Below are 49,084 nucleotides of genomic sequence, written 5' to 3' on the forward strand. Positions count from 1 at the left end.
GCATTGCGCCGCCTGCTGGCGAAGAAACCTCCTGCACGTGGCGACCACTGCGCCAGCGCCGAAAGCGTTCGCGATTATTTTCGGCAAAAGGCCCATCAGCAGGGCTACACCCTCAGCCACAGCCAGCAGCGGGTCATCGACTGCATGGCCCAGCGCGCCGGGTTGCTGTACGGCCCATCAACGCAAACGCCGCCAGGGTTGTACCTTTACGGAGCCGTCGGGCGTGGCAAGAGCTGGCTGCTTGACGGCTTTTTTCAGTCCCTGCCCATCGAGCAGAAACAACGTCTGCATTTTCATGAGTTTTTCGCGCGCCTGCACCAGGGCATGTTCAGCCATCGTGATGAAAACGACGCCATGGAGGTGACCCTCGATGAGCTGCTGCTGGACTGCCGGGTGCTGTGTTTCGACGAATTTCATGTGCATGACATTGGCGACGCAATGCTCATCACGCGCCTGTTCAAGGCTTTGTTCAAACGCGGAATTTTGCTGCTGGTCACCTCCAACTACCCGCCGGAAGGCCTGCTGCCCAACCCGCTCTACCATGCGCGGTTCAAACCGGTGATCGAGTTGATCAACACGCGCATGGACGTCATGGAAGTCGGCGGCCCCCACGACTATCGCAGTCATGCCCGTCAGCATGCCCATCAGGTGTTTACCCAGGGCCATTACGTGTGGCCGGCCACTTCGGCGCAACGCAATGCCCTTGAACTGCCGCCCGCCGATGCGCCGCCATTGGCGCTGCAGGTCGGCACCCGACAGTTCCGCGCGCGCTATTGCAAAGAGCACCGCATCGGATTCAGTTTTGACGACCTGTGCGAACAACCCACCGCCGTGATGGACTATCTGGAACTGTGCCGGCGCTTCGACCAGTGGATCATCGACGGATTGCCTGAACTCGCCAAGTGCTCGATCGCCGTTCAGCAGCGTTTCATTAATCTGATCGACGTGCTCTACGACCAGGACAAACACCTCACATTGCTCGGACACCTGCCGTTGAGTGACAGCCTCGCCGGCGATGCCATCGACCTGGCCCGCACCCGCAGCCGATTGGGGCAATTGCAGGAAATACACGATTGATTTCACCTACCTGCGGCAGCTCCTACACGGGGTAAAGCCGCTATCATGTTGGCCATTTGCGGCCCTTGATCTATAGCGAATCCAAGTTCATGCACACCCTTGCCCAATTGCGCGCCGGCGAGTTATCCGGCATTACCCGGCTGGATCTGTCCGAGTCTCTCACCGAGTTCCCCCGAGAAATTTTCGACCTGGCGGACACGCTGGAAATCCTCAACCTCAGCGGCAACGCCTTGACCAGCCTGCCGGACGACTTGCACCGTCTGAAAAATCTCCAGGTGCTGTTTTGCTCCGACAACCGGTTCACCGAACTGCCGGCCTGCCTCGGCCAATGCGCGGCGTTGACGATGATCGGGTTCAAGGCCAATCAAATTGTCGAAGTACCGGGCGCCGCCCTGCCGCCACTGTTGCGCTGGCTGATCCTCACCGACAACCGGATCGAAACGCTGCCGGATGAATTGGGCGAACGCCCGAACCTGCAAAAACTCATGCTCGCCGGTAACCGCCTCACGCAATTACCGCAATCGCTGCGCCATTGTCATCGGCTGGAGCTGATCCGCGTCGCCGCCAACGGTTTGACCGAGCTGCCGCAATGGCTGCTGACGTTGCCGAGCCTGACCTGGCTGGCCTATGCCGGTAATCCGCTGGAAACCGAGGTCGATGGCGCCGCCCTTGCTGCCACGCCGAGCATCGATTGGGCAGCGCTGCGTCTCGAAGAACGGCTGGGTGAAGGCGCCTCCGGGGTGATTTCCCGGGCGATCTGGCAACATGCCGATCATTCGTCAGAAGCGGTTGCCGTAAAACTCTACAAAGGCGAGATGACCAGCGATGGTTCACCGCTGCATGAAATGAACGCCTGCATAACCGCCGGCCTGCACCCGAACCTGATTCGCGTCGAAGGCCGGATCAACGACCATCCGCAGGGACAGCAAGGCCTGGTGATGGAGCTGATTGAGCCAAGCTTCCGGAATCTGGCGGGATTGCCGAGTCTGACGTCGTGCTCACGGGATGTTTACGCCGATGATTGCCGTTTCGAAGCGGCGGTAGCGCTGCGCATCGCGGGCGGCATCGCGTCGGTCGCCGAGCATTTGCATCAACAAGGCATCACCCACGGCGATCTCTACGGCCACAACATCCTGTTGAATGAGCACGGCGATTGCCTGCTGGGAGATTTCGGCGCGGCGTCGTTCCATGCCACGGACGACAACGAACAGACTCGTGCGCTGCAACGTATTGAAGTGCGGGCGTTTGGCGTTTTGCTGGGAGAACTGCTGGCCCGCGTCGACTCAGGATTGAGTGATCAGCGGCGGGTTGTGCTGGAGGATCTGCAGCAGCGTTGCTGTCAGCCGGATGTGCTGGCGCGACCGGGGTTCAGCGAGGTGGTGCGGGAGCTGGGACATTCGTGACCGCTGCACGGTCATTCGCGAGCAGGCTCGCTCCTACAGGTTCAGCGGCGTTCACATATTGTGTGTACGACACACCACTGTAGGAGCGAGCCTGCTCGCGAAGGCGTGATCACTGACGATGCAAATCAGCCGGCCAACCCGACAAACATATCCTGCACATCGTCGTGGTTATCCAGCCCTTCGAGGAAGGCCTCAACCTCAGCCATCTGCTCGTCGCTCAAACCGCTCACCGGGTTTTTTGGCTGGTAGCCGAGTTTCGCCGACAGCACGGTGAAGCCCTGCTCTGGCAACGCTTTTTGCACGGCGTCCAGATCGACCGGGTCGGTCAGGAACAGGGTCGCGCCCTCTTCACCTTCCTCGAAATCCTGGGCACCGGCCTCGATGGCGGCCATTTCCGGATCGGCGTCCGGGGAATCAGGCGACGCTTCGATCATGCCGACATGGTTGAAATCCCAGGCCACCGAGCCGGAAGCACCCAATTGGCCCTTGCGGAATGCCACACGGATTTCCGCCACGGTGCGGTTGATGTTGTCGGTGACACACTCGACGATCAGCGGCACCTGATGAGGGGCGAAGCCTTCGTAGGTCACACGATGGTATTGCACGGTCTCGCCCAGCAGGCCCGCACCTTTCTTGATCGCGCGATCCAGGGTTTCCTTGGGCATCGACGCCTTTTTCGCCTGTTCGACCACCAGACGCAGGTGTGCGTTGGTGGTGGTATCGGCACCGTTGCGGGCAGCGATGGTGATTTCTTTCACCAGTTTGCCGAAGATCTTGCCCTTGGCGTTGGCTGCCGCTTCTTTGTGTTTAACCTTCCACTGTGCGCCCATTACTCACTCTCTTGATCTGTGGCGCCGAGACATCTATTGGCCGACGCGTGCCCGCAAGTTTATACGGCCTAAAGTTGGCAATCGACCAAAAATTCTGTCGCTGAATCGACATCTTCTCCACGGCTTGTAGGGCGTTTCTGAAAAGCGCTTTTGTCATGACTCTTTCGGTCTCCGGTTTCGTACCCTCTACCGCCCGTATTGCCTGACAGAGCCGGTTCAATGCTCAACGACAAGGAAAGTCCGTTCAACCTGGTGCTGATCGACAGCGGTCTGTGCCTGCCGATATTGCGATTCACCGGACATGAGGCGCTCAACCAACCTTACCGGTTCGAGATCGAAACGGTCACACTGGCGCCCGCGCAGATGCCGGCCGGGTTGCTCCACCAAGCGGCCTTCCTGCGCATTGACCACGACCACGGTATTCACGGCGTGCTCCACAGCATCAGTTGTGAACATCAAGGGCAGCACCGGATCGGCTATCGCCTGGTCTTGGTGCCGCGCTTGCGTATCCTTGACCAGCGGCATAAACGCCGGGTTTTCGTGGACATGAGCGTGACGGATATCGTCGCGCAATTGCTCGCCGAACACGGTCTGCCCCGCGCCGGTTATCGGCTGGACGTCACCGTCGGGCACTATCCGGCGCGGCCATTCTGCATCCAGTACGACGAAAGCGACCTCGCGCTGCTGCACCGATTGTGTGAAGAAGAAGGCATTCACTATCACTTTGAGCATCGGCCGGACGGGCATGTCGTGGTGTTCGCCGATGACAGTCTGAATCTGCCGCAAACCTCGACGGTTCTGCCCTTCACGGTGACCCACGAAAAAACATCCCCCGCTATAAGTGCGTTATTTCAACGCCACGATGCCGCGTCCATCGCCACATTGCCGGCGGTGCGCAATCGGGGTCGGCAATCGGGCTCAGGCGAAGCGGCCAATGAAGTGGTCAATGACTGGCCGGCGTTGGCGGTTGCCCCATCACCGCAGCGTCACGCGGAGCAACGCAGCCGTCGCCAACTCGAGCGCCAGCGCAGCCAGTATCGATCCGTGCGCGGTCGCAGCGATTGCGGCACCTTGCTCAGCGGTCACTTGCTGCAGGTGACTGGACATCCTATTCCTGCATTCAACGATCAGTGGCTGATCACCGAACTGCGTCATCAGGGTCAACAACCCTCCATTCTCGATCCTGCTTCAACGAATCGCCGTTATTGCAATGATTTCACCGCCCAGCCCTGGTCGACCGATTTTCGTCCGCCGCTGATACAGCCTCGGCCGAGCATTCCCGGCTATCACCTCGCGCGGGTACACGGCAACGCCGGGGATCCGCCGACGCTGGACGAACAAGGGCAGATCGCCGTCCAGCTATGGCCAGAACCCGAAATGCCCGACGATGATCACACCCTCTGGTTACCGATCGCCCTGACCGGCGGCGAGGGCTCGCTCAGCGCTGACACATTGCCTCGAGCCGGCAGCGAAGTCTGGGTGAGTTTTCTGGACGGCGATCCGGATCGACCGATTCTCTGCCTCGGCGCCCGCCATACCCCACCGCGCCGGGAATCGCCGCCGGGACGTGATACCAGCCTGTTGCTCGACTGGTTGCTCAACGGCGCCGAACGCTGACGAGGGCATCAGCCCTTGTCAGCCTTGCCCGCCGCCGCCGCGAATTTCGCCAGGCGCACATCGAGGTGACGTGGCCGCCGCCCGTGGTCCTCGGCGCGCTCCTTGCGGCGGATGGCGTTGCGCACCATCAGCGAACCGAGGTAACGAATCGGCTCCGGCGGAAAATATCCCAACGGCCCGTTGACCAGCGGCGAACGCGTCCACGGGTTGTCCAGCCCTTGCACCATCGAGGCGAGAATCTGCCCGCCCATGTGGCATGGGCCGACGCCGCTGCCGGAGTAACCGAAGCCATAAAAGACATTGCCGCTGTCGCTCATCTGGCCGAAAAAAGGCAGCCCGGTCACCGAACGATCCGAAGGGCCGTTCCACGTTGCATCGACCTTCACATCGGCAAACGCCGGAAAAAAATCGTCGAGGCTGCGTTTGAGCAAATCCGCATAGGGCGATGGCTGATCGAACACCGGCAACATCCGCCCACCGAACGCGAAGGTATTACCGCCCTTGCCGAGCATGATCCGGCCGTCCGGCGTGTTGTGGTAGTAGTGCACAAAAATCCGCGAATCGAGCACGGTCACACCGCTGGTCAAACCGATCTCCTGCAACAGATCCGGACGCGGTTCGGTGATCAGCATGTCGCTGGACACAATGGCCACGCTGCGTTCGAACTGCGGGAACGCGCGGGCCATCCAGGCGTTCATCGCCAGCACCACGCGGTCGGCGACGACGTTGCCGTTTGGCGTGATGATCTTCGCCGGCCGCCCTTCTTCCAGGCCGGTCATGGCGGTGTTTTCGTGAATCCGCACACCCAGTTGCAACGCCACGCGTCGTAATCCTCGCACCAGTTTGCCCGGCTGCACGCTGGCTGCCGCTGGCGAAAACCAGCCTTCCAGATGTTTGTCGGACCCGGCCATGCGCTGCACGTCAGCCACCGGTCGCTGGGTAAACGAGTTGATGCCGTTGCGCTCCAGCGCGGCGATCACTGCGTCGGTGGAACCGCATTGCGCGCGATTGGTGGCGGTGTACAGCGTGCCGTCGAGGCGGTAATCGGCATCGACGCCGTACTGCTCGCAGAACTCGCCGATGGCGTGAATGCTGCGCTCGGATTCCTTGACCAGACGCACCGCTTCTTCAACGCCGAACAAGCGCTCAAGGGTGAAATATTTCGCCGACCATGACAGCGCACAACCGCCGTTGCGCCCGCTGGCCCCGCCGCCGCAGATGTCCGCCTCAATCAGCAATACGTCGAGTTGCGGGTTTTGCTCCTTGAGCATGATCGCCGTCCACAAACCGGTGTAACCGCCGCCGACGATGCACACGTCTGTGCGCACTTCGCCTTGCAGCGTCGGGCAGGTCGCGGACGTATCGGCCAACAGGGCCTGCTCCAGCCAAAAAGGTCTCATGGGTTTCTCCAGTCAGTAAGGCATGACGCATGCCTGCCGCGAGCTGCGCAGCAGGTCACAGGGAAAAGTTTTCAGTTACGCAGGGGTTTGATCGCCAACCGGGAGTTGGGCACGGCGGCCCGAGGTTCCATCACCCCGGCAGGTCGGCTATTCCAGTGCGGCACCAACACCAGCGCGGAAAACAACGCGCAGCCGGCGAACACGATGAACACCGTCACCGCGTCGAAATACCCCGGCAACAAGCCACCGAGCACTGCTCCGACCGAACCGCAGCCGTTGACGAATCCGGCAGCCGTGGCGCCGGCCTTGGCCTTGCCGAAGTCGATGGCGGCCGCGCCGCTGATCATCGAGTCCGGGCCGTATAGCGTCAGGCCCATGACAAACAACAGCGCGACCACCAGCATCACACTGCCGGTTTGCAGAGCACCCATGAACAGCGCCAGCGAGACAGTCAACGCCAGCAGACTGATCACGCAGGCCGGCATGCGCCGGGCGCCGAACAGTTTGTCCGAGGCCAAACCGATCATGATCGGGCCAAGCAGCCCGGCCAGTTCGAACGCAGTAGGAATGATCGCCGCGCCGACCTTGCCGACGCTGGGCATTTGTTCGAAGACGATCACCGGGCCCCAGAACAGAATCGCGTAGCGCGCCGGTTTCAACAGGAAGTACGCCAGCCCGAGCACCAGCACCGTGCGGTTGCGCAGGATTTCCTTGAGCGGCTCCCAAACGCTGAGTTTGCTGTTGGCGTGGGCTTCTTCGGCGGAAATTTCCGGCTCTGGCTCGACCGCCGGCAGGCCGACGTCTTCAGGTTTGTTGCGTTGAAAAACGAAAAACAACACGGCCACGGCGGCGACAACCGCTGCGCTGGAAATGAACGCCGCGTGCCACGTGCCAACCAGCGTGTACGCCCACCAGCCGGCGAACGGCGACGCCACCAGACCGCCGAACGCATAACACGAACTCCACAATCCCAACACTTGTCCACGCTGCTGAGCGGGGAAAAAACTGCCGAGGTTCTTGCACAACCCTGACCATCCCGTGGACTGCGCGAGACCCTGGATCAGCATGCAGGTGGCGAAAATTGGCAAGGTCGCGAAACTGCCCATCACCAGCGCGGCGGCTGCGGAAATCAGCAAACCGCCGAGCACCACGACGCGCGGGCCAAAGCGGTCGGCGAGCATGCCCCAGGTGAACTGGCCGATGGCGTATGCCGCCAAGTAGATGGCGTCGAGGTTGGCCATGGCCATTTTGTCGAGGGTAAACGAGGGGTCTTCGGCGATGCCCAGTTTGGCCACCGAAAAAGCTTTACGGGTGAAATAGAACGCGGCGTAAGCGAGCCAGGTAATCGCGAAAATCTGCACGCGCCAGCGGGAGATGGTGCCGATGTGCTTGTTCATTGTGGTTCTGACCTCAGGGTGTGAGTGTGCCGGCAGAATTGAAAGAAAACGCCTGTGTTTTTATTGTTGAGCACTGCGCAATCGCACCATCCCTATGGCGATTGCGGTCAGATGAGTCCCGCGGTTGCACACACAGGCTCATGGTCATCGCCGCTGCTCGACCGAGCAGTCAGCGATGGCGTGAGCCGATCAAAGCAATTACTGTTTAATAAATAAAATCGATTTATCGTATTTCACACATAAGCTCAGCTTGTTTCTGGACTGATCCCTGGAGCCAACATGTCCGTTTCCCACGCCCAGCTCAAAGCCTTCCATGCCGTGGCCGTGCATGGAAGCTTCACCCGCGCCGCCGAACGGCTTTATCTGACGCAGCCGGCGATTTCCGACCAGGTGCGCAAACTCGAAGAACGCTTCGGCGTGTTGCTCTTCCATCGCAACAAGCGCTCGGTGCGCCTGACCGATCTGGGCGAGCGCTTGCTGGCGATTACGCAACGGCTGTTTGTGATCGAAGCCCAAGCCCAGGAATTGCTCCAGGACTCCCAGGCATTGCAGACCGGTAGCCTGATTCTGGCGGTGGATGCGCCGGTGCATGTGCTGCCGCAGATCGCGCGGTTCTGTGAGCGCTATCCGGGGATCAGCGTGAAGATCGAAACCGGCAATACCGATGAATCGCTGTTCCGGTTGTTCAACTATCAGGCGGATCTGGCGCTGCTTGGGCGAGATGTGAATGACGAGCGATTGATGAGCGTGCCGCTACGAAATGATCCGATGGTGGCGTTCGTCTCGCGTAATCACCCGTGGGCCGAGCGCGAGTCGATCTGCCTGGCGGATCTCGACGACACGCCGCTGGTGCTGCGCGAAACCGGCTCGGTAACGCGCCAGACCCTGGAAGAAGAAATGGCCCGCGCCGGGTTTCGCATTCGTCCGGCGATTCAGGTTGAAGGCCGGGAAGCGGCGCGTGAAGCCGTGGTGGTGGGGATTGGCGTGGGCGTGGTGTCGGCGGCGGAGTTTGGTGCGGACTCACGGGTGTGTGCGTTGCCGATTACCGATTGCACCCGGCGGTTGACCGAGACACTGGTGTGCTTGCGCGAACAAAGTTCACGGCGTGTAGTGGCAACGTTTCTCGAGATGGTGCGCGAAAGCCTGATCTCAATTTAACCCTCGCCTCCACGATCGCTCCCACGCTCCGCGTGGGAACGATCGAACCCCGAGATCGCGTCAGGGCGCCAAACCAAAAAACGCGTTGATCAAGCGCAAGTCCCGCCGCCGCTCCATGCAGCCAATCATGTGTCGATTGACCAGGCCTTCACCGATGATCGGCAGCGCCACCACGCGCGGGTCATGGCTGACCTCCACCGATGACACAACGCCAACCCCCAGTTCCACCGCCACCGCCTCGGTCACCGCCTCACGGCTGTCCAGTTCCAGCAATACCTTGGGGCTGACCGACGCTCGCGCACAAGCCTCATCAAACGTGCGGCGGGTGATTGAGCCGGGCTCGCGCAGCACCATGATCACTTGATCGAGTTCCTTGAGTGTCAACTGCGCCGAGCGCGTTGCCCAAGGATGCGCCGCCGGCACCAGCGCGCAGATGCGCGACTCGTTCAACGCCTGTAAATGCAGGCCCTTGCGCGGTTCGACTTCAGTCAGCACGGCGACGTCGGCATGCTCGGACAACAACGCGGCAAGGGTTTCCTGCGCGTTACCCAGACGCAGATTTACCGTGATCCCCGGATAACGCGCACGCAGGCTGGCGAGCATTGGCATAACCATGTGCGGGCCATCGGCCGCCACTTCCAGCCGCCCCGTCAGCAATTGCCGATTGGCTTCAAGCATCGCCTGGGCTTCCTCGGCCATGCCGAACATCGCCCGGGTAATCGCCGCGAGTTTGATGCCCTCCTCGGTCAGCTCAACCCGTCGTGCGGTGCGCCTCAGCAGGGTGATCTGGTAATGCTCTTCCAACGCCTTGATGTGCCCGGTGACCGCCGGCTGACTGATGAACAGCCGCGCAGCGGCACGGGTGAAGCTGCCCTCGCGGGCCACCGCATCGAAGGCGCGGAGCTGGAACAGATTCATGAATAACCCTCGCTGATGGCTGGCATAACGACAAACAATTTGATTGATGACGCGGCGAATTGCAATTTATCTCCCGTAGCTTCATCCCACAGCATTTTCGCGAGGACACAAGAATGAGTATCGCCGCACCGATCCTGCTCACGCCCGGCCCGTTGACCACCTCGGCCCGCACCCGCCAGGCCATGATGGTCGACTGGGGGTCATGGGATGACCGCTTCAATCAATTGACCGCCAGTCTGTGCGAACAACTGCTGGCCATCCTCAACGGCGCCGCCACTCACCACTGCGTGCCACTGCAAGGCAGCGGCACCTTCGCAGTCGAAGCGGCCATCGGCACGTTGGTGCCGCGTGACGGCAAAGTGCTCGTGTTGATCAACGGCGCTTACGGCAAGCGTCTGGCGAAAATCTGTGAAGTACTCGGCCGCTCGTACAGCACTTTCGAAACCGCCGAAGACGAACCGACCACCGCCGCCGACGTCGACCGTCTATTACGGGCCGACAGCGACATCACCCACATCGCGCTGATCCACTGCGAAACCAGCACCGGCATTCTCAACCCGCTGCCGGAAATCGCCCAAGTCGTGGCACAACACGGCAAACGCCTGATCATCGACGCCATGAGTTCTTTCGGCGCGCTGCCGGTGGATGCGCAGAAAGTGCCGTTCGACGCGCTGATCGCCGCCTCGGGTAAATGCCTGGAAGGCGTGCCAGGCATGGGTTTTGTCTTCGCTCGCAAGGAATCGTTGGCCGCCGCTGCCGGCAACTCGCACTCGCTGGCGATGGATCTGTATGACCAGCACACTTACATGATGAAAACCGGGCAATGGCGCTTCACCCCGCCGACCCACGTGGTCGCCGCGCTGCACGAAGCCTTGCTGCAATACAACGAAGAAGGTGGCCTGCCGGCACGGCACGAGCGTTACGCCGCCAACTGTCAGGCGCTCATGGAAGAGATGACCAAACTCGGGCTGAGCAGTTTTCTGCCGGCGGCGATTCAGGCACCGATCATTGCCACGTTCCATGCGCCGAACAATCCGCGCTACCAGTTCAAGGACTTCTATGAGCGGGTCAAGGCCAAGGGTTACATCCTCTACCCCGGCAAATTGACCCAAGTCGAAACCTTCCGCGTCGGCTGCATCGGCCACGTCAATCCGGCGCAAATGCGCGAAGCGGTGGCGGCGATTGGCGAAGTACTGCGCGAGATGGAAGTCCTCTAAACCACCAAATTTCCCTCTGTAGGAGCGAGCCTGCTCGCGATAGCGGCCTGACATTCACCTTTGATGTCGACTGATACACCGCGATCGCGAGCAGGCTCACTCCGACATTGAACCTTATTGCCAACTCAGGATTTTGATGACCATGAACTACACCAACCCAACCCAACTGCAAGCCGCCATCCTCGACTGGGCCGGCACCGTCGTCGACTTCGGTTCATTCGCGCCGACGCAGATTTTCGTCGAAGCCTTCGCCGAGTTCGACGTTCAAGTCTCTATTGATGAAGCGCGTGGCCCGATGGGCATGGGCAAATGGGATCACATCCGCACCTTGTGCGATCAGCCGCAAGTGGCCGAGCGCTATAAAAAAGCGTTCGGCCGTACCCCGACCGATGACGACGTTACCGCCATCTACAACCGCTTCATGCCATTGCAGATCGAGAAAATCGCCGAGCACTCGGCGCTGATCCCGGGCGCCCTGGACACCATCGCCACCCTGCGCGACCAAGGCATCAAGATCGGTTCGTGCTCGGGCTATCCGAAGCAGGTCATGGATAAAGTCGTGGAACTGGCCGCCAGCAACGGCTACGTCGCCGACCATGTCGTCGCCACCGACGAAGTGCCGAACGGTCGCCCATGGCCGGCACAGGCACTGGCCAATGTGATAGCACTGGGCATCGACGATGTCGCCGCTTGCGTGAAGATTGACGACACCGTGCCAGGCATTCTCGAAGGCCGTCGCGCCGGGATGTGGACGGTCGCGCTGATCTGCTCGGGTAACGCGCTGGGCCTGGACTATGAAGGTTACCGCGCACTGAACAGCGACGAACTGGCCAACGAGCGCAAGCGTATCCACGCGCTGTTTGAGGGTTCGCGCCCGCATTACATGATTGACACCATCACCGATCTGCCGCAGGTGGTCGCCGACATCAATAAGCGTCTGGCCAATGGCGAAATGCCGCAAAGCAGCTGATCTCACATTACGTGCCAAAAAGAACGCCAATGTCTGAGCGACACTGGCGTTTTTTGCCCGTTTTGCTGACCCAGCGCATGGAAAGCCTCATCGGCATCAGACAAATCCGCCAAAGCGGATTACAGTTAACGCACGCCGTCGCGCAAGAACGGCGCGTGTGAGCCATAACCTGTGAGGAAACACCGTATGCCCTGGACAAACTCCACGTCGAGGTACAGCACCGTCTCGATTCTGTTGCACTGGCTGATGCTGGTGTTGTTGGTGCTGGTTTACGCCAGCATGGAGTTTCGCGGCATTTTCCCCAAGGGTAGCGGCGGCCGCACATTGATTCGTGAAGTGCATTACATGCTCGGCCTGACCGTGTTTGTGCTGGTCTGGTTTCGCCTGTTCGCCCGCAGCCTGGGCCCGGCGCCGCAGATTTTTCCGGCCTCGCCGCGCTGGCAAACGCTGCTGGCGCGGTTGATGCACTGGGCGCTGTACCTGTTCATGATCAGCATGCCGATTCTCGGCTGGCTGATTACCAGCGCCGAGGGGCATCAGGTGATGTTCTACGGCTTTGACTTGCCGCTGCTGGTGTCTGAAGACAAGGCTTTCGCCAAACAGGTCGAGGGGTGGCACGTACTCATCGCGACCATCGGCTATTGGCTGATTGGCTTGCATGCACTGGCGGGGATCTATCACCACTATGTCGTGAAGGACAACACGCTGCTGCGGATGATGCCCAAGCGCGGATGATCGTTAAGGCGCGGCTGAAAACCCGCGTCGGCCCTGCAAGCCGCCGGTGTGAACGAAGACCAGCCGCGTGCCTCTCGCGAAATATCCTGCTTTAACGTGCTGTTGGAGCGCGAGCAAGGCTTTGCCGGTGTACAGCGGCTCCAACGGGATGCCGCTGATCTGCTCAGTGGTTTCGATGAATTCAAGCAACGCTGGATCGACTTTGGCAAAACCGCCGCGGCTGGCGTCGATCAACGTATAACCGGCGTTCGCCTGCCTTGCTTCGCTCATGATCGCCGCCACTTGCTCGGGGACACCATGCCCCTGGGGCACCGCCAACGCGCCAAACACGGGACGCTTGCCATTTTCGGCCAGTACCAGCCCGGCCAGCGTGGTGCCGGTTCCGCAGGCCAGCCACCAGCCATCGACGTCATTCCAGCCGAGATTCGACAGTTGCGCGGTAGTTTGATCCTTGAACGCTTTGCAGCCGAGCGCACCGGCCAAGCCACCACCGCCCTCCGGCACAGGGTGCAACGTCGGATATTGCGTCCGCCACGGTTGCCAGAAATCCGCTTCGTGCCGTGCCCGGTAACCGGCGTAACCCAACCAATGCAAACGCATGCCGAAGGCCTGTAAATCCTTTACCGTCGGGGTGTCCTGCGTGTGACCTCTCAGCAAGCCGACGGTGGGAAAGCCCAGACGCTTTCCTGCGGCGGCCAAGGCATGCAGATGATTGGAATGCGCGCCACCGAGGCTGATGATGCCGTCAGCCCCGGCATGGTCGGCAGCCTTGAGGTGTTCAACGAGTTTGAACCATTTGTTGCCGCTGATCAGCGGGTCGATCTGATCAAGACGCAGGATCGCCACCTCAATGCCGGCGGCAGTGAGCCAGTCCAGCAAAAGCGGTTCGAGCGGGGCTTGGGGAAGCCAGTCGGAGGGAGGTAAGAGCATCGGCGCGGCAGAATCCGAAAAACCGCATTCTACCAGCCACCATTAACTGTGTAGGCGCTGCCGGAGACTCGGGCCGCGTTCGGACGATCTTTTGATTCTAAAAAACAGATCAAAAGATCGCAGCCTCGTTTCACTCGTCAGCGCCTACAGGGTGTGGGTGGATCAGAGTTCGGCGGCGAGGCGCGAGCCTTGGTTGATTGCGCGTTTGGCATCCAGTTCTGCGGCTACGTCGGCGCCGCCAATGAGGTGCACGCTCTGGCCGGCTTCGACCAAGCCATCGTGCAATTCACGCAACGGATCCTGGCCTGCGCAGATCACGATGTTGTCCACGGCCAGCAATTGTGGCTCGCCGGTTTCACCGATGCGGATGTGCAGGCCTTCGTCGTCGATCTGCAGGTATTCGACACTGTTAAGCATCTGTACCTTTTTGTTTTTCAGGCCGGTGCGATGAATCCAGCCGGTGGTCTTGCCCAGACCATCGCCGACCTTGGTTTTCTTGCGCTGCAACAGGAACACGTCCCGCGCTGGCGCATGGGGTTCAGCTTTGATGCCGGCCACGCCACCGCGTGCTTCAAGCTGCGTGTCGATGCCCCACTCTTTCCAGAACGCGGCGCGATCCTGACTGGTGGCCACGCCTTCATGGACGAGAAATTCCGAGACGTCAAAACCGATACCGCCGGCGCCAATCACCGCGACACGCTTGCCCACCGGTTTGCGCTCAAGGATCACGTCCAGATAGCTCAGCACCTTGGCATTATCAACGCCGGGAATCGCGGGCGTACGTGGCGCGATGCCGGTGGCCAGGATGATTTCGTCGTAACCGCCCTCGACCAGTTTCGCCACGTCGACGCGGGTGTTCAGGCACACCTCGACGTTTGTCGTCTGCAACTTGCGGTTGAAGTAACGCAGGGTTTCGAAAAACTCTTCTTTGCCCGGCACCCGCTTGGCGATGTTGAACTGGCCGCCGATTTCACTGGCCGAATCAAACAGCGTCACCTGATGCCCACGCTCGGCAGCGACAGTGGCGGCGGACAGACCCGCCGGGCCGGCGCCAACCACGGCGATTTTCTTGATCTGCTGCACCGGCAGATAGTTGAGTTCGGTTTCATGGCAGGCGCGCGGGTTGACCAGGCAAGTGGTGAGCTTGCCGCCAAACGTGTGATCCAGGCACGCCTGGTTGCAGCCGATGCACGTGTTTATTTCGTCGGCGCGACCTTCGGCAGCCTTGTTGACGAAATCCGGGTCGGCGAGGAACGGCCGCGCCATCGAGACCATGTCGGCATCACCTTCGGCCAGGATCTGCTCGGCGATTTCCGGGGTATTGATGCGGTTAGTGGTGATCAGCGGAATGTTCACCGAACCGCGCAGTTTGGCGGTGACCTTGCTGAATGCCGCACGCGGCACCTTGGTGGCAATGGTCGGAATCCGCGCTTCGTGCCAGCCGATGCCGGTGTTGATGATTGTCGCACCGGCCTGCTCGATGGCTTTGGCCAGGGTCACGATCTCTTCCCATGAGCTGCCACCCTCAACCAGATCGAGCATCGACAGACGGAAGATGATGATGAAATTCGGGCCGACCGCTTCGCGCACGCGGCGGACGATCTCCACCGGCAGGCGCATGCGGTTTTCGTAGCTGCCGCCCCAACGGTCGGTGCGGTGGTTGGTGTGGGCCGCGAGGAACTGATTAATGAAATAACCTTCGGAGCCCATGATTTCCACGCCGTCGTACTCGGCGGTCTGCGCGAGCACTGAACAGGAGACGAAATCGCTGATTTGCTTCTCGATGCCCTCCTCATCCAGCTCTTTGGGCTTGAACGGGTTGATCGGCGCCTGAATCGCGCTAGGCGCGACCTGCTTCGGACTGTACGCATAACGGCCAGCATGAAGGATTTGCATACAGATCTTGCCGCCCGCTTCGTGCACGGCGCGGGTGACGATTTGGTGCTTGAGCGCTTCTTCTTCGGTGGTCAGTTTCGCCGCGCCGGAATACACGCCGCCCTCGTCGTTCGGGCCGATACCGCCGGTGACCATCAGGCCGACACCGCCACGGGCACGTTCGGCAAAGTACGCCGCCATGCGCTCGAAACCGCCCGGTTTCTCTTCAAGACCGGTGTGCATCGAGCCCATCAGCGTGCGGTTGCGCAACGTGGTGAAGCCCAGATCCAGCGGGGCCAACAGGTGCGGGTAATGAGCGGCGGTCATCGGTAACTCCACATCGAGCGATCACGGAAAAGGTGCGGGAGCTCTGTGTCCCCCGTCAGTCATGTTCGACAGACTAAGAGTCGCATCGCCATCACTCAATGACCGTAAGTGACAACTTATTGATCCAAACGCGCACTGCCCCTTGGCAAGCGCGGACATGGGCCCTACCCTAGTCGCCACACTCTGTACCCGGCTGTTGACTGTTTTCATGCGCAAACTTCTGTACCTGACATTGTCCATGGCGCTGGTCGCCGCACTCACCACCTATGCCATGTGGGCGGCAGATCGCCCGGTGGGCCATTACCTGTCGGATCTGCGTATCAAACTTGCCGTCAATCAAGGCACGCCGGCCGATCGCGGCAATTTGCTGGGCATCCAGCCCGAGTTGTTTCCCACCGACTACCAGAGCCCTGAGCGCCTGCATCGCAAGCTTTCCGCGTATCTGCAGCAGGCTCAGGATCAGGGGCTGCTCAACGAAAAAACCGTGGTGGTGCTACCCGAGCACATCGGCACCTGGTTGCTGATCGGCGGTGAGAAAGACGAGCTGTATCAGGCGCCGACTCTGGCCGAGGCGATGAACTGGCTGGCGGCGAGCAATCCATTGCTGTTCGCCCGCGCATGGCTCGGCGCCAAGGGCAGCAGCCGCCTCGACGACGCACATTTGCGCATGAAAGCCAAAGCCATGGCTCGGGACTACCAGGCGCTGTTCGGCGGTCTGGCGAAGGAATTTCAAGTCACGCTCGTGGCCGGTTCGATCGTGCTGCCCGAGCCGAATATTCGTGACGGACAACTCAAGATCGGCCGCGGCGCGCTGTACAACAGCACCGTGGTGTTCGGCCGCGATGGCGCGCCGCTCGGTCAGCCTCAGCGGCAAATGCACCCCATCTTCGATCAGCACGAGGTGCTGGGTGCCAATGATGCACACACGCTCAATGTCGTCGACACCCCCGCCGGACGCCTCGGCGTGTTGATCGGCAGCGATAGCTGGTATCCCGACAACTACCGCAAGCTCGATGAGCAATCCGCGCGATTGGTCGCCGTACCGGCCTTCGTCGCCGGGCATCGTGCGTGGGATCAGCCGTGGCGCGGCTATAAAGGCTTGAGCACACCGGATTCGGTCAGCCTCAAGCCCGGCGAAGTCACCGAAGGCCAGGCCTGGCATCGTCTGACGCTCACCGCGCAACCGCCGAGCAGTCAGGCGCTGGCGGGCATCAGCGTATTCATGCGCGGGCAGTTCTGGGACAAGTCCGGCGCAGGCCTGAGCTTTTTCAGTAGCAACGGTCAGCAATTCGGCGACAGCGAAGCCCGTGGCGCGCGCATGCTGAACCTCTGGTTGTAAATCATGAAACCGCTGCCGATGCGTCTCGGGGATCTGTCGGTGGGTTTCGTTCACAGCCTCGCCGATGCGGTGCGCAGTCATGACCTGGATCCGTTGCCGCTCCTTGAACAATACGGGCTGGATACTGCACGACTCGCCGAGGCCGGTGCCCGGTTGTCGATCCCGCGTTACATGCGCCTGGGCCACGCCGCCATTCAATTGACCGGCGATCCGGCATTGGGTTTACGCATGGGCAGCCACAGCCGACTGAACCATGCCGGGCTGGCCGGTATCACCGCCGCGCAAGCCCCCACCGTGCGCGAAGCCGCCCGCTGCCTGATTCGATTCGAGGCGCTTTACGGCTCGAATTATCGCGGCCAGTCGAGCTTTCACGAAGACGCCAACGGCGCCTGGCTGCGGTTCTATTCGATCAGCCCGTACAACGCCTACAACCGCTTCGTGGTGGATTCGATCATCGCCGGGTGGTTGCAGCAGTTGTCCAGCGTCGGGGGTGAAAAGCTAAGGGCTGAACGGATCGACATCGCATTCGATGCGCCAGACTACCGCGATGCCTACACCGTGCTCGGCGATTGTTCGCTGCAGTTCAGCGCCGAACACAATCAACTGCGCTTGAGCCTTGAGAGCCTCGCCCAACGCAACCCGCAACATTGCCCCAGCACCTGGCGGCACTTGCTGCAACTATGTGAACGAGAACTGGAACAGCTGACCCGCACCCGCAGCCTGCGCGAGCGCATCACGCAGTTGCTGGGGCCGCTGCTCAATGGTGGCCGGGAGCCCGACCTGGAAGAAGTGGCGGCACGCCTGAAGCTGCCGACCTGGACACTGCGGCGCAAACTGGCCGAAGAAGGCACGCAGTTTCGCGCGATCCTCAATGACACCCGCCGTGATCTGGCAATGACCTACATCCGCGACACCGAACTGGCGTTCGGCGAAATCGCCTACCTGCTGGGTTTCGCCTCAGCCGAAGCCTTTCAGCGCGCGTTCAAGCGCTGGAACGGCCAGACACCGGGTGAGTTCCGAAGAGGTCATAGGAACAGCGTCTAGATGCAAGCTCTAAGCTTTAAGCTTTTGCGGCTTACAACTCCGTAGCATCTTCTTCAGGCTCCGGCGAGTCCAGCTCCAAGGCCTGGAATTCGAGCAGTTCTTCTTGATAGTCGTCCATCGTGTGATCCCCCAACTGCCCGCTATGAAAATGGCTTGATCAACTGACCTTGGCCACGAGCATAAAGTGCCCGTGTGAAGGAAAAATGAAACGTGTCCTTCATCTGATTAAACGTAGCAGGCGTTGGAAAATTTTGTGAAAAAGCTGCCGCAGGCTGCGCCGACAGGGGGATCGGCGTTCCTATGCCCAAAAAGCAGGAGCCGAGCTTGCTCGACTCCTACAGACGTTACTGGGGCAGCGCCGGGATTGGCTCGGACGGTGCCGGCAGATCGCTGGGCGGTGGCGGCGTTACGACTTCTTCAACAGGCGCGGTGGATGCAGGCTCGCTCGGTGTGATTGGCGCAGCTTCAGCAGGCGGCGCTATCGGCTCCGAACTTACCGGAGCGGGTTCACTGGCGGGCGCCGGAACGGGCTCTGCCGCCGGCACCAGCGGCGTGGGATTGGCTTTTGGTTCCGGCACACCGAGGTCAGGTTTTGGCTGCTCTTCGATGTGCGCCTTTTTCTTCGCCTCCGCCGGCATGAACTGCTCGACCAGTGCAAAGAAGCGCTCGTAGAACTTCTGCGAGGTCACGGTTTCGCTGGCGACTTTCACCATCGAATCGTCGGATGAGCCGATTGGCATCGACACCGAACCCAACACGCCCACGCCCAGGCTGGCGGAGTTGTTGGTCTTTTTCAGTGCATAACGATCCTGAAGCGCGTTGGCAAATACCGTGGCGTGGTGCGCAGAGCTGCCATCTTCGGCGCACACCACATTGAAGCTGATCTCCAAGTGGGTATCACCGGTCTGCTGGAAGCTTTTGTGGCCGCTGACCAGTTTCGGGTCGCTGCTGGTGATGATGTAGCCCTGGCTGAGCAACGCGCGACGGGCCGCTTCGCAACTGGCGCTGTCGGTCACCGGATAATTGCGTGAAAACGTACCGGAGTCGTCGAAATTCTCATGCTCATAGATCGGCTTGTCTTTTGCACAGCCGGCAGCGACGGTCAGCACCAGCGCCAAGCCGACGAAACGCAGGGGAGATGAAATCAACATTAAACATCCTGAGGGGAAACAGTCCGGGGCGTATTGTGCAACAGAACGCGGCCCTGCGGCGTATGGATTAGTGTCTTAAAACAGTTACAACCATACCGATGATGCACGACAGGTAAAAGGCACGCCGTCTGAAGGTGCGGGAATTCCACCGGCTCGGTCGCATACAGACACAAAAAAGCCCCGGCGGTAAGGCCGGGGCTTCGTCTTGTCACTCAAACAGGATCAGAAACGCTCGATCTCCGCCTGGGCTTCCAATTGCTTGCGGAAAGCCGCGAAGTCTTGCTGGCCCACACGCGAGGCGAGGAAGCGACGGTATTGAGCCTTCTCTTCATCGGTCGGCGCAGCCGCTTCATTCACGCCGTTCAGACGCACGATCATCAGGCTGCCATCAGCCAGGGTCACGCTACTGAAGGTCGGTTTGTCTTTCGCAGCCGGCTTAGGCATGCGGAACAGTGCTTGCAGCACGGCCGGATCAACACCTTCCTGGGCCCGGGTGGCCGCTTCGGTCACTTTCCAGCTCTGGCCGTCAACGGCTTTGCCATCACGCAGCGTAGCGATCATCTGCTCGGCCTTGGTCTTGGCGGCAGCGCTGGCATGCTCCTTGGTCAGTTGGGCGCGAATGCTCGCGTCCACGCTTTCCAGCGGCAGCTGTGCAGGCTTCAAGTGTTCCTTGGCGCGCAGCACGACGATGGTTTCAGGATCCAGTTCGATCGCCGCGCTGTTGGCACCTTCATCCAGCACTTCGGTGCTGAATGCAGCGGTGACCACGGCACGATTCGCTGTAACACCTTCGCCACCTTCACGGCCGAACGGCTTGGAGGTGTGCACGGTCAGCTTCAGATCCTGCGCCGGCTGGGCCAGGTCGGACGATTCAAACGCCGAGTCTTCCAGCTGCTTGCTCGCCTCGACGAAACGCTGCTCGACCTGTTGGGTTTTCGCATCGTGAGTCAGCTTGGCTTTCAGGCTTTCGAACGTCGGTACTTCCGGCGCTTCGACACCCAGCAGCTTGATCAGGTGAATACCGAAATCGGTGCGGATCGGCTCGGACACTTGATCCTTGGACAGTGCGTACAAGGCTTTTTCGAACGCCGGGTCATAAACGCCGGGACCGGCAAAACCAAGATCACCACCATTGTTGGCCGAGCCCGGATCCTGCGAGAACTCTTTGGCCAGGGCTTCGAACTTCTCGCCCTTGGCCAGGCGCGCCTGAATCTCTTCGATCTTGGCCTTGGCCTGGGCTTCGGTGGTCTTGTCGTTCACTTCGATCAGAATGTGCGCCGCACGACGCTGCTCCGACAGGTTGGCGATCTCTTTCTGATACGCCGCCTGCAAGTCTTCATCCTTGACGCTGACCTGGTCGAAGAACGAAGCCTTTTTCAACTCCAGATAATCGATGACCACCTGATCCGGGGTCATAAATTCCGTGGCGTGTTCGTCATAGTAAGCCTTGACCTCTTCGTCGGTCAGCTTCACGGCCGAAGGATCAGCCTTGACGTTCAGGGTGGCGAAATCACGGGTCTGCTTTTCCAGACGGGCGAAAGCCAGTACCTGTGCGTCGGTGACGAAACCGCTGCCGCCGATACCGGCACGCAGTTGGCCGATCAGCATTTCCTGGGCCAGCATCTGGCGGAATTGCATGCGGCTATAGCCCAGTTGACGGATCACCTGGTCGAAGCGGTCGGAGTTGAACTTGCCGTCTACCTGGAATTCAGGCGTCTGCAGGATCACCTGATCCAGAGCGCCTTCAGAGAAAGCGAACTTCGAGTTTTCTGCGCCTTGCAGCAGCAGCTTGCGATCGATCAGACCTTTGAGGGCCGACTCGCGGAGCATTTTTTCATCAAGCAACGAAGCGTCGAAATCCTTGCCCAGTTGTTGCATCAACTGACGGCGTTGCATATCAACGGCTTGGCTCAGCTCGTTCTGGCTGATTTCGTCGCCATTGACCTGCGCCGCCTCGTTAGTGTGAGAGGCGGCCTGAAAAATGGCGTCGAAACCGGTCAAGGCCATCAATACAACAATGACCCCGATAATGGTCTTGGCAATCCAGCCTTGTGAATTGTCCCTGATATTCTGCAGCATGCGTCCCCCAGAAACGGTTGAACTTCAAAATTAGGCAACCGTGGAGCGTGGGTAGAATCCGGATAGAAGAAAGGCGCATCCGAGGATGCGCCTTCTCGTAACTGGCGGAGCGGACAGGGCTCGAACCCTCGATCCCGGCGTTACAGGAAACTCTTTCAATCCCCTGCTCTACCGCTCCGCTGCCAAGTCAGGCGTGTACCCGACCCGGATGGGTAAAAACTTGAAACGAACTTAGTTGACCGCTTCTTTCAGTGCTTTACCGGCTTTGAAGCCAGGCTTTTTAGCAGCAGCGATTTGCAGCGTCTTGCCGGTCTGTGGGTTACGACCTACGCGGGCAGGACGGTCAGTCACGGAGAAGGTACCGAAACCTACCAGAACAACAGAGTCGCCAGCCTTGAGAGCGCCAGTGACGGATTCGATCACAGCGTCCAGCGCACGGCCAGCAGCAGCTTTCGGGATATCAGCGGATGCAGCGATAGCATCAATCAGTTCCGACTTGTTCACTCTAAGTCCCCTTATATCTATTTTGAGTATATTTCTAAGTTTTTTGGTGAAAGCAAAAGCAAGTGCTGAATGGCCTACAGACACTATAAGAGCCGCTTTATATCAAGGGCTCTAAAAAGCTGTCAAGGAAGCCCCCCAGGCAAAACCTTATTAATGCGTGCTGATTCTTTCCTTAGCGTCAGACTCTCTCTTTTCATCCTTGGCAACTATCTCGGGAGCCACATCCGGCAAGGGCTCCGGCGCGTATTGCAGCGCAATTTGCAGGACCTCGTCAATCCATTTAACCGGTTTAATCTGTAGATCCTGCTTGATGTTGTCAGGAATTTCCTTCAGATCGCGCACGTTCTCTTCCGGAATGATCACAATCTTGATCCCGCCGCGATGAGCCGCCAGCAGTTTTTCCTTCAGCCCGCCAATCGCCAGCACTTGACCACGCAAGGTGATCTCGCCGGTCATGGCAACATCTGCGCGCACCGGAATGCCCGTCAACGCCGACACCAATGCCGTGCACATGCCCACACCTGCGCTCGGGCCATCCTTCGGGGTCGCCCCTTCCGGCATGTGAATGTGCGTGTCGCGCTTCTCGTGGAAATCCAGAGGAATGCCCAGACTCTTCGCGCGGCTGCGCACTACTGTCAGTGCGGCGGTGATCGATTCGACCATTACATCGCCCAGCGAACCGGTCTTGATCAGTTGACCTTTGCCGGGTACGACGGCCGCTTCGATGGTCAGCAACTCGCCGCCAACCTGCGTCCACGCCAAGCCTGTCACCTGACCGATCTGATCCTGCTGCTCGGCCAGGCCGTAGCGGAATTTACGCACGCCAAGGAAATGCTCAAGCAGGTCAGCTGTCACTTTTACCGAGAAGCGTTTTTCCAGCGCGTGCTCTTTGACTGCCTTGCGGCAGACCTTGGCAATCTGCCGTTCCAGGCCACGGACGCCGGCTTCGCGGGTGTAATAACGAATGATGTCGCGGATCGCTTCCTCATCGAATTCCAGTTCGCCCTTCTTCAAACCGTTGGCCTGAATCTGTTTCGGCGACAGGTATTTGACTGCGATGTTGATCTTCTCGTCTTCGGTGTAGCCCGGCAGACGGATGACTTCCATCCGATCCAGCAACGCTGGCGGGATGTTCATCGAGTTCGAGGTGCACAGGAACATCACATCGGACAGGTCGTAATCGACTTCCAGATAGTGATCGTTGAAATTGTGGTTTTGCTCTGGGTCGAGCACTTCCAACAATGCCGACGCCGGATCGCCGCGCATATCGCTGCCCATTTTGTCGATTTCATCGAGCAGGAACAGCGGGTTGCGAACGCCCACCTTTGTCATCTTTTGAATCAATCTTCCCGGCATCGAACCGATATAAGTCCGGCGGTGACCACGGATTTCCGCCTCATCACGCACGCCACCGAGGGCCATGCGCACGAATTTACGGTTGGTGGCGTGAGCGATCGACTCGGCAAGCGAGGTTTTACCCACACCCGGAGGGCCGACCAGGCACAACACCGGGCCGCGAATTTTTTTCACGCGTTTTTGCACGGCGAGGTATTCAAGGATGCGCTCCTTCACCTCTTCGAGGCCGTAGTGATCGGCGTCGAGAATGTCTTCGGCACGTGCCAGATCCAGGCGCACCTTGCTCTGCGCCTTCCACGGCACCTGCACCAGCCAATCGATGTAGGAACGCACCACGGTGGCCTCAGCGGACATCGGCGACATTTGCTTGAGCTTGTTCAGCTCGGCAGTCGCTTTGGTCATGGCGTCTTTCGGAAGGCCGGCGGCATCGATTCGCTTTTTCAGCTCTTCGATTTCGTTATGGCCTTCGTCGCCATCACCGAGTTCTTTCTGAATGGCCTTCATCTGCTCATTCAGGTAGTACTCGCGCTGGCTGCGCTCCATTTGCTTTTTGACGCGGCCGCGAATGCGTTTTTCGACCTGCAGCAAATCAATCTCGGCATCCAGCAACGCGAGCACGTGCTCGACCCGGGCCGACAGATCAATGATTTCGAGGATTTCCTGCTTTTGCTCGATCTTCAGCGCCATGTGCGCCGCCATGGTGTCTACCAGGCGACCGGGCTCGTCGATGCTGTTGAGCGACGACAGGACTTCAGCCGGGACTTTCTTGCCCAACTGCACATACTGCTCGAACTGCGACAGCAGGCTGCGCACAAACACTTCGGATTCACGTTCCGGCGCATCGACTTCATCGATCAGCGAAACTTCCGCACGGCAATGACCATCGACTTCGCTGAAACGCTCGACTGCGCCCCGCTGCTCGCCTTCGACCAGAACCTTGACGGTGCCATCGGGCAGCTTGAGCAATTGCAGGACAGTGGCAACAGTGCCTACGCGATACAGGGCATCTTCGCCGGGATCGTCGTCGGCCGGGTTTCTCTGGGCCAGCAACAGGATCTGCTTGTCGCCCGCCATCGCGGCCTCAAGGGCTTCGATGGATTTCTCGCGCCCCACGAACAGCGGGATAACCATGTGCGGATAAACCACAACATCACGCAATGGCAAGAGAGGCAATTCGATGGTTGTCTTCATGATTTCGCCTCTACGGCGGCCATAAGGCCGTAATCAGATGGAATTAAGCTTGAAACCAAGATGGGGGCTGCTTTCGAAAAAAACAAGCGCAAAGCGGATGTAAAAAACTGCTTAAAAGAAAAGGGGCCCGAAGGCCCCTTCTTTATTCCAGCAGACTGGACGCTTAGGCGTCCGGCGCTGCCTTGGCAGTCGGCTCACTGTTTTCGTAGATATACAGTGGCTTGGACTTGCCTTCTATAACGCTTTCATCGATCACGACTTTACTCACCTCGGATTGCGAGGGGATTTCATACATCGTGTCGAGCAGCACACCTTCAAGAATCGAGCGCAGGCCACGGGCACCGGTTTTACGTTCCAGGGCACGCTTGGCGACCGATTTGAGAGCGTCAGTGCGGAATTCCAGATCCACGCCTTCCATCTCGAACAGCTTGGCGTACTGTTTGGTCAGGGCATTCTTCGGCTCGGTGAGAATCTGCATCAGCGCAGCCTCATCCAGCTCGTCCAGCGTTGCCAGTACCGGCAGACGACCGACGAATTCCGGGATCAGACCGAACTTGACCAAATCGTCAGGCTCGACTTCACGCAGGGACTCACCGACTTTCTTGCCTTCTTCCTTGCTGCGAACTTCTGCGTTGAAACCGATGCCGCCCTTGGTGGAACGGTTTTGAATAACCTTTTCCAGACCAGAGAACGCACCACCGCAGATGAACAGTATGTTACGAGTATCGACTTGCAGGAATTCCTGCTGCGGATGCTTGCGACCACCTTGCGGCGGTACGGAAGCGACCGTGCCTTCGATCAACTTGAGCAAGGCCTGCTGCACGCCTTCACCGGAGACATCACGGGTGATCGACGGGTTGTCCGACTTGCGGGAAATCTTGTCGATTTCGTCGATATAGACAATGCCCATCTGGGCCTTTTCCACGTCGTAATCGCACTTTTGCAGTAGCTTCTGAATGATGTTCTCGACATCTTCCCCCACGTAACCCGCCTCGGTGAGAGTGGTTGCGTCGGCGATGGTGAACGGAACGTTCAGCAAGCGGGCCAATGTTTCGGCCAGCAGGGTTTTACCCGAGCCTGTCGGGCCGATCAGCAAGATGTTGCTCTTGCCGAGTTCGACGTCGTCAGCCTTTTTGTCACGCTGGTTCAGGCGCTTGTAGTGGTTGTACACCGCTACGGCCAGAACCTTTTTGGCACGTTCCTGACCGATTACATACTGGTCAAGAATGCCACTGATTTCTTTAGGCGAAGGCAATTTATGCGCGCTGCTCTCGGCCTGGGCTTCCTGCACCTCCTCGCGGATGATGTCGTTGCACAGGTCGACGCACTCGTCGCAGATAAAGACCGAGGGGCCGGCAATCAATTTGCGCACTTCATGCTGGCTTTTGCCACAGAAGGAGCAATAGAGCAGCTTGCCGTTGTCCTCGCCGTTGCGGGTGTCAGTCATTCGTTCGATCCAAATCCGATAGGCTTGCAACACAAGATGAAGGCTATTGCGGGCTTTTTCAAGCCCGCAAATGATCAGAACCGCCGACCAGCCTTATATTGAGCTGCTTATATTAAGCGGGGCGCTGCTCGATCACTTCGTCGATCAAGCCATAATCGCGCGCAGCTTGTGCACTCATGAAGTTGTCGCGATTGGTATCGCGCTCAATCTCTTCAAGGGTGCGGCCGCTGTGCTTGGCCATCAACGAGTTCAGGCGCTCGCGGATGAAGAGGATTTCCTTGGCGTGGATTTCGATATCCGACGCCTGGCCCTGAAAACCGCCCAGTGGCTGGTGAATCATCACACGTGCGTTCGGCAGGCAGTAGCGCTTGCCCTGGGCACCCGCTGTCAGCAGGAACGCGCCCATGCTGCAGGCCTGGCCAATGCAAGTGGTAGAAACATTAGGCTTGATGAACTGCATGGTGTCGTAGATCGACATGCCTGCAGTCACCGAACCGCCCGGGGAGTTGATATACAGATGGATGTCCTTGTCCGGGTTTTCCGCTTCAAGGAACAGCAGTTGCGCGCAGATCAGATTGGCCATGTAGTCCTCTACCGGACCTACCAGAAAGATCACTCGCTCCTTGAGAAGGCGCGAATAAATGTCGTATGCGCGCTCGCCACGAGCAGACTGCTCGACAACCATCGGGACCAGACCGCCAGCGGCCTGGATATCAGAGTTCTGCTGAATATACGAATTACGGAACATGCTCTGCAGTCACTCCCAAATAGTTATGTCTTGAATACGCATAAGCCAGCTCGAAAGCTGGCTTATGGTGTGCATTTCTAGCGCAAAAAACAATCAGTCGGCTTGTGGAGCTTCTACCGGCTTGACTGCTTCTTCGTAAGAGACCGCTTTGTCGGTCACACTGGCTTTCTGCAGAACAGTATCCACAACTTGCTCTTCCAGCACAACCGAACGGACTTCGTTCAGTTGCTGCTCGTTCTTGTAGTACCAGGACACAACCTGCTCTGGCTCTTGGTAAGCCGAAGCCATTTCCTGGATCATTTCGCGAACGCGGGCGTCGTCTGGCTTGAGGTCGAATTGCTTGACCACTTCAGCCACGATCAGGCCCAGCACTACGCGGCGCTTGGCTTGCTCTTCGAACAGTTCGGCCGGCAGTTGGTCTGGCTTGATGTTGCCGCCGAATTGTTGAACAGCCTGCACGCGCAGACGGTCAACTTCGTTGGACAGCAGAGCCTTTGGCACTTCGATCGGGTTGGTGGCCAGCAGACCGTCCATGACCTGATTCTTGACCTTGGATTTGATCGCCTGACGCAGTTCACGCTCCATGTTCTTGCGAACTTCGGTGCGGAAACCGTCGATGCCGCTTTCCTTGATGCCGAATTGAGCGAAGAACTCTTCGTTCAGCTCTGGCAGCTTAGGCTCGGAGACAGTGTTCACGGTCACTGTGAATTCGGCGTTTTTACCAGCCAGATCCAGGTTCTGATAGTCCTCTGGGAAGGTCAGGTTCAAAACGCGCTCTTCACCTGCTTTAGCGCCAACCAGGCCTTCTTCGAAGCCAGGAATCATGCGGCCGGAACCCAGTACCAACTGAGTGCCTTTGGCGGAGCCGCCAGCGAATACTTCGCCGTCAACCTTGCCAACGAAATCGATGTTCAGTTGATCTTCGTTCTGAGCAGCGCGCTCGGTCACTTCGAAGCGGGTATTCTGCTTGCGCAGGATGTCCAGCATCTTGTCCAGATCGGCGTCAGCCACTTCAGCGCTCAGACGCTCGACGTTGATACCTTCGAAGCCGGCAACGGTGAACTCAGGGAACACTTCGAATACGGCAACGTATTCCAGGTCCTTGCCCGCTTCCAGGGATTTAGGCTCGATGGAAGGCGAACCAGCCGGGTTCAGCTTCTGCTCAACCACAGCTTCGTAGAACGACGACTGGATCACGTCGCCGACAGCTTCCTGACGCGCATCAGCACCAAAACGGCGCTTGATTTCGCTCATTGGTACTTTGCCTGGACGGAAGCCAGCAATCTTGGCCTTTTGGGCAGTCTGCTGCAGACGCTTGTTGACCTGGCTCTCAATGCGCTCAGCCGGCACGGTGACGCTCATGCGGCGCTCAAGAGCAGTAGTATTTTCAACAGAAACTTGCATGGATATTCCTCGTTGCACAGACGTTAGCCGGCCGTTTCCGACCCCAGAATCAAGGGCATGCATTCTAGTGGGTCAAACTCAAGAAGTCACCCTACTGAAAACGGGTAAAAACGCAGCAGGCAATTTATGGGTACAAATGCATGAAAACATCGTACCCCACAGGCGAATACAGACAATTACGCCAGGGCTCTGCGCCAGTCCCTTCTATATATAGAAGAGATACCGACCATTTCCCCGAACGCTAAAACAAAAAAGGCGCCAGACTGTTAAATCTGGCGCCTTTCGAAATATGGGGTGGACGATGGGGATCGAACCCACGACAACGGGAGTCACAATCCCGTGCTCTACCAACTGAGCTACGCCCACCATATTGCGTAACAAAAAAGCCAAGACTTCTTTGTTGAACCCCACCCAGCCAGCGGCATGAATGAAGCTTTGATTGGTGCGGATGAAGAGACTCGAACTCTTACGCCTCGCGGCGCTGGAACCTAAATCCAGTGTGTCTACCAATTCCACCACATCCGCGGATGAAGCTTTTAAAACAAAGGCGCCAGACTATTGATCTGGCGCCTTTCGAAATATGGGGTGGACGATGGGGATCGAACCCACGACAACGGGAGTCACAATCCCGTGCTCTACCAACTGAGCTACGCCCACCATATCGCGCTACTTGTGCCAAAGCTGCCTAATGGCGCACCCGGCAGGACTCGAACCTGCGACCATCCGCTTAGAAGGCGGATGCTCTATCCAGCTGAGCTACGGGCGCCTTGTTAATCTGTACCCTTGGAGGACTACAAACTAAGTGCTTTCCAGTTTTGCGAAACCGTAATTCCGCTCGACCTTCTTAACCAGTGCTAGGCTGTGCCCGACAAGTGCGACGAATAGTATAGAGCCCCCTAAAGGTCGTCAAATCCTTTTTATAAAAAATTCATTTAATTAAAGGAGTTAGGCGGATTTGCTGACCAAGCGCCTTTGCCCTCGCCGTCCGACATGCGAGAATGCGTTCTCTTTTTTTCCCCTCTCGATGGTTAATCACGCGCAATGACTGCACAACTAATCGACGGCAAAACGATCGCCGCCCGCCTGCGCCAGCAGATCGCCCAACGGGTTGCCGAACGTCGCCAGCAAGGTCTGCGCACACCAGGCCTCGCGGTGATCCTGGTCGGCAGCGATCCTGCCTCTCAGGTTTATGTCTCGCACAAGCGTAAAGACTGTGAAGAGGTCGGCTTCATTTCCCAAGCCTACGACCTGCCTTCCGAAACCACTCAGCAAGCGCTGACCGATCTGATCGATCGCCTCAACGAAGACCCTGCGATCGACGGCGTTCTGCTTCAGCTTCCCCTGCCGGAACACCTCGACGCCTCGAAACTGCTGGAGCGCATCCGCCCGGACAAAGATGTCGACGGCTTCCATCCTTATAACGTCGGCCGCCTCGCCCAGCGTATCCCGCTGCTGCGCCCCTGCACCCCGAAAGGCATCATGACGTTGCTGGAAAGCACTGGTGTCGATCTTTACGGGATGGATGCAGTGGTGGTTGGCGCGTCCAACATCGTGGGCCGCCCGATGGCAATGGAATTGCTGCTGGCCGGTTGCACCGTAACTGTGACCCACCGTTTCACCAAGGATCTGGCCGGCCACGTCGGCCGTGCCGATCTGGTTGTAGTCGCCGCCGGCAAGCCGGGCCTGGTAAAAGGCGAATGGGTCAAGGAAGGCGCGATCGTGGTCGATGTCGGCATCAATCGTCAGGACGACGGCAAACTGGTCGGTGACGTGGTTTATGAAACCGCCCTGCCCCGTGCCGGATGGATCACCCCGGTACCGGGTGGCGTAGGCCCGATGACCCGCGCCTGCCTGCTGGAAAACACACTGTACGCGGCAGAAACCCTGCACAGCTAAATCAGGCGTGACGAGTACCTTGTGACCGTTGAGAACCCCGCCCGGCGCGGGGTTTTTTATTTCTTGAGAAAAAACTCTAACCGTTCGACGGAAACCCCTCTTTTTGCACGCCTTTTCACGGCATTTTCATGCTGCGGGAACAATCATCGACAGTTCTTCAACCATACTTCTACAATGCGTCGTTTTTGCGACACAACTAGTTACAAAGAACCGAGTTTCCAACCTTTATGAGTTCGCCCGCGTGAATATTCGTCTTTCCATCCTGAGCCTGGTTTTTGCTTTTTCAGGCGCACTCCTCACGCCAACGGTCAACGCCGCCGAAACCACCGCCGCTCCCCGTGACGCCACGCAACTGAAGATTGCCTCCGGCAGCGCGCTGCTTATGGACATGCAAACCAAGAAAGTCATCTACTCCAGCAACCCGGACGTGATCGTGCCGATTGCTTCGGTGAGTAAATTAATGACGGGTCTGGTCGTGGTTGAAGCCCGACAGAACATGGACGAATGGATTAATGTCGACATCAGCAACACGCCGGAAATGAAGGGCGTGTTTTCCCGGGTCAAGCTGAAAAGTGAATTGCCACGTCGCGAGATGCTGCTGATCGCTTTGATGTCCTCGGAAAACCGCGCCGCCGCCAGCCTGGCTCACCACTATCCGGGCGGCTACGCGGCATTTATCGCGGCCATGAATGCCAAGGCCAAGGCACTGGGCATGACCAGCACGCATTTTGTCGAGCCGACCGGCCTGTCGCCGCGCAACGTGTCCACCGCCCGCGACTTGAGCAAGTTGCTGGTGGCTGCGCACAAGCAGCCGCTGTTGACTCAACTGACCACGACCAAAGAGAAAACCGTGTCGTTTCGCAAACCCAACTACACCTTGGGCTTTCGTAATACCGACCACTTGGTGAACAAGCCTAATTGGGACATCAGGATCACCAAGACCGGCTTCACCAATCAGGCCGGACATTGTCTGGTGCTGGTGACGAGCATGGGCAATCGCCCGGTGGCATTGGTGATTCTTGACGCATTCGGCAAATACACGCACTTCGCCGATGCCAGCCGCATTCGCAGCTGGATAGAAACCGGCAAGAGCACCAACGCGCCGGCGGTGGCGCTTCAGTACAAAGCAGATAAGAACCTCAAGAGCCGCCAGACTGGTGTGGTTGAAGTGTCGAAGTAATCGGCCAGACGCAAAAAAGCCCCGAACCTTCGGGGCTTTTTTTCGCCTGCCAACTCAAAGATCAGTCGTTGGGCAATGGCATTTGATCGTCATCCGGAATGCCATCACCGGCACTTGGATCGCGCGAATGCTCAGGCGTCACGACGGCTGGACGCGCCAGCGGGTCGCGTAGCGGACTTTGTGGATCGAGTACCGGATCCACCTCCGTTTCCGGCGTGATGGGTACGCTGTCCGGTTTTTGGTCATCGAAACTTGAATCGGTACTCATACGCACCTCGCTTCAGGGTTTCAGGTTACCCAAAGGGTCGTAGGGTTTCGCGGGGTTTCTGGACTTATCGTCCGGCTTATCATCTTTGGGCGCCTTGGCCGGGCCGATGGGGTCGACCTGCGGATCGGAAACGTCTGGCGAGTCCGGATCAAATCCCAAATCGTCGCCAGACGAATGCTCGGAAGAATGCGGGCCGCTGGGTGTTGGGGAGTGTGCCATGTTCGCCTCCTTTCAGTTCGCCCGGAAATGGGCATCACTTATTAGGAGGCTGACCGGGCGTGAGGGTGCCCGGCACATGACGAACGGAAACTATTGCTGCGCCGCCAACGCTTTTTTTGCTCGAACGGCAGCCTGCTCTTCTCCCGCCGCAGCTAAATCATCGGCGGCTTTCAACCAGCGCTGGCGATCAACCGCCGCCGGAATCTGCGAAGGTTTTTGAATCAATATCGCCCAACCCCCAGCCTTTTCGAATGCCGATTCGAAGGCACTGAAGCTCATCAACTGCCGACGATTCATTCCGGCACGCAGGAGCACTGTCTGCTTCTTGCGATCGTAGCCCGACAAGATCGCGTAACGCGGCTCGGCCCAGAACGCTGAGCCTTCGCTAAAGCGCACCATCACCGGATAACCCGCCGCCACTTGGGCCAACAATGCCGGGAGCTTATCGTCCAGCGGATAAACCATCATGCCGTACTCGCGGGCAAGCTGTTGCAGATTCTGCTGCAGCTTGTCTTCGGCACCCGGCAAATGCAGCGGCTTCTCCAGCAACCCCGGAGTAATCACGATGCCCTGCTGCGACAACAGGCTCGCCAACACCTGCGGCCCGCTTTGATTGGCCTGGCCACGATAGAACGTCCCACTGAGTTCGACGCGCTCCGGCAAACGCTTCACTTCAGGTGCCACACTGCCCGCACAACCCGACAGGACGGCAGCACAGCCGGACACCAGCAGCGCCATACGAATTCGAGAAAATACCTGCACCATCATCACTCTCTGTCAGTCGCCGATCATCATGTTCCGGCCGTGGCCGAGGATCATAGGACGGCCAACGCCCGCGGTATAGCCTTAAACTACAGACTCGCCGCATGCATAGAGCGAACTGATTGGTCGCTACCGACCTTTGGTCAATCGCTTGAAACACCTCAGCGACTAGACTGTCACTTAGCAAACAGGACAACGCAAAAGTATGCGCGCCCAAGTGCTGGGCAACGAGGAGGCATTGATGAGCCTGACCCTGACTATCGTAATGTTGATCGCCGGCTGGCTAGCCGTCGCCACCGCCATGTTGTGGGGCGTACTGCGTATTTCGCGGCGTCATCACCATCCGGTGCAGTCCGTGGACGTCGAAAAGCCTTCAGAAAGCCACGAGCAACATGTCACTGCTCACTGAGCCAGAACAACCCCAAAAAACTCAATAAAAAAGCCGCCTGGGCACTTTCGAGCCCAGGCGGCTTTTTGTTACTGGCGGTTAAGCCTGCGCGCTCAACTTCTTCTGCCGAGCCCGGCGCGACATCATGTTCAGCACCTCGATCGCCGCCGAGAACGCCATCGCCGCATACACATAGCCTTTCGGTACATGTGCGCCGAAGCCTTCGGCAATCAGCGTCATGCCGATCATGATCAAGAAGCCCAAGGCCAACATCACCACCGTCGGGTTGTCGTTGATGAACTTGGCCAGCGGATCAGCCGCCAGCAGCATCACCAGCACGGACACCACCACCGCGATAATCATGATCGGCAGGTGTTCAGTCATGCCGACCGCCGTGATGATGCTGTCGATGGAGAACACCATGTCGAGCAAAAGGATCTGGCCGATGGCGGCGGCAAAGCCCAGGGTCACGGTCGAGCTAGCGCTTTTCGGATCGTCCGGTGCCGGATCCATGCTGTGATGGATTTCGGTCGTGGCCTTCCACAACAGGAACAGGCCACCGGCAATCAGGATCATGTCCTTCCAGGAAAACGCATGGCCGAGGATCTCGATGACCGGCGCGGTCAACTGGACGATGAACGCGATGGTGCTGAGCAGGCCAAGTCGCAGAATCAGCGCCATGCCGATACCGATACGCCGTGCTTTCTGCCGATGCTCGACGGGCAGTTTGTTGGTCAGGATGGAGATGAAGATCAGGTTATCGATACCGAGCACGATCTCCATCACTACCAATGTGGCCAAGGCAACCCAAGCGGTCGGGCTGGCGGCGAGTTCTAACAGATATTCCATGGGTCAGTCCTGACTCTGTGTAAGACGAATTAGATTTCCTGTGAAGACGCTTCGGATTTTTCCGCATCTTCGTTCGATTCTTTCTTGCTGATTTCGTAACCGGTGGCGTCACTCAATGCCTGTTCCGCCGCTTTATGGGTGTCATCAATCGCTTGCTTGGCCACCTCGGCGGCCTGCCCCATCATTTGCTGAGCGCTTTTTTCGGCCTGGTCGCACCCGGCCAGAACCATTAAAGACGCGATCAGCAATGCTGTGGATTTGAATTTCATGTTGTTTGCCCTCGATAGATCAGACACGGCTCGAAACACAGGCCGTTGTGGGAGGGCATTCTAGGGAGGCAAACACTTCAGGAAAATTCGTATTTTTAGCAGCTATACTTCGGCTTTTACGAATTACGACGTTTTGCTTTTATGTAGGAGCTGCCGCAGGCTGGGCCTACAGGGGGATCTACTTCATGCTCAATTACCGGCAACTGCATTATTTCTGGGTGGTGGCGAAGACTGGCAGCATTGTGCGTGCCTGTGAGCAACTGAACCTGACGCCACAGACCATCAGCGGGCAGATTTCCCTGCTTGAGCAGACGCACGACGTTGAGCTGTTCCGCCGTGTCGGCCGGCAACTGGAACTGACCGAGGCCGGACGCCGAATCTTGCCGTACGCCGAGCAGATGTTTCAGATTGGCGGCGAACTGGAACTGATGCTGCGCGCCCAACCCAACGAGCAGCAAATCCTGTTTCGCGTCGGCGTGGCGGATGTGGTGCCCAAGTCGATCGTCTACCGCCTGCTCGCGCCCACGATGGAACTGGACAAGCCGCTGCGCATCACCTGTCGCGAGGACAAGCTTGAGCGTTTGCTGGCGGATCTGGCGATCCAGCGCCTGGACATGGTGATCTCCGACAGCCCGATGCCGAGCCATCTGGACATCAAGGGCTACAGCCAGAAACTCGGCGAATGCGGCGTCAGTTTTTTCGCCACCGCCGAACTCGCCGCACAGTACGGCCATGACTTTCCGCGCAGCCTGCACGGCGCGCCGATGCTGATTCCCGGAGCGGAAACCGTGGTGCGCAACCGCTTGCAGCGCTGGTTCGACGAACAGCGAATCCAGCCGAGGATTGTCGGCGAGTTTGATGACAGTGCGTTGATGCAGGCGTTCGGACAATCCGGCAGCGGGATATTCATCGGCCCGAGCGTGATTGCCGAGGAAGTGAAGCGCCAGTATGGCGTCCAGGTGATGGGCCAGACCGACGCGGTCAGCGAGTCGTTCTACGCTATTTCGGTAGAGCGCAAAATCAAGCACCCCGGCATCGTTGCGATTACCGAAGGTGCCCGACGTGAGTTGTTTACCGCGTTATAAGGCTTGGGCGCAGACTTCGCGCGGCTTAAGCGTCATCAGTACCATGGCGAGGAACACCGACAGCAAAATGAACCCGGCAGCGGCAAAGCCCAAAAAGCCGAGGCCTGCACTGTCGATCACCCGACCGCCGATCATCGCGCCCAAGCCGATCCCGAGGTTGGCACCGGCGATGTTCAGCGATGCGGCAAAGGCCGGCGCTTCGGGCGCAGCTTTCATCAGGCGCACATGGCTGACCAGGAACAGCGCCGCCTGAGTCACGCCCCAAATGCCCAACGCCACCGCCAGACCTACCGGCGAATGGATGTTCGGCACCAACGACACCAAACCGGCAATCATGAATGCACAGAACAGCAGAGACGCTCCCAAGGGATGGCGATCCACCGCGCGGCCGCCCAGCGAGTTACCGATCAAGCCGACGGCGCCGAAGCCCATCAGGCACCAGCCGACCACCGTGCCGTTGAAACCGGCCAGACGTTCAAGGATGTCTGCCAAATAGGTGTAAGCGGTGAACATGCCGCTGAACACCAGGATCGACAGCAGCACATGGCCGAGCATCAGCGGGCTGCGCAGGATCTTGAACTGCGAACGGAAGCTGACCTGATGCTGATGCAGGCTGGTCTTTGGCAGGTAAACGTACAGCAGCAGTGCTTTAGCGAGGGCGATGAACGCAAGGATGCCAAATGCACTGCGCCAGCCGAACGCATCGGAAATCAGTGTGCCCACCGGGATACCGAACACGGTCGCGCAGACGATGCCGAAGCCGATCTTGGAGATGGCGCGACCCGCGCGATCCGGGCCGACAATGTCCACCGCTGTCTCGCTCGCCAGCGCCCAGAACACTGGCAAACCCAGTGCAGGAATCAGCCGCGCAACCGCCATCACCCCGATATTCGGCGCCAGCGCGGCCACGGTATTGGCCACACCGAACATCACCAAAATGCTGATGAACAATTTGCGTCGCTCGAAGCGGGCAAAGTAAGCCGTCAGGAACGGCCCGAACGCCGCCACGGTGAACGCGAACAATGTCACCAGCAATCCGGCCTGCGGGATGCTGACGTCGAGGTCGCGGGCAATTGCCGGCAGCAGGCCGACAATGACGAACTCCGTGGTCAGCACCGTGAAGCCGGCGGCGGACAACAGAAGAATGGGAAACAACATGGGAAACTCCAGCAAAACGACAACACCAGCGACGACCCGAAGGTTCGCTGGCGAAATTTGAAAATGAGGATGGCGGATCTTAACAGAGTGTGTCCGCACTGACTTGCACAAAGCTGTCTATTGTGTGGACTCACCGGGTGGCAGATCGTCACAGGCCTGAAGGAGTTGGCCTACGCTGTGATAAAGTCCGCGCCCTGCAAAACGTACAGTCTAATCAGCCCTTCGGTTCGTGCCTGTGGCCTGCCCTGCTTTTCCACATGTGTCACGCAACTTTGCACTTATAAAAACAGAGATGCCGTCATGACCGCTTCATCCCCTTCTCTTTTGCAACGCTTGAAAAACCTGAGCCTGGTCACGCAAATCGTGATCGGTTTGATTGCCGGTATTGCCCTTGCCCTGCTGGCGCCCGAAGCCGCCACGTCCACCGCTTTCATCGGCAAGGTGTTTGTTTCGGCGCTGAAAGCCGTGGCACCGATTCTGGTGTTCGTGTTGGTGATGGCGTCCATCGCCAACCACAAACACGGCCAGGAAACCCACATTCGTCCGATTCTGTTCTTGTATCTGCTCGGCACGTTCAGCGCGGCTGTGGTCGCCGTGGTTGCCAGCACAATGTTTCCGTCGAATCTGGTGCTGTCCACCGACAACGTTGCGGTAACAGCGCCGGGCGGTATCGGCGAAGTACTGCAGAGCCTGATGCTGAGCGTGGTCGATAATCCGGTTCATGCCCTAATGAATGCCAACTTCATCGGCATCCTCGCCTGGGCGATCGGCATGGGCATTGCGATTCGTCATGCCGGCGATACCACCCGCGAAGTGCTCGGCGACTTGTCCAACGGCGTGACCGTGATCGTGCGCGTAGTGATTCGCTTCGCCCCGCTCGGTATTTTCGGCCTGGTGGCTTCGACCCTGGCCACCTCCGGCTTCGGCGCGCTGATCGGTTACGCGCATCTGCTGGCCGTATTGCTCGGCTGCATGTTGTTCGTGGCACTGGTGATGAACCCATTGATCGTGTTCTGGAAGCTGCGTCGCAATCCATACCCACTGACCTTCCAGTGCCTGCGTGAAAGCGGCATCACCGCGTTTTTCACCCGCAGCTCGGCGGCGAACATTCCGGTCAATCTGGAACTGAGCAAGCGTCTGGGCCTGCACGAAGACACCTATTCGGTTTCGATTCCTCTGGGCGCCACCATCAACATGGCGGGCGCGGCGATCACCATCACCGTTCTGGCCTTGGCGGCGGTGCACACGCTCGGCATCGCTGTGGATATACCGACGGCGATCCTGCTCAGCGTCGTGGCGGCGATTTGCGCCTGTGGCGCCTCGGGTGTGGCCGGTGGTTCGTTGCTGCTGATTCCGCTGGCGTGCAGCCTGTTCGGCATTCCAAGCGAAATCGCCATGCAGGTGGTTGCGGTGGGTTTCATCATCGGTGTGTTGCAGGATTCGGCCGAGACAGCGCTGAATTCGTCGACCGATGTGCTGTTTACGGCGGCGGCCTGCCTGGGTGAAGAAGCCAAGGCGCAGCGTACGGCCTGACACCCATCCACTGTAGGAGCGAGCAGGCTCACTCCTACAATGGCAAAGAAAAGCCCGCCAAGGCGCAAACCTTGGCGGGCTTTTTATTGCAGGGCGGCTTAGAACGCGCCCATGTAATCGCGCTTGCCCACTTCCACGCCGTTGTGACGCAGCAGCGCATAAGTGGTGGTCACGTGGAAGAAAAACTGCGGCAGACCGTAAGTCAGCAGGTAAGCCTGACCGGTGAAGCGCTTCTCTTTCGGCGTGCCTGGACGGGTCACGATTTCAATGCCTTCCTTGCCATCGATCTGCTCAGGCTTGAACTCGCCGATGAACGCCAGAACCTTGGCGATCAGGGCTTGCAGGTCGGCGAAGGTGGTTTCGCTGTCGTCGTACTTCGGCAGTTCGACTTCAGCCAGACGCGAAGAAACGCCTTTGGCGAAATCGACGGCGATCTGAACCTGACGCACCAAAGGAAACATGTCCGGGTACAGGCGTGCTTGCAGGAAAGCGTTCGGGTCGATGTTTTTCTCGGTGGCGTGGGCTTCAGCCTTTTTCAGTACATCGCTCAGGGCGTTGAGCATTTGCTGGAAAACCGGGACGGATGCGGCGTACAGGGAAATGGTCATAGCAGTCTCGTGTGGTGGCGGGATTGAATCGTGGGGCGATTATAGCCATGCCCGCGCGCGCTGCGGCTTGTCTTTTATCCAGCAAGGATTAGGCTAAGCGCCTTCGACTGCAGGGAGACGCGCGATGACCACCGAACCAGAAATCAGCTTCGACGAACCACGGCTCAATGCCGCAGAAATCCGCATCCTCGGCTCGCTGATCGAGAAGCAGGCGACTAGCCCGGAAACCTATCCGCTGACCCTCAACGCCCTGGTACTGGCCTGCAATCAGAAAACCAGCCGCGAACCGGTGATGAACCTGACTCAGGGCCAGGTCGGCCAGAGCCTGCGCGCCCTGGAAGGCCGGGGTTTCACCAAACTGGTGATGGGCAGCCGCGCCGACCGCTGGGAGCACAAGGTCGACAAGGCGCTGGAGCTGGTGCCGGCGCAGGTGATTCTCACCGGACTGATGTTTCTGCGCGGCCCGCAGACCGTCAACGAGCTGCTCACTCGCAGCGGGCGCATGCATGATTTCGAGGATGCCGAGCAGGTGGTGCATCAGTTGGAACGCTTGATTGCGCGGGGATTGGCATTGCTGATCCCGCGACAGGCCGGGCAGCGTGAAGACCGTTACACCCACGCGCTGGGCGATCCGGCGGACATCGAAGCGATCATCAGTGCACGCCAGCATCCGCAGGAACGAGGGGCAAGCAACGGGGTTTCGGTGGAGCGCATCGAAGAACTGGAAGCGCGAATTGCGGCGTTGGAAGAGCGACTGTCGCAACTCGAATAACCACCGCCGCACACTGTAGGAGCGAGCCTGCCCGCGATAGCCGCAACACATTCAAAAACAATGTGGCTGACATTCCGCTATCGCGAGCAGACTCACTCCTACAGGGTTTTGTGGAGTTCTATTCTCCATCCCAATAATCCACACCGTCCGCCTGCCGTCCCACGGCCAGAAACCCGCCCGCCCCGACGTTGTCCATCACCGCATATTTGTTCGAATCCGGATACTCGCAAATCTCCGGCTGCTGCTGGGTGCTGACCGCCAGGTAACGCAATTCGGCCTGGCTGGTGTTGATAATCTGATGCGCCTGTTCCGGGCCACCCGGCGGACAGGCGATCACGTCACCGGCACGAATCGGAAACCGTTCGGCGCCCAAGCGCACTTCCCCTTCTCCGACGACCACGTAAAACATTTCCTCATTGACCCGATGACTGTGAAACGGACTGCCGCGCATACCTGGCGGTAACGCGTACAGGCGATAACCGAGTTTCTGCGAACCGAGTTGCTGGCCTATCCTGGCAAACCGCTGCTGATAACGCCCGGCGGTTTCGCCTTCGGGGGCAAGGGCCTCAGGGAGTGGTTCGAGCGTGACGTCGTTCAGGTTGAGAATGGGCGGATGCATGCGAACCTCGATCACGGTGGTTTATAAATACGATTATTGTTGGTCTTTTAAGCAACCTTTCTGGCAGACCGCCGTGACTTCATCGCTGGCAAGCCAGCGCCCACCGCTATCGCGCCAGTACCGGGATTTTGCATCCACCCGAAACCCTGTGGGCGCTGGCTTGCCAGCGAAGAGGTCCAGCCGGCCACCACACTTGCCAGATCAGCTGCGGGCAAACGCCACTGCCGCGTCAAACTGCTCCACCGTTGGCCGCACGCCGGTGTAAAGGACAAACTGTTCCAACGCTTGAATCGCGATGACTTCCAGGCCGGTAATCACCCGCTTACCCTCGACACGTCCGCGCACGATCAACGGGGTTTCCGACGGAATCGCCACCACATCAAACACGGTGTCCGCTGCTTTGATCGCCTCAGGCTCGAACGCCAATTGACCCGCCTCAGGCCCACCATCCATGCCCACCGGCGTGACGTTGATCAACATCTGCGGCCGTTCATCGCCCAGTTCGGCCTGCCAGCGATAGCCCAGCGAATCCGCCAACGCCCGGCCCGCGCGCTCGTTACGGGCGACAATCGAGCCGAATTTGTAACCGCCGTCACGCAAGGCACTGGCCACAGCCTTGGCCATGCCGCCACTGCCACGCAGGACGAAGGTCGAGTCCTTCGGTACCGCGTGGCCCTCAAGCAGTTGTGCGATGGCGATGTAATCGGTGTTGTAAGCCTTTAAATGGCCGTTGGTGTTGACGATGGTGTTGATCGACTGGATCGCCGCCGCTGACGCATCCAGTTCATCCACCAGAGCAATAGCCGCCTCCTTGAACGGCATCGATACGCCGCAGCCGCGAATGCCCAACGCCCGAATGCCGCCGACCGCACCGGTCAGGTCCTGACTGCTGAATGCCTTGTAATAGAAATTCAGTCCCAACTGTTCATACAAATGGTTATGAAACCGCAGACCGAAATTCCCGGGCCGCCCTGACAGGGACATGCACAGCTGGGTGTCTTTGTTGGGGTTCATCTGCATGAAATATCTCCTTCGAATGCACTTTCGGATGGGCGGGATTGGCCGTTCCATCGCCTTCTGTTCGATCATGGCGGCGTCTGCGCCGGCCATGCTCGGGCCGGTAAGGAAACCGGTACAGACCTTACACAAAATTTACCCTGCGGCCGTGCTGTTTTTCCAAATGTTGCTGTCTTAGAAGTATCCCCGAGTCATCCATGCTCCTATTGCAGGCCTGGACGCCGGGTCGAAGAACCGAGGAACTATCATGATTCGTAAACTCCCCATCGTGGCCTTGCTGATCGGCGTCTTCGCTTTCACAGGGCAAGCAGAAGCCCACGGCGGCGGCGGTGGCTGGCAGGGCCCGGCGGTGTTCGGTGCGATCGTCGGCTCGGCCATCATCGGCTCCGCACTCATCAACCAGGATCGCCCGGTATATGTGCAGCAACAGCCGGTTTACGTGCAACCGCAACCGGTCTACGTGCAACAGCCGCCACCACCGGTTTATTACCAGCCGGCGCCGGTTTATGTGCAACGACCTGTTTACGTGCAGCCGGCACCGGTTTATTACGGCCCGCCTCGCGGCTATTACGGTCCGCCCCATGGCTACTACGGCCGCCCGCGCTGGTAAACGGCATACGGAGCCTCGCTTATCAAGCGGGGCTTTTTTACGGCCGTTGGTCGGTAAAGGTCTGAAAAAATCGCGTGAAGGTCGTTGTCGGAACAGTACCTGCAAGCAAAGTCGGCATGATGAATTCGACGCTTGCGTGCCCGTTCACCCATCGGTCATCTATTTGTCATGACGGAACCGCAATCTGAATCCGTCCGTTCACAACAGGTTGATAACAACAAGGACGACGCCATGCCGACACAAAACCCTCACCGCATCGTTGGTCTCTGCACCTCGGACAAGGTCTACAACACTTTGACCGAGCTCAAGCATCTGGAGGGCCATCGCACCGCCAAGTTTGCTTCGCTGCTGGCGGAAAACCTGGTGCGCAAAGGCTTGCTTGATGAGCGAGAAATCATGCACATGCTCGATCAAGTGGTGGATTGACGCCGGCCCTCAACGGCATCAATGACGACTATTGAGAGCGTTGATTGTCCCTTTAGCCGTCTAATCCTTAAGGTAGCCCCATCGTTTGATGGAGGTACTTGTCATGGCTCAGGTTCAAATCATGTCCGTTATCGGCAGCGCCGTTCCCGCTTCGCTCAGAGAGCTGGGACTGCTCGCCTGCTGGTATCTGGTGCGAGACGGCGAGGCGATCAGCGGCCCGCTCACGTCGCTGCCCGCCGCCCAGGCTTTGTCCCAACGTATCGACAACGGTCAATTCCAGGCTTAAGGCAGCTGCACTTTCGGCCGGGTCTCGACGAACAACGCCCAGCTCGACAGGAACAGCGCGGCGATTAACGGCCCGATCACGAACCCATTTAGGCCGAACACCGCCAGTCCGCCCAATGTCGAAATCAAAATCAGGTAATCGGGCATTTTCGTATCTTTGCCGACCAGGATCGGACGCAACACGTTGTCCACCAAGCCGATCACAAGTACGCCAAACAGGCCCAGCACCACGCCCTGCCAGATCATTCCGCTGAGCAGAAAATACACGGCCACTGGCGCCCACACGATGCCCGCACCTACAGCGGGCAACAGCGACAGAAACGCCATCAGCACCGCCCAGAGCAACGCGCTGGGAATATCAAGAAACCAGAAAATCGCTCCCCCCAACGCGCCCTGCGTGATTGCCACCACCAGGTTGCCCTTCACCGTCGCGCGCACGACCCGATTGAATTTCAGCTGCAAGCGGCGCTTGTGGTTTTCCTCAAGCGGCACCGCAGTGCGCACTTTGCGCGCCAGCTCCGGGCCATCGCGCAGCAGGAAAAACAGCAAATACAACATGATGAAAAAACTGATGATGAACTCGAATGTGCCCTGACCGAAGCTGAACGCCTGAGTCGCCAGCACCTGACTGCCCTGCATCGATGCCTTGACGATTTTCTCGCGCAGCCCATTCAGTTCACCCATGCCGAACCGGTCGAGCAAATGCTGGAAGTACGGCGGCAGCGCATTTTTGAACTGCGCCAAATACGCCGCGATGTCCAGCTCGCCGGATTCAAGACGCTGATAAACCGTCGCCCCTTCCTGCACCAGTAACACGCTGATGATGATCACCGGCAAGATCGCAATGACCAGGCAGACGCTCAGGGTAAACAGCGAAGTCAGGTTGCGCTCCCAGCCGAATCTGGACTGCAACCGTCGTTGCAGCGGCGCAAACAGGATGCCGAGAATCACCGCCCAGAACACTGCTCCGTAAAACGGCAGCAGGATCCAGATAAAAGCGACCGTCACTAGCACCAGCAGCACCGTGAGGGATTTGAATTGCAGACTCTTTGCGTTCATGTCCGATCCATGTCAGTCGGGCACCACTCGTACCCGCCAACTTAGTCCGCCAGCGCGCGACGAAAGTGCCATCGCTTTGCTCAAGAAGCATAGATCCAGATAAATAGGCGCGAAGAGGCCAGCACCGTTAATTCATAACTAGCGGCGATCATCCGACAGCGGCGTCGGCTCATCCGCCGGCGGCACGTCTTCATCCGCCGCCGGAGGATCCTGCCAGTCTTCCGGCCGGTCGGCATCACTCGGATCGTGCCCGGGCGCCATGCCCGGCGGCATTTCGTGATCCATCAACGTGGGTTCTTCCGTCCCGGACAAGGGACGGTTCGGATCGGTAGGATCAGTGGGCAACACTCCACCCTGAAACAGCGCATCGTTCGCCATGGCACACCTCGTTACGAAGATCCGGAAAGTCCGGGCCGTTCAAGTTGGAAGCGTGCGTTCAAACGGCGTGCTGTCGAACAGACCAACGGCGACTCACCCCTTGGCGGAAAACCGGTCGCGGCTGTTGGTCAGGTGCAGCCACATGGCCGCGCGTGCCGCGTCCGGGTCCTGGCGCTGGATGGCGTTGAGGATCGCCTCATGTTCCAGATTGGCGAGGTGCCCGAGCTTGCTCAAATCCGTCGCCCCACGCTCGGCGGCATTGACCCGGGTACGCGGGATCATGGCACTGCCCAAGTGCTGCATGATTTCGGTGAAGCAAACGTTGCCGGTGGCTTCAGCGATCAACAAATGAAAACGTCGGTCGGCCTCGACGCAGCTGTCGTTGTTGGCCAGCAGATTCTGATAGTCATCCAATGCCTGACGCATCTGCGACAACTGTTGTTCGGTACGCCGCTGTGCCGCCAGCGCCGCTGCCTGGGTTTCCAGGCCCATGCGCAATTCGAGAATGCTGCGCACCCCCAGCGCCGTGTCGACATTCAATCGCAGCCCCTGCTCCGGCGCACGCTCGATGACGAATGTGCCGATGCCGTGACGCGTCTCCACCAGCCCCGACGCCTGCAATTTGGAAATCGCCTCGCGCACGACCGTGCGACTGACGCCGTGCTCCTGAACGATGGAGTTTTCAGACGGCAACTTGTCCCCCGGAAGCATTTGTCCCAGCAGGATACGCTGGGTCAACCGGGCGACCAGATCATGGGCCAGGTTGTGTTTGCGGGCAGGAGCGCCGAGGTCTTCTTGCATGGTCAATATCCGGTGAAACGGGGCCTGCGGATCGTAGCACTGGCGCTGCTGGGCGGGGATCGTTTTTTGCGGCAGCTTGTATGACAACACTCAAATCATTTGGCAACGCTGGCTCGACTGATGATGCGAACAGAACGAGTAAGGCGATATCGCGGCCGGTGCTGATCAGAACACTGCCCTTTAAACATTGGGCGGACAGATAAAAAAGCATAAAAAACCGCTTCAAGCTGAAATTGTTTGCACACGCCCCCTTGTCGGACAAAAAAAACCAGTTGTATGATGTCTGCCAACATCGCAACACCCGGATACACCCCGCATAAAAATAATCAGTGGGAGAACAACCAAGTGAAACCTTCCATCACCGCGATGAACGAGGGCGTTGATCCAACGCTGTCGTCAGCCATCTCAAAAGTGAAACGTCACATCCTGCCGCTGTTCGTGATCATGTTTATCGTCAATTACATTGACCGCGTGAACATCGGTTTCGTCCGCATCCACATGGAGCATGACCTGGGCATCGGCGCTGCCGCCTATGGCTTTGGTGCTGGTCTGTTCTTCATTGGTTACGCGCTGTTCGAAGTCCCTTCCAACATGCTGTTGCAAAAAGTCGGCGCCCGTATCTGGCTGACCCGGATCATGCTCACTTGGGGCCTGGTCGCCGCCGGCATGGCGTTCATCCAGAACGAAACTCACTTTTATGTGCTGCGGTTTTTGCTCGGCGTGGCCGAGGCCGGCTTCTTTCCCGGGGTAATTTATTACTTCACCCGGTGGTTGCCGGGTGCCGAACGCGGCAAGGCGATTGCGATTTTCCTCAGCGGCTCGGCCGTGGCCTCGCTGATCTCCGGCCCACTGTCCGGCCTGCTCCTGCAAATCGAAGGGCTGGGCCTGCACGGCTGGCAATGGATGTACTTCATTGAAGGGATGTTTTCGGTGTGCCTGTGCGTGTTCGTGTGGTTCTGGCTCGACGCCAAACCCCATGATGCCAAGTGGCTGAGCCGTGCCGAGCAGGACGCGCTGGTCAACGCCATCGACGCCGAACAGCTAGCCCGCGAAGCCGCGACACCGATCAAGCCGTCCCTGGGGACATTGCTCAAGGATCGTCAGATCATCCTGTTCTGCCTGATCTACTTCTTCATCCAGTTGACCATCTACGCCGCGACCTTCTGGTTGCCGAGCATCATCAAGAAGATGGGCGAAATGAGCGACTTCCAGGTCGGTCTGTTCAACTCGATTCCATGGCTGCTGTCGATCATCGGCATGTACGCTTTCGCGACGTTCTCGGCAAAGTGGAAACACCAGCAGGCGTGGGTTGCCACGGCATTGTTGATCGCGGCGGCGGGGATGTTCATGTCCACCACCGGCGGGCCGATTTTCGCCTTCGTTGCTATTTGTTTTGCCGCGCTGGGCTTCGAATCTGCGTCGTCGCTGTTCTGGCCGATCCCGCAAGCGTATCTGGATGCGCGGATCGCCGCAGCGGTGATCGCGTTGATCAACTCGGTGGGCAACCTCGGCGGTTTCGTCGCGCCGACCACCTTCGGCTTACTTGAACAGAACACCGGTTCGATTCAGGGCGGCCTGTATGGCTTGGCGGGAACATCGATCATCGCCGCGATCATCGTCTTCTTCGCTCGCACCACACCAAAATCCGCACCTGATGTCGCCGTGGCCGATGCCGCGCCGAAACACGCCTGACCTTCGTTTTTGCAGATGTTCAAAAGGACAATAAAAATGACCGTACATGACACCGCCAAAGCCCCGATCATCACCGACATGCAAGTCATTCCGGTGGCCGGCCACGACGGCATGCTGCTTAACCTGAGCGGCGCCCACGGCCCGTTTTTCACTCGCAACATCGTCATTCTCAAGGACAACGCCGGCCACACCGGCGTTGGTGAAGTGCCGGGTGGCGAGCGCATTCGCCAGACCCTCGAAGATGCGCGCAGCCTGGTGGTCGGCAGCCCGATCGGCACCTATCAGAAGATTCTTAATCAGGTGCGCCAGACCTTCGCCGACCGCGACGCCGGCGGCCGAGGCCTGCAAACTTTCGACCTGCGTATCACCATTCACGCGGTCACAGGCCTTGAAGCCGCCCTGCTCGACCTGCTCGGCCAGCACCTCGACGTGCCGGTGGCGGCGTTGCTCGGCGAAGGCCAGCAGCGCGATGAAGTGAAGATGCTCGGCTACTTGTTCTACGTGGGTGATCAGCACGAGACAGATCTGGCCTACCGCAGCGAACCGGACGCCGACAACGACTGGTTCCGCGTGCGTCACGAGAAAGCCATGACTGCCGACGCCGTGGTGCGTCTGGCCGAAGCCGCGCATCAGCGTTACGGCTTTCAGGACTTCAAGCTCAAGGGCGGTGTGCTGAGCGGCGATGAGGAAATCGAAGCAGTGACCGCGTTGGCCGAACGCTTCCCCGATGCACGCATCACCCTCGATCCGAACGGTGCATGGTCACTCAAAGAAGCGATCCGTCTGTGCCGCGATCAGCATCAGGTGCTCGCCTACGCCGAAGACCCGTGCGGCGCGGAAAACGGCTACTCCGGCCGTGAAGTCATGGCTGAGTTTCGCCGCGCCACCGGGCTGAAGACCGCCACCAACATGATCGCCACCGACTGGCGCGAAATGGGCCACGCGATTCAGTTGCAGTCGGTGGACATTCCGCTGGCCGACCCGCACTTCTGGACCATGCAGGGTTCGGTGCGTGTGGCGCAGATGTGCCATGAATGGGGCCTGACCTGGGGCTCGCACTCCAACAATCACTTCGACATTTCCCTGGCAATGTTCACCCACGTAGCCGCCGCCGCTCCGGGCAGCATCACCGCCATCGACACCCACTGGATCTGGCAGGACGGCCAGCGCTTGACCAAGGCACCGCTGCAAATCGTCGGCGGTTGCGTGCAAGTGCCGAAAAAACCGGGCCTCGGCGTGGAGCTCGATATGGATCAGGTCGCCAAGGCTCATGAGCTGTATAACGGCATGGGTCTGGGTGCGCGGGATGACAGCGTGGCGATGCAGTTTCTGATTCCGGGCTGGAAGTTCGACAACAAGCGGCCGTGCCTGGTGCGCTAAACACGATCCCCCTGTAGGGCTGCGGCACGCTCGTGCCGCAACCCCTACAGTTGGTTTTGCTCAGCGGTCGGGTTGACAGCCACAAGTCCATGAGTGGAAGGTTCGCCTGCAAGCCCAGTCGACACTCATGGAAAGTGACCCGTTCATGCACTTGTTCAATCTGCCCAAACTCACGTCCTGCAGCACTTTCGCCCTGCTGCTCGGTTCCGCCACCTGCATGGCCGCCCCGCTGACTGACCAACAGTTGCAAGCGCTGGTCAAGGATGCGGTCACACCGGTGATGCAACAACAGGACATTGCCGGCATAGCCGTTGCTGTCATCGTCAAAGGCAAGCCGCATTACTTTAACTACGGTGTCGCCAAAAAGGACACCGAGCAAGCGGTGAGCGAAAACACCCTCTTCGAAGTCGGCTCTATCAGTAAAACCTTCACCGCGACCCTCGGCGGTTATGCCCAGGCCAGCGGCAAACTGAACCTGAGCGACAAGACCAGCGCGCGTTTGCCGGATCTTGAAGGCAGCGCTTTCGACAATATCAGTCTGCTGCACCTGGCTACTTACAGCGCCGGTGGCTTGCCATTGCAATTCCCTGCCGAGGCGGATTCGGCTGACACGATGCTCAGTTATTTCCAGCACTGGAAACCGACTTATCCCGCCGGAAGTCATCGCCAATACTCCAACCCGAGCATCGGCCTGTTCGGCTATATCGCGGCGAAAAGCCTTGGTGGTTCATTCGATAACGCAATGTCCCACACCCTGCTACCCAAACTGGGCCTGCGACACACCTGGCTAAAAGTGCCCGCCGCGCAGATGCCGCTCTACGCCCAAGGCTATGACAAAGACAACCAACCCGTGCGCGTCGGCCCCGGTGCACTGGATGCCGAAGCCTACGGCGTGAAAACCAGCGCGTCGGATTTGCTGCGCTTCGTCGAGGCCAACCTGAAACCGGCGAACCTCGAACCGTCGCTACACAGCGCCATCGCCCTCACCCACACCGGTTACTACAACGTCGGTGACATGACCCAAGGCCTGGGCTGGGAACGCTACCCCTACCCGATCAGCCTCGAAAGACTCCAGGCCGGCAACTCGACGCCGATGGCGATGGAAGCCCACAAAGTGCAGTGGCTCACTCCACCGCAGCCTGAGACCGGCGATGTCCTGTTCAACAAGACCGGGGCTACACGGGGGTTTGGCGCGTATGTGGCGTTCGTGCCGTCGAAGGACATCGGCATCGTCATTCTGGCAAACAAGAACTATCCGAATGCAGACCGGGTGAAGATTGGGCACACGATCCTGGGTGCGTTGGCGGATTGAAGATCAAAAATCGCAGCCTTCGGCAGCTCCTATAAAGTTCGGAGCTGCCGCAGGCTGCGACCTTTTGATCTTGAAAGAACAACATCAAAAGATCGCAGCCTGCGGCGGCTCCTACACCTACCGTCCGTCTTAAATAGGCCTCTACCTGTCAGACCTGACAGTAGGCAATCTCCCGCTCCCGCGCCATAAATCACTCCGTCGCCCTCCCCCGCACGGAGCAGTCATGTCGTCCACCGACTCACCCGGCACCGAACCACGTGCCCTCACGGAAATATTTATCCCCGGGCGTACCGGGCCGGTCTCGGAGAATCCAAAGGTCTGGGGCATTAACATTGCCGCCGCGCTGGGGAATTTTCCGCGACAGGGTTTGCTGTGCCAGGCCGGGCCGTGGAGGCCTATGC

The 49,084-nt window shown here is 58.9% G+C and carries 46 protein-coding genes and 4 tRNA genes; 21 read left to right on the forward strand and 29 right to left on the reverse strand.

The window, feature by feature from the left end:
• Positions 1-1,077 (forward strand): cell division protein ZapE (gene zapE / locus GIW69_RS21830; RefSeq protein ID WP_496570944.1); only part of this gene is annotated, 1,077 nt, incomplete at its 5' end.
• An 89-nt stretch (positions 1,078-1,166) separates the two neighbouring features.
• Positions 1,167-2,480 (forward strand): leucine-rich repeat-containing protein kinase family protein, encoded by a 1,314-nt coding sequence (locus tag GIW69_RS21835; protein ID WP_236484852.1) that lies wholly within the window; start codon positions 1,167-1,169, stop codon positions 2,478-2,480.
• Between the two features lie 125 nt (positions 2,481-2,605).
• Here the strand turns inward: GIW69_RS21835 and GIW69_RS21840 are convergent, their stop codons facing one another.
• A complete protein-coding gene (locus GIW69_RS21840) occupies positions 2,606-3,310 on the reverse strand; it encodes a YebC/PmpR family DNA-binding transcriptional regulator (RefSeq protein WP_236484853.1) in 705 nt (234 codons plus the stop codon).
• A 219-nt stretch (positions 3,311-3,529) separates the two neighbouring features.
• On the opposite strand from GIW69_RS21840, the gene GIW69_RS21845 reads away from it, so the two are divergent.
• Positions 3,530-4,927 (forward strand): type VI secretion system tip protein TssI/VgrG, encoded by a 1,398-nt coding sequence (locus GIW69_RS21845; protein WP_236484854.1) that lies wholly within the window; start codon positions 3,530-3,532, stop codon positions 4,925-4,927.
• An 8-nt stretch (positions 4,928-4,935) separates the two neighbouring features.
• Here the strand turns inward: GIW69_RS21845 and GIW69_RS21850 are convergent, their stop codons facing one another.
• Together GIW69_RS21850 and GIW69_RS21855 are read right to left on the reverse strand one after the other, a co-directional pair.
• Positions 4,936-6,327 carry an FAD-dependent oxidoreductase gene (locus GIW69_RS21850; RefSeq protein ID WP_236484855.1) on the reverse strand — a complete coding sequence of 464 codons (1,392 nt, stop codon included), beginning with the start codon at positions 6,325-6,327 and terminating at the stop codon, positions 4,936-4,938.
• 71 nt (positions 6,328-6,398) lie between these two features.
• On the reverse strand, positions 6,399-7,724 hold the full coding sequence (locus GIW69_RS21855; protein ID WP_236484856.1) for an MFS transporter: 1,326 nt from the start codon (positions 7,722-7,724) through the stop codon (positions 6,399-6,401).
• 279 nt (positions 7,725-8,003) lie between these two features.
• Here GIW69_RS21855 and GIW69_RS21860 point away from each other — a divergent pair, with 279 nt between their 5' ends.
• A complete protein-coding gene (locus GIW69_RS21860) occupies positions 8,004-8,882 on the forward strand; it encodes a LysR family transcriptional regulator (RefSeq protein WP_236484857.1) in 879 nt (292 codons plus the stop codon).
• A 60-nt stretch (positions 8,883-8,942) separates the two neighbouring features.
• Here the strand turns inward: GIW69_RS21860 and GIW69_RS21865 are convergent, their stop codons facing one another.
• Complete coding sequence (locus GIW69_RS21865; protein WP_236484858.1) at positions 8,943-9,800, reverse strand: LysR substrate-binding domain-containing protein; 858 nt, start codon at positions 9,798-9,800, stop codon at positions 8,943-8,945.
• Positions 9,801-9,913: 113 nt separating this feature from the next.
• Here GIW69_RS21865 and GIW69_RS21870 point away from each other — a divergent pair, with 113 nt between their 5' ends.
• From GIW69_RS21870 to GIW69_RS21880, 3 genes are all read left to right on the forward strand, one after another.
• On the forward strand, positions 9,914-11,017 hold the full coding sequence (locus GIW69_RS21870) for a 2-aminoethylphosphonate--pyruvate transaminase (RefSeq protein WP_236484859.1): 1,104 nt from the start codon (positions 9,914-9,916) through the stop codon (positions 11,015-11,017).
• A 142-nt stretch (positions 11,018-11,159) separates the two neighbouring features.
• Positions 11,160-11,987: a phosphonoacetaldehyde hydrolase gene (gene phnX / locus GIW69_RS21875; protein WP_236484860.1), complete on the forward strand. Its 828-nt coding sequence runs from the start codon at positions 11,160-11,162 to the stop codon at positions 11,985-11,987.
• Positions 11,988-12,173: 186 nt separating this feature from the next.
• Positions 12,174-12,722, forward strand: coding sequence for a cytochrome b (locus GIW69_RS21880; protein WP_236484861.1), 549 nt, complete (start codon positions 12,174-12,176; stop codon positions 12,720-12,722).
• 3 nt (positions 12,723-12,725) lie between these two features.
• Here the strand turns inward: GIW69_RS21880 and GIW69_RS21885 are convergent, their stop codons facing one another.
• A complete protein-coding gene (locus GIW69_RS21885) occupies positions 12,726-13,652 on the reverse strand; it encodes a pyridoxal-phosphate dependent enzyme (RefSeq protein WP_236484862.1) in 927 nt (308 codons plus the stop codon).
• 162 nt (positions 13,653-13,814) lie between these two features.
• A complete protein-coding gene (locus GIW69_RS21890) occupies positions 13,815-15,854 on the reverse strand; it encodes an NADPH-dependent 2,4-dienoyl-CoA reductase (RefSeq protein WP_236484863.1) in 2,040 nt (679 codons plus the stop codon).
• 208 nt (positions 15,855-16,062) lie between these two features.
• Here GIW69_RS21890 and GIW69_RS21895 point away from each other — a divergent pair, with 208 nt between their 5' ends.
• Both GIW69_RS21895 and GIW69_RS21900 read left to right on the forward strand, forming a co-directional pair.
• Positions 16,063-17,193, forward strand: coding sequence for a carbon-nitrogen hydrolase family protein (locus GIW69_RS21895; RefSeq protein ID WP_236484864.1), 1,131 nt, complete (start codon positions 16,063-16,065; stop codon positions 17,191-17,193).
• 3 nt (positions 17,194-17,196) lie between these two features.
• Complete coding sequence (locus GIW69_RS21900) at positions 17,197-18,237, forward strand: AraC family transcriptional regulator (RefSeq protein ID WP_236484865.1); 1,041 nt, start codon at positions 17,197-17,199, stop codon at positions 18,235-18,237.
• Positions 18,238-18,581: 344 nt separating this feature from the next.
• Here GIW69_RS21900 and GIW69_RS21905 read toward each other — a convergent pair whose 3' ends face one another.
• From GIW69_RS21905 to GIW69_RS21955, 11 genes are all read right to left on the reverse strand, one after another.
• Positions 18,582-19,388, reverse strand: coding sequence for a DUF2242 domain-containing protein (locus GIW69_RS21905; RefSeq protein ID WP_236484866.1), 807 nt, complete (start codon positions 19,386-19,388; stop codon positions 18,582-18,584).
• 222 nt (positions 19,389-19,610) lie between these two features.
• Positions 19,611-21,467 carry a SurA N-terminal domain-containing protein gene (locus GIW69_RS21910; protein ID WP_236484867.1) on the reverse strand — a complete coding sequence of 619 codons (1,857 nt, stop codon included), beginning with the start codon at positions 21,465-21,467 and terminating at the stop codon, positions 19,611-19,613.
• A gap of 231 nt (positions 21,468-21,698) precedes the next feature.
• Positions 21,699-21,971, reverse strand: coding sequence for an HU family DNA-binding protein (locus tag GIW69_RS21915; RefSeq protein WP_008077714.1), 273 nt, complete (start codon positions 21,969-21,971; stop codon positions 21,699-21,701).
• Positions 21,972-22,121: 150 nt separating this feature from the next.
• Positions 22,122-24,518: an endopeptidase La gene (gene lon / locus GIW69_RS21920; RefSeq protein WP_236484868.1), complete on the reverse strand. Its 2,397-nt coding sequence runs from the start codon at positions 24,516-24,518 to the stop codon at positions 22,122-22,124.
• A gap of 163 nt (positions 24,519-24,681) precedes the next feature.
• The gene (gene clpX, locus GIW69_RS21925) at positions 24,682-25,965 is read right to left on the reverse strand and encodes an ATP-dependent Clp protease ATP-binding subunit ClpX (protein ID WP_003223632.1); all 1,284 of its coding nucleotides are present in this window, start codon (positions 25,963-25,965) and stop codon (positions 24,682-24,684) included.
• 112 nt (positions 25,966-26,077) lie between these two features.
• Positions 26,078-26,713, reverse strand: coding sequence for an ATP-dependent Clp endopeptidase proteolytic subunit ClpP (clpP, locus tag GIW69_RS21930; protein WP_236484869.1), 636 nt, complete (start codon positions 26,711-26,713; stop codon positions 26,078-26,080).
• A gap of 93 nt (positions 26,714-26,806) precedes the next feature.
• On the reverse strand, positions 26,807-28,117 hold the full coding sequence (gene tig, locus GIW69_RS21935; protein WP_236484870.1) for a trigger factor: 1,311 nt from the start codon (positions 28,115-28,117) through the stop codon (positions 26,807-26,809).
• A gap of 290 nt (positions 28,118-28,407) precedes the next feature.
• Positions 28,408-28,483 (reverse strand) — tRNA-His (locus tag GIW69_RS21940).
• 74 nt (positions 28,484-28,557) lie between these two features.
• Positions 28,558-28,642 (reverse strand) — tRNA-Leu (locus GIW69_RS21945).
• Between the two features lie 56 nt (positions 28,643-28,698).
• Positions 28,699-28,774 (reverse strand) — tRNA-His (locus GIW69_RS21950).
• A gap of 32 nt (positions 28,775-28,806) precedes the next feature.
• A tRNA-Arg gene (locus tag GIW69_RS21955) sits at positions 28,807-28,883 on the reverse strand.
• A gap of 275 nt (positions 28,884-29,158) precedes the next feature.
• Here GIW69_RS21955 and folD point away from each other — a divergent pair.
• Both folD and pbpG read left to right on the forward strand, forming a co-directional pair.
• Positions 29,159-30,013: a bifunctional methylenetetrahydrofolate dehydrogenase/methenyltetrahydrofolate cyclohydrolase FolD gene (gene folD, locus GIW69_RS21960; RefSeq protein ID WP_236484871.1), complete on the forward strand. Its 855-nt coding sequence runs from the start codon at positions 29,159-29,161 to the stop codon at positions 30,011-30,013.
• 241 nt (positions 30,014-30,254) lie between these two features.
• The gene (gene pbpG, locus GIW69_RS21965) at positions 30,255-31,193 is read left to right on the forward strand and encodes a D-alanyl-D-alanine endopeptidase (RefSeq protein WP_236484872.1); all 939 of its coding nucleotides are present in this window, start codon (positions 30,255-30,257) and stop codon (positions 31,191-31,193) included.
• Positions 31,194-31,254: 61 nt separating this feature from the next.
• On the opposite strand, the gene GIW69_RS21970 is transcribed toward pbpG, so the two are convergent.
• The 3 genes from GIW69_RS21970 to GIW69_RS21980 form a co-directional block, all read right to left on the reverse strand.
• Positions 31,255-31,461 carry a hypothetical protein gene (locus GIW69_RS21970; protein ID WP_236484873.1) on the reverse strand — a complete coding sequence of 69 codons (207 nt, stop codon included), beginning with the start codon at positions 31,459-31,461 and terminating at the stop codon, positions 31,255-31,257.
• A 12-nt stretch (positions 31,462-31,473) separates the two neighbouring features.
• Positions 31,474-31,680: a DUF6021 family protein gene (locus GIW69_RS21975; protein ID WP_236484874.1), complete on the reverse strand. Its 207-nt coding sequence runs from the start codon at positions 31,678-31,680 to the stop codon at positions 31,474-31,476.
• 90 nt (positions 31,681-31,770) lie between these two features.
• Positions 31,771-32,445: a C39 family peptidase gene (locus GIW69_RS21980; RefSeq protein ID WP_236484875.1), complete on the reverse strand. Its 675-nt coding sequence runs from the start codon at positions 32,443-32,445 to the stop codon at positions 31,771-31,773.
• Positions 32,446-32,647: 202 nt separating this feature from the next.
• Here GIW69_RS21980 and GIW69_RS21985 point away from each other — a divergent pair, with 202 nt between their 5' ends.
• Positions 32,648-32,851, forward strand: coding sequence for a hypothetical protein (locus GIW69_RS21985; RefSeq protein ID WP_236484876.1), 204 nt, complete (start codon positions 32,648-32,650; stop codon positions 32,849-32,851).
• A 78-nt stretch (positions 32,852-32,929) separates the two neighbouring features.
• On the opposite strand, the gene GIW69_RS21990 is transcribed toward GIW69_RS21985, so the two are convergent.
• A complete protein-coding gene (locus tag GIW69_RS21990; protein WP_236484877.1) occupies positions 32,930-33,679 on the reverse strand; it encodes a TerC family protein in 750 nt (249 codons plus the stop codon).
• 29 nt (positions 33,680-33,708) lie between these two features.
• Positions 33,709-33,948, reverse strand: a complete 240-nt coding sequence (locus tag GIW69_RS21995; protein WP_236484878.1) for a hypothetical protein — start codon at positions 33,946-33,948, stop codon at positions 33,709-33,711.
• Between the two features lie 185 nt (positions 33,949-34,133).
• On the opposite strand from GIW69_RS21995, the gene nhaR reads away from it, so the two are divergent.
• On the forward strand, positions 34,134-35,033 hold the full coding sequence (gene nhaR, locus GIW69_RS22000; protein ID WP_236484879.1) for a transcriptional activator NhaR: 900 nt from the start codon (positions 34,134-34,136) through the stop codon (positions 35,031-35,033).
• On the opposite strand, the gene GIW69_RS22005 is transcribed toward nhaR, so the two are convergent.
• Positions 35,028-36,191, reverse strand: coding sequence for an MFS transporter (locus tag GIW69_RS22005; RefSeq protein ID WP_236484880.1), 1,164 nt, complete (start codon positions 36,189-36,191; stop codon positions 35,028-35,030). The genes nhaR and GIW69_RS22005 overlap by 6 nt on opposite strands.
• 300 nt (positions 36,192-36,491) lie before the next feature.
• Between GIW69_RS22005 and sstT the strand changes: the two genes are divergently transcribed.
• Positions 36,492-37,724 (forward strand): serine/threonine transporter SstT, encoded by a 1,233-nt coding sequence (sstT, locus tag GIW69_RS22010; RefSeq protein ID WP_236484881.1) that lies wholly within the window; start codon positions 36,492-36,494, stop codon positions 37,722-37,724.
• Positions 37,725-37,822: 98 nt separating this feature from the next.
• Here the strand turns inward: sstT and GIW69_RS22015 are convergent, their stop codons facing one another.
• Positions 37,823-38,332: a DUF1993 domain-containing protein gene (locus tag GIW69_RS22015; RefSeq protein ID WP_236484882.1), complete on the reverse strand. Its 510-nt coding sequence runs from the start codon at positions 38,330-38,332 to the stop codon at positions 37,823-37,825.
• A 124-nt stretch (positions 38,333-38,456) separates the two neighbouring features.
• Between GIW69_RS22015 and GIW69_RS22020 the strand changes: the two genes are divergently transcribed.
• Positions 38,457-39,104: a DUF480 domain-containing protein gene (locus GIW69_RS22020; protein ID WP_236484883.1), complete on the forward strand. Its 648-nt coding sequence runs from the start codon at positions 38,457-38,459 to the stop codon at positions 39,102-39,104.
• Positions 39,105-39,222: 118 nt separating this feature from the next.
• Here GIW69_RS22020 and GIW69_RS22025 read toward each other — a convergent pair whose 3' ends face one another.
• Together GIW69_RS22025 and GIW69_RS22030 are read right to left on the reverse strand one after the other, a co-directional pair.
• Positions 39,223-39,723 (reverse strand): cupin domain-containing protein, encoded by a 501-nt coding sequence (locus tag GIW69_RS22025; protein ID WP_236484884.1) that lies wholly within the window; start codon positions 39,721-39,723, stop codon positions 39,223-39,225.
• 201 nt (positions 39,724-39,924) lie between these two features.
• Positions 39,925-40,743, reverse strand: coding sequence for a shikimate 5-dehydrogenase (locus tag GIW69_RS22030; RefSeq protein WP_236484885.1), 819 nt, complete (start codon positions 40,741-40,743; stop codon positions 39,925-39,927).
• Positions 40,744-40,987: 244 nt separating this feature from the next.
• Between GIW69_RS22030 and GIW69_RS22035 the strand changes: the two genes are divergently transcribed.
• The 3 genes from GIW69_RS22035 (at position 40,988) to GIW69_RS22045 (ending at position 42,062) form a co-directional block, all read left to right on the forward strand.
• The gene (locus GIW69_RS22035) at positions 40,988-41,350 is read left to right on the forward strand and encodes a hypothetical protein (protein WP_236484886.1); all 363 of its coding nucleotides are present in this window, start codon (positions 40,988-40,990) and stop codon (positions 41,348-41,350) included.
• Positions 41,351-41,581: 231 nt separating this feature from the next.
• The gene (locus GIW69_RS22040; protein WP_236484887.1) at positions 41,582-41,776 is read left to right on the forward strand and encodes a hypothetical protein; all 195 of its coding nucleotides are present in this window, start codon (positions 41,582-41,584) and stop codon (positions 41,774-41,776) included.
• A gap of 103 nt (positions 41,777-41,879) precedes the next feature.
• Complete coding sequence (locus tag GIW69_RS22045; protein ID WP_236484888.1) at positions 41,880-42,062, forward strand: hypothetical protein; 183 nt, start codon at positions 41,880-41,882, stop codon at positions 42,060-42,062.
• Here the strand turns inward: GIW69_RS22045 and GIW69_RS22050 are convergent.
• The 3 genes from GIW69_RS22050 to GIW69_RS22060 form a co-directional block, all read right to left on the reverse strand.
• Positions 42,059-43,120 carry an AI-2E family transporter gene (locus tag GIW69_RS22050; RefSeq protein WP_236484889.1) on the reverse strand — a complete coding sequence of 354 codons (1,062 nt, stop codon included), beginning with the start codon at positions 43,118-43,120 and terminating at the stop codon, positions 42,059-42,061. The two genes, GIW69_RS22045 and GIW69_RS22050, sit on opposite strands and share 4 nt — an antisense overlap.
• 138 nt (positions 43,121-43,258) lie before the next feature.
• Entirely contained in the window at positions 43,259-43,498 is a 240-nt protein-coding gene (locus tag GIW69_RS22055; RefSeq protein WP_236484890.1) for a hypothetical protein, read from the reverse strand.
• Positions 43,499-43,591: 93 nt separating this feature from the next.
• Positions 43,592-44,299, reverse strand: a complete 708-nt coding sequence (locus tag GIW69_RS22060) for a FadR/GntR family transcriptional regulator (RefSeq protein ID WP_236484891.1) — start codon at positions 44,297-44,299, stop codon at positions 43,592-43,594.
• Between the two features lie 366 nt (positions 44,300-44,665).
• Here GIW69_RS22060 and GIW69_RS22065 point away from each other — a divergent pair, with 366 nt between their 5' ends.
• The 3 genes from GIW69_RS22065 (at position 44,666) to ampC (ending at position 48,683) form a co-directional block, all read left to right on the forward strand.
• Positions 44,666-45,991, forward strand: a complete 1,326-nt coding sequence (locus tag GIW69_RS22065) for an MFS transporter (RefSeq protein WP_268945619.1) — start codon at positions 44,666-44,668, stop codon at positions 45,989-45,991.
• A 36-nt stretch (positions 45,992-46,027) separates the two neighbouring features.
• A complete protein-coding gene (gudD, locus tag GIW69_RS22070) occupies positions 46,028-47,371 on the forward strand; it encodes a glucarate dehydratase (protein WP_236484893.1) in 1,344 nt (447 codons plus the stop codon).
• Positions 47,372-47,516: 145 nt separating this feature from the next.
• Positions 47,517-48,683, forward strand: a complete 1,167-nt coding sequence (ampC, locus tag GIW69_RS22075) for a class C beta-lactamase (RefSeq protein WP_236484894.1) — start codon at positions 47,517-47,519, stop codon at positions 48,681-48,683.
• The last annotated feature ends 401 nt before the right edge of the window (positions 48,684-49,084 follow it).

The sequence above is a fragment of the Pseudomonas syringae genome (assembly GCF_021605415.1).
Taxonomy (GTDB): Bacteria; Pseudomonadota; Gammaproteobacteria; order Pseudomonadales; family Pseudomonadaceae; genus Aquipseudomonas; species Aquipseudomonas syringae_S.

Coding starts and splice junctions, on each gene's coding strand:
- GIW69_RS21835 (WP_236484852.1), top strand. CDS start 1,167: ATGCACACCCTTGCCCAATTGCGCGCCGGCGAGTTATCCGGCATTACC.
- GIW69_RS21840 (WP_236484853.1), bottom strand. CDS start 3,310: ATGGGCGCACAGTGGAAGGTTAAACACAAAGAAGCGGCAGCCAACGCC.
- GIW69_RS21845 (WP_236484854.1), top strand. CDS start 3,530: ATGCTCAACGACAAGGAAAGTCCGTTCAACCTGGTGCTGATCGACAGC.
- GIW69_RS21850 (WP_236484855.1), bottom strand. CDS start 6,327: ATGAGACCTTTTTGGCTGGAGCAGGCCCTGTTGGCCGATACGTCCGCG.
- GIW69_RS21855 (WP_236484856.1), bottom strand. CDS start 7,724: ATGAACAAGCACATCGGCACCATCTCCCGCTGGCGCGTGCAGATTTTC.
- GIW69_RS21860 (WP_236484857.1), top strand. CDS start 8,004: ATGTCCGTTTCCCACGCCCAGCTCAAAGCCTTCCATGCCGTGGCCGTG.
- GIW69_RS21865 (WP_236484858.1), bottom strand. CDS start 9,800: ATGAATCTGTTCCAGCTCCGCGCCTTCGATGCGGTGGCCCGCGAGGGC.
- GIW69_RS21870 (WP_236484859.1), top strand. CDS start 9,914: ATGAGTATCGCCGCACCGATCCTGCTCACGCCCGGCCCGTTGACCACC.
- phnX (WP_236484860.1), top strand. CDS start 11,160: ATGAACTACACCAACCCAACCCAACTGCAAGCCGCCATCCTCGACTGG.
- GIW69_RS21880 (WP_236484861.1), top strand. CDS start 12,174: ATGCCCTGGACAAACTCCACGTCGAGGTACAGCACCGTCTCGATTCTG.
- GIW69_RS21885 (WP_236484862.1), bottom strand. CDS start 13,652: ATGCTCTTACCTCCCTCCGACTGGCTTCCCCAAGCCCCGCTCGAACCG.
- GIW69_RS21890 (WP_236484863.1), bottom strand. CDS start 15,854: ATGACCGCCGCTCATTACCCGCACCTGTTGGCCCCGCTGGATCTGGGC.
- GIW69_RS21895 (WP_236484864.1), top strand. CDS start 16,063: ATGCGCAAACTTCTGTACCTGACATTGTCCATGGCGCTGGTCGCCGCA.
- GIW69_RS21900 (WP_236484865.1), top strand. CDS start 17,197: ATGAAACCGCTGCCGATGCGTCTCGGGGATCTGTCGGTGGGTTTCGTT.
- GIW69_RS21905 (WP_236484866.1), bottom strand. CDS start 19,388: ATGTTGATTTCATCTCCCCTGCGTTTCGTCGGCTTGGCGCTGGTGCTG.
- GIW69_RS21910 (WP_236484867.1), bottom strand. CDS start 21,467: ATGCTGCAGAATATCAGGGACAATTCACAAGGCTGGATTGCCAAGACC.
- lon (WP_236484868.1), bottom strand. CDS start 24,518: ATGAAGACAACCATCGAATTGCCTCTCTTGCCATTGCGTGATGTTGTG.
- clpX (WP_003223632.1), bottom strand. CDS start 25,965: ATGACTGACACCCGCAACGGCGAGGACAACGGCAAGCTGCTCTATTGC.
- clpP (WP_236484869.1), bottom strand. CDS start 26,713: ATGTTCCGTAATTCGTATATTCAGCAGAACTCTGATATCCAGGCCGCT.
- tig (WP_236484870.1), bottom strand. CDS start 28,117: ATGCAAGTTTCTGTTGAAAATACTACTGCTCTTGAGCGCCGCATGAGC.
- folD (WP_236484871.1), top strand. CDS start 29,159: ATGACTGCACAACTAATCGACGGCAAAACGATCGCCGCCCGCCTGCGC.
- GIW69_RS21970 (WP_236484873.1), bottom strand. CDS start 31,461: ATGAGTACCGATTCAAGTTTCGATGACCAAAAACCGGACAGCGTACCC.
- GIW69_RS21975 (WP_236484874.1), bottom strand. CDS start 31,680: ATGGCACACTCCCCAACACCCAGCGGCCCGCATTCTTCCGAGCATTCG.
- GIW69_RS21980 (WP_236484875.1), bottom strand. CDS start 32,445: ATGGTGCAGGTATTTTCTCGAATTCGTATGGCGCTGCTGGTGTCCGGC.
- GIW69_RS21985 (WP_236484876.1), top strand. CDS start 32,648: ATGCGCGCCCAAGTGCTGGGCAACGAGGAGGCATTGATGAGCCTGACC.
- GIW69_RS21990 (WP_236484877.1), bottom strand. CDS start 33,679: ATGGAATATCTGTTAGAACTCGCCGCCAGCCCGACCGCTTGGGTTGCC.
- GIW69_RS21995 (WP_236484878.1), bottom strand. CDS start 33,948: ATGAAATTCAAATCCACAGCATTGCTGATCGCGTCTTTAATGGTTCTG.
- nhaR (WP_236484879.1), top strand. CDS start 34,134: ATGCTCAATTACCGGCAACTGCATTATTTCTGGGTGGTGGCGAAGACT.
- GIW69_RS22005 (WP_236484880.1), bottom strand. CDS start 36,191: ATGTTGTTTCCCATTCTTCTGTTGTCCGCCGCCGGCTTCACGGTGCTG.
- sstT (WP_236484881.1), top strand. CDS start 36,492: ATGACCGCTTCATCCCCTTCTCTTTTGCAACGCTTGAAAAACCTGAGC.
- GIW69_RS22015 (WP_236484882.1), bottom strand. CDS start 38,332: ATGACCATTTCCCTGTACGCCGCATCCGTCCCGGTTTTCCAGCAAATG.
- GIW69_RS22020 (WP_236484883.1), top strand. CDS start 38,457: ATGACCACCGAACCAGAAATCAGCTTCGACGAACCACGGCTCAATGCC.
- GIW69_RS22025 (WP_236484884.1), bottom strand. CDS start 39,723: ATGCATCCGCCCATTCTCAACCTGAACGACGTCACGCTCGAACCACTC.
- GIW69_RS22030 (WP_236484885.1), bottom strand. CDS start 40,743: ATGCAGATGAACCCCAACAAAGACACCCAGCTGTGCATGTCCCTGTCA.
- GIW69_RS22035 (WP_236484886.1), top strand. CDS start 40,988: ATGATTCGTAAACTCCCCATCGTGGCCTTGCTGATCGGCGTCTTCGCT.
- GIW69_RS22040 (WP_236484887.1), top strand. CDS start 41,582: ATGCCGACACAAAACCCTCACCGCATCGTTGGTCTCTGCACCTCGGAC.
- GIW69_RS22045 (WP_236484888.1), top strand. CDS start 41,880: ATGGCTCAGGTTCAAATCATGTCCGTTATCGGCAGCGCCGTTCCCGCT.
- GIW69_RS22050 (WP_236484889.1), bottom strand. CDS start 43,120: ATGAACGCAAAGAGTCTGCAATTCAAATCCCTCACGGTGCTGCTGGTG.
- GIW69_RS22055 (WP_236484890.1), bottom strand. CDS start 43,498: ATGGCGAACGATGCGCTGTTTCAGGGTGGAGTGTTGCCCACTGATCCT.
- GIW69_RS22060 (WP_236484891.1), bottom strand. CDS start 44,299: ATGCAAGAAGACCTCGGCGCTCCTGCCCGCAAACACAACCTGGCCCAT.
- GIW69_RS22065 (WP_268945619.1), top strand. CDS start 44,666: ATGAACGAGGGCGTTGATCCAACGCTGTCGTCAGCCATCTCAAAAGTG.
- gudD (WP_236484893.1), top strand. CDS start 46,028: ATGACCGTACATGACACCGCCAAAGCCCCGATCATCACCGACATGCAA.
- ampC (WP_236484894.1), top strand. CDS start 47,517: ATGCACTTGTTCAATCTGCCCAAACTCACGTCCTGCAGCACTTTCGCC.